This is a genomic window from Duganella alba, from assembly GCF_009674495.1.
Taxonomy (GTDB): Bacteria; Pseudomonadota; Gammaproteobacteria; order Burkholderiales; family Burkholderiaceae_D; genus Rugamonas; species Rugamonas alba.
This window is the reverse complement of the sequence record NZ_WKJN01000020.1, coordinates 1-56,981: the sequence shown is the minus strand read 5'-3', so window position 1 is coordinate 56,981 and position 56,981 is coordinate 1. Positions and strand designations below refer to the sequence as shown.

51 protein-coding genes and 1 pseudogene (1 of these 52 running past the window's edge) are annotated in these 56,981 nt (G+C 64.3%); 32 read left to right on the top strand and 20 right to left on the bottom strand.

What is annotated here, in order from left to right:
• On the bottom strand, positions 1 to 619 hold the 5' portion of the coding sequence (locus tag GJ695_RS19095) for an MHFG family PEP-CTERM protein (RefSeq protein WP_154367481.1). It extends 191 nt beyond the left edge of the window; 619 of the gene's 810 nt are visible here — the first part of the coding sequence; it begins with the start codon at positions 617 to 619; its stop codon lies beyond the left edge, outside the window.
• Positions 620 to 988: 369 nt separating this feature from the next.
• Between GJ695_RS19095 and rpsB the strand changes: the two genes are divergently transcribed.
• The 18 genes from rpsB (at position 989) to GJ695_RS19005 (ending at position 20,097) form a co-directional block, all read left to right on the top strand.
• A complete protein-coding gene (gene rpsB / locus GJ695_RS19090) occupies positions 989 to 1,741 on the top strand; it encodes a 30S ribosomal protein S2 (RefSeq protein ID WP_154355642.1) in 753 nt (250 codons plus the stop codon).
• Positions 1,742 to 1,870: 129 nt separating this feature from the next.
• Entirely contained in the window at positions 1,871 to 2,788 is a 918-nt protein-coding gene (gene tsf, locus GJ695_RS19085; protein WP_154367479.1) for a translation elongation factor Ts, read from the top strand.
• A 121-nt stretch (positions 2,789 to 2,909) separates the two neighbouring features.
• Positions 2,910 to 3,626: a UMP kinase gene (gene pyrH, locus GJ695_RS19080; protein ID WP_154367477.1), complete on the top strand. Its 717-nt coding sequence runs from the start codon at positions 2,910 to 2,912 to the stop codon at positions 3,624 to 3,626.
• A 24-nt stretch (positions 3,627 to 3,650) separates the two neighbouring features.
• Positions 3,651 to 4,211, top strand: coding sequence for a ribosome recycling factor (gene frr / locus GJ695_RS19075; RefSeq protein WP_154367475.1), 561 nt, complete (start codon positions 3,651 to 3,653; stop codon positions 4,209 to 4,211).
• A 159-nt stretch (positions 4,212 to 4,370) separates the two neighbouring features.
• Positions 4,371 to 5,123, top strand: coding sequence for a polyprenyl diphosphate synthase (gene uppS / locus GJ695_RS19070; RefSeq protein WP_154367473.1), 753 nt, complete (start codon positions 4,371 to 4,373; stop codon positions 5,121 to 5,123).
• Entirely contained in the window at positions 5,123 to 5,962 is an 840-nt protein-coding gene (locus GJ695_RS19065) for a phosphatidate cytidylyltransferase (RefSeq protein ID WP_154367471.1), read from the top strand. The genes uppS and GJ695_RS19065 overlap by 1 nt, the downstream gene beginning before the upstream one ends.
• Before the next feature lie 10 nt (positions 5,963 to 5,972).
• Positions 5,973 to 7,166: a 1-deoxy-D-xylulose-5-phosphate reductoisomerase gene (gene ispC / locus GJ695_RS19060; protein ID WP_154367469.1), complete on the top strand. Its 1,194-nt coding sequence runs from the start codon at positions 5,973 to 5,975 to the stop codon at positions 7,164 to 7,166.
• The gene (gene rseP, locus GJ695_RS19055; protein ID WP_154367467.1) at positions 7,163 to 8,518 is read left to right on the top strand and encodes an RIP metalloprotease RseP; all 1,356 of its coding nucleotides are present in this window, start codon (positions 7,163 to 7,165) and stop codon (positions 8,516 to 8,518) included. Before ispC ends, rseP begins: the two co-directional genes overlap by 4 nt.
• Positions 8,519 to 8,558: 40 nt before the next feature.
• The gene (gene bamA, locus GJ695_RS19050) at positions 8,559 to 10,895 is read left to right on the top strand and encodes an outer membrane protein assembly factor BamA (RefSeq protein ID WP_154367465.1); all 2,337 of its coding nucleotides are present in this window, start codon (positions 8,559 to 8,561) and stop codon (positions 10,893 to 10,895) included.
• Positions 10,896 to 10,962: 67 nt separating this feature from the next.
• Positions 10,963 to 11,466 (top strand): OmpH/Skp family outer membrane protein, encoded by a 504-nt coding sequence (locus tag GJ695_RS19045; RefSeq protein ID WP_154367462.1) that lies wholly within the window; start codon positions 10,963 to 10,965, stop codon positions 11,464 to 11,466.
• A 21-nt stretch (positions 11,467 to 11,487) separates the two neighbouring features.
• Positions 11,488 to 12,543: a UDP-3-O-(3-hydroxymyristoyl)glucosamine N-acyltransferase gene (lpxD, locus tag GJ695_RS19040; RefSeq protein ID WP_154367461.1), complete on the top strand. Its 1,056-nt coding sequence runs from the start codon at positions 11,488 to 11,490 to the stop codon at positions 12,541 to 12,543.
• A complete protein-coding gene (fabZ, locus tag GJ695_RS19035) occupies positions 12,540 to 13,028 on the top strand; it encodes a 3-hydroxyacyl-ACP dehydratase FabZ (protein WP_090179371.1) in 489 nt (162 codons plus the stop codon). The genes lpxD and fabZ overlap by 4 nt, the downstream gene beginning before the upstream one ends.
• A 2-nt stretch (positions 13,029 to 13,030) precedes the next feature.
• Positions 13,031 to 13,822, top strand: coding sequence for an acyl-ACP--UDP-N-acetylglucosamine O-acyltransferase (gene lpxA / locus GJ695_RS19030; RefSeq protein ID WP_154367459.1), 792 nt, complete (start codon positions 13,031 to 13,033; stop codon positions 13,820 to 13,822).
• Entirely contained in the window at positions 13,806 to 14,969 is a 1,164-nt protein-coding gene (lpxB, locus tag GJ695_RS19025) for a lipid-A-disaccharide synthase (protein ID WP_166455205.1), read from the top strand. Before lpxA ends, lpxB begins: the two co-directional genes overlap by 17 nt.
• Positions 14,966 to 15,586 (top strand): ribonuclease HII, encoded by a 621-nt coding sequence (gene rnhB / locus GJ695_RS19020; RefSeq protein WP_166455204.1) that lies wholly within the window; start codon positions 14,966 to 14,968, stop codon positions 15,584 to 15,586. Before lpxB ends, rnhB begins: the two co-directional genes overlap by 4 nt.
• The gene (locus GJ695_RS19015; protein ID WP_166455203.1) at positions 15,583 to 16,368 is read left to right on the top strand and encodes a TrmH family RNA methyltransferase; all 786 of its coding nucleotides are present in this window, start codon (positions 15,583 to 15,585) and stop codon (positions 16,366 to 16,368) included. Before rnhB ends, GJ695_RS19015 begins: the two co-directional genes overlap by 4 nt.
• 18 nt (positions 16,369 to 16,386) lie before the next feature.
• Positions 16,387 to 17,586: an EAL domain-containing response regulator gene (locus GJ695_RS19010; protein ID WP_154367457.1), complete on the top strand. Its 1,200-nt coding sequence runs from the start codon at positions 16,387 to 16,389 to the stop codon at positions 17,584 to 17,586.
• A gap of 96 nt (positions 17,587 to 17,682) precedes the next feature.
• The gene (locus GJ695_RS19005; protein WP_154367455.1) at positions 17,683 to 20,097 is read left to right on the top strand and encodes a catalase; all 2,415 of its coding nucleotides are present in this window, start codon (positions 17,683 to 17,685) and stop codon (positions 20,095 to 20,097) included.
• Positions 20,098 to 20,208: 111 nt separating this feature from the next.
• Here the strand turns inward: GJ695_RS19005 and ppsR are convergent, their stop codons facing one another.
• The gene (gene ppsR, locus GJ695_RS19000; RefSeq protein ID WP_154367453.1) at positions 20,209 to 21,057 is read right to left on the bottom strand and encodes a posphoenolpyruvate synthetase regulatory kinase/phosphorylase PpsR; all 849 of its coding nucleotides are present in this window, start codon (positions 21,055 to 21,057) and stop codon (positions 20,209 to 20,211) included.
• A 152-nt stretch (positions 21,058 to 21,209) separates the two neighbouring features.
• Between ppsR and ppsA the strand changes: the two genes are divergently transcribed.
• The 4 genes from ppsA (at position 21,210) to GJ695_RS18980 (ending at position 25,599) form a co-directional block, all read left to right on the top strand.
• On the top strand, positions 21,210 to 23,639 hold the full coding sequence (gene ppsA / locus GJ695_RS18995) for a phosphoenolpyruvate synthase (RefSeq protein ID WP_154367451.1): 2,430 nt from the start codon (positions 21,210 to 21,212) through the stop codon (positions 23,637 to 23,639).
• A 148-nt stretch (positions 23,640 to 23,787) separates the two neighbouring features.
• Positions 23,788 to 24,210, top strand: a complete 423-nt coding sequence (locus GJ695_RS18990) for an NfeD family protein (RefSeq protein ID WP_154367449.1) — start codon at positions 23,788 to 23,790, stop codon at positions 24,208 to 24,210.
• 21 nt (positions 24,211 to 24,231) lie between these two features.
• Positions 24,232 to 25,182 carry an SPFH domain-containing protein gene (locus GJ695_RS18985; protein ID WP_154355660.1) on the top strand — a complete coding sequence of 317 codons (951 nt, stop codon included), beginning with the start codon at positions 24,232 to 24,234 and terminating at the stop codon, positions 25,180 to 25,182.
• 9 nt (positions 25,183 to 25,191) lie between these two features.
• Entirely contained in the window at positions 25,192 to 25,599 is a 408-nt protein-coding gene (locus tag GJ695_RS18980; RefSeq protein ID WP_154367447.1) for a DUF4259 domain-containing protein, read from the top strand.
• A 5-nt stretch (positions 25,600 to 25,604) separates the two neighbouring features.
• Here the strand turns inward: GJ695_RS18980 and GJ695_RS18975 are convergent, their stop codons facing one another.
• From GJ695_RS18975 to GJ695_RS18950, 6 genes are all read right to left on the bottom strand, one after another.
• Complete coding sequence (locus tag GJ695_RS18975; protein ID WP_154367445.1) at positions 25,605 to 26,216, bottom strand: PEPxxWA-CTERM sorting domain-containing protein; 612 nt, start codon at positions 26,214 to 26,216, stop codon at positions 25,605 to 25,607.
• Positions 26,217 to 26,327: 111 nt separating this feature from the next.
• Complete coding sequence (locus GJ695_RS18970; protein ID WP_154367443.1) at positions 26,328 to 27,404, bottom strand: TIGR03118 family protein; 1,077 nt, start codon at positions 27,402 to 27,404, stop codon at positions 26,328 to 26,330.
• Positions 27,405 to 27,474: 70 nt separating this feature from the next.
• Complete coding sequence (locus tag GJ695_RS18965; protein WP_371866578.1) at positions 27,475 to 28,170, bottom strand: TorF family putative porin; 696 nt, start codon at positions 28,168 to 28,170, stop codon at positions 27,475 to 27,477.
• Positions 28,167 to 29,438, bottom strand: a complete 1,272-nt coding sequence (locus tag GJ695_RS18960) for a S8 family peptidase (protein ID WP_371866577.1) — start codon at positions 29,436 to 29,438, stop codon at positions 28,167 to 28,169. The genes GJ695_RS18965 and GJ695_RS18960 overlap by 4 nt, the downstream gene beginning before the upstream one ends.
• Positions 29,435 to 30,193 (bottom strand): zf-HC2 domain-containing protein, encoded by a 759-nt coding sequence (locus tag GJ695_RS18955; protein ID WP_371866576.1) that lies wholly within the window; start codon positions 30,191 to 30,193, stop codon positions 29,435 to 29,437. The genes GJ695_RS18960 and GJ695_RS18955 overlap by 4 nt, the downstream gene beginning before the upstream one ends.
• Before the next feature lie 8 nt (positions 30,194 to 30,201).
• Positions 30,202 to 30,756, bottom strand: a complete 555-nt coding sequence (locus GJ695_RS18950; protein WP_154367437.1) for an RNA polymerase sigma factor — start codon at positions 30,754 to 30,756, stop codon at positions 30,202 to 30,204.
• Between the two features lie 88 nt (positions 30,757 to 30,844).
• Here GJ695_RS18950 and GJ695_RS18945 point away from each other — a divergent pair, with 88 nt between their 5' ends.
• Positions 30,845 to 31,681: an NAD-dependent protein deacetylase gene (locus GJ695_RS18945; RefSeq protein WP_154367435.1), complete on the top strand. Its 837-nt coding sequence runs from the start codon at positions 30,845 to 30,847 to the stop codon at positions 31,679 to 31,681.
• Here the strand turns inward: GJ695_RS18945 and GJ695_RS18940 are convergent.
• The 3 genes from GJ695_RS18940 to smpB all read right to left on the bottom strand — a co-directional run bounded on the left by GJ695_RS18940 (position 31,678) and on the right by smpB (position 33,538).
• Entirely contained in the window at positions 31,678 to 32,232 is a 555-nt protein-coding gene (locus GJ695_RS18940; protein WP_154367433.1) for a FlgO family outer membrane protein, read from the bottom strand. The two genes, GJ695_RS18945 and GJ695_RS18940, sit on opposite strands and share 4 nt — an antisense overlap.
• A complete protein-coding gene (locus tag GJ695_RS18935) occupies positions 32,232 to 32,927 on the bottom strand; it encodes a hypothetical protein (RefSeq protein ID WP_154367431.1) in 696 nt (231 codons plus the stop codon). The genes GJ695_RS18940 and GJ695_RS18935 overlap by 1 nt, the downstream gene beginning before the upstream one ends.
• 161 nt (positions 32,928 to 33,088) lie before the next feature.
• A complete protein-coding gene (gene smpB / locus GJ695_RS18930) occupies positions 33,089 to 33,538 on the bottom strand; it encodes an SsrA-binding protein SmpB (RefSeq protein WP_154367429.1) in 450 nt (149 codons plus the stop codon).
• Positions 33,539 to 33,613: 75 nt separating this feature from the next.
• Between smpB and GJ695_RS18925 the strand changes: the two genes are divergently transcribed.
• Together GJ695_RS18925 and GJ695_RS18920 are read left to right on the top strand one after the other, a co-directional pair.
• Positions 33,614 to 34,048 (top strand): type II toxin-antitoxin system RatA family toxin, encoded by a 435-nt coding sequence (locus GJ695_RS18925; RefSeq protein WP_154367427.1) that lies wholly within the window; start codon positions 33,614 to 33,616, stop codon positions 34,046 to 34,048.
• A complete protein-coding gene (locus tag GJ695_RS18920; protein ID WP_154367425.1) occupies positions 34,038 to 34,328 on the top strand; it encodes an RnfH family protein in 291 nt (96 codons plus the stop codon). Before GJ695_RS18925 ends, GJ695_RS18920 begins: the two co-directional genes overlap by 11 nt.
• 3 nt (positions 34,329 to 34,331) lie before the next feature.
• Here the strand turns inward: GJ695_RS18920 and GJ695_RS18915 are convergent, their stop codons facing one another.
• The gene (locus tag GJ695_RS18915; RefSeq protein ID WP_154367423.1) at positions 34,332 to 35,528 is read right to left on the bottom strand and encodes an esterase/lipase family protein; all 1,197 of its coding nucleotides are present in this window, start codon (positions 35,526 to 35,528) and stop codon (positions 34,332 to 34,334) included.
• Positions 35,529 to 35,657: 129 nt separating this feature from the next.
• Between GJ695_RS18915 and GJ695_RS18910 the strand changes: the two genes are divergently transcribed.
• Positions 35,658 to 36,497 carry a substrate-binding periplasmic protein gene (locus GJ695_RS18910; protein WP_154367421.1) on the top strand — a complete coding sequence of 280 codons (840 nt, stop codon included), beginning with the start codon at positions 35,658 to 35,660 and terminating at the stop codon, positions 36,495 to 36,497.
• A 5-nt stretch (positions 36,498 to 36,502) separates the two neighbouring features.
• Here GJ695_RS18910 and GJ695_RS18905 read toward each other — a convergent pair whose 3' ends face one another.
• The 7 genes from GJ695_RS18905 to GJ695_RS18875 all read right to left on the bottom strand — a co-directional run bounded on the left by GJ695_RS18905 (position 36,503) and on the right by GJ695_RS18875 (position 46,550).
• The gene (locus tag GJ695_RS18905) at positions 36,503 to 38,749 is read right to left on the bottom strand and encodes a beta-glucosidase family protein (protein ID WP_154367419.1); all 2,247 of its coding nucleotides are present in this window, start codon (positions 38,747 to 38,749) and stop codon (positions 36,503 to 36,505) included.
• A 35-nt stretch (positions 38,750 to 38,784) separates the two neighbouring features.
• Complete coding sequence (locus GJ695_RS18900) at positions 38,785 to 41,154, bottom strand: GH36-type glycosyl hydrolase domain-containing protein (RefSeq protein ID WP_154367417.1); 2,370 nt, start codon at positions 41,152 to 41,154, stop codon at positions 38,785 to 38,787.
• 11 nt (positions 41,155 to 41,165) lie between these two features.
• Positions 41,166 to 42,503, bottom strand: a complete 1,338-nt coding sequence (locus GJ695_RS18895) for an MFS transporter (RefSeq protein ID WP_371866574.1) — start codon at positions 42,501 to 42,503, stop codon at positions 41,166 to 41,168.
• Between the two features lie 114 nt (positions 42,504 to 42,617).
• Positions 42,618 to 43,130, bottom strand: a complete 513-nt coding sequence (locus tag GJ695_RS18890) for a gluconokinase (protein WP_229260514.1) — start codon at positions 43,128 to 43,130, stop codon at positions 42,618 to 42,620.
• 99 nt (positions 43,131 to 43,229) lie between these two features.
• Positions 43,230 to 44,258, bottom strand: coding sequence for an HTH-type transcriptional regulator GntR (gntR, locus tag GJ695_RS18885; RefSeq protein ID WP_154367413.1), 1,029 nt, complete (start codon positions 44,256 to 44,258; stop codon positions 43,230 to 43,232).
• Between the two features lie 69 nt (positions 44,259 to 44,327).
• Positions 44,328 to 44,816 carry a DUF4124 domain-containing protein gene (locus tag GJ695_RS18880; RefSeq protein ID WP_154367411.1) on the bottom strand — a complete coding sequence of 163 codons (489 nt, stop codon included), beginning with the start codon at positions 44,814 to 44,816 and terminating at the stop codon, positions 44,328 to 44,330.
• Positions 44,817 to 44,867: 51 nt separating this feature from the next.
• The gene (locus GJ695_RS18875) at positions 44,868 to 46,550 is read right to left on the bottom strand and encodes a LamG domain-containing protein (RefSeq protein WP_154367410.1); all 1,683 of its coding nucleotides are present in this window, start codon (positions 46,548 to 46,550) and stop codon (positions 44,868 to 44,870) included.
• A 281-nt stretch (positions 46,551 to 46,831) separates the two neighbouring features.
• On the opposite strand from GJ695_RS18875, the gene GJ695_RS29835 reads away from it, so the two are divergent.
• From GJ695_RS29835 to guaA, 3 genes are all read left to right on the top strand, one after another.
• Positions 46,832 to 47,584 carry an NF038120 family PEP-CTERM protein gene (locus tag GJ695_RS29835; RefSeq protein WP_208023413.1) on the top strand — a complete coding sequence of 251 codons (753 nt, stop codon included), beginning with the start codon at positions 46,832 to 46,834 and terminating at the stop codon, positions 47,582 to 47,584.
• 268 nt (positions 47,585 to 47,852) lie between these two features.
• Complete coding sequence (gene guaB, locus GJ695_RS18865; RefSeq protein ID WP_154355683.1) at positions 47,853 to 49,316, top strand: IMP dehydrogenase; 1,464 nt, start codon at positions 47,853 to 47,855, stop codon at positions 49,314 to 49,316.
• 67 nt (positions 49,317 to 49,383) lie between these two features.
• On the top strand, positions 49,384 to 50,994 hold the full coding sequence (gene guaA, locus GJ695_RS18860; RefSeq protein ID WP_154367409.1) for a glutamine-hydrolyzing GMP synthase: 1,611 nt from the start codon (positions 49,384 to 49,386) through the stop codon (positions 50,992 to 50,994).
• 83 nt (positions 50,995 to 51,077) lie between these two features.
• On the opposite strand, the gene GJ695_RS18855 is transcribed toward guaA, so the two are convergent.
• Positions 51,078 to 52,055, bottom strand: coding sequence for a GlxA family transcriptional regulator (locus GJ695_RS18855; protein ID WP_154367561.1), 978 nt, complete (start codon positions 52,053 to 52,055; stop codon positions 51,078 to 51,080).
• A 204-nt stretch (positions 52,056 to 52,259) separates the two neighbouring features.
• Here GJ695_RS18855 and GJ695_RS18850 point away from each other — a divergent pair, with 204 nt between their 5' ends.
• From GJ695_RS18850 to GJ695_RS18840, 3 genes and pseudogenes are all read left to right on the top strand, one after another.
• A complete protein-coding gene (locus GJ695_RS18850; protein WP_154367408.1) occupies positions 52,260 to 53,447 on the top strand; it encodes an efflux RND transporter periplasmic adaptor subunit in 1,188 nt (395 codons plus the stop codon).
• Entirely contained in the window at positions 53,444 to 56,623 is a 3,180-nt protein-coding gene (locus GJ695_RS18845; RefSeq protein WP_154367407.1) for an efflux RND transporter permease subunit, read from the top strand. The genes GJ695_RS18850 and GJ695_RS18845 overlap by 4 nt, the downstream gene beginning before the upstream one ends.
• 95 nt (positions 56,624 to 56,718) lie before the next feature.
• Positions 56,719 to 56,981 (top strand): annotated as a pseudogene (locus GJ695_RS18840) (RND transporter); the annotation flags it as partial.

Genomic DNA, 56,981 nt, shown 5'->3' with positions numbered 1-56,981 from the left:
CCAGCTCGTCGCTGAGCACGAACTCCTCGACGCCGCCTTCGCTGGCGCCGCTGCTGGCCAGCTGCCGGCGGTTGCCGGCGTTATCGGCCGGATCGAAGTTGTCCAGCGGGCCGGTCATTTCCTTGTCCGGCAGGTCCGGGTCGATCAGGCTGATGTCGGCAAACTGCGGCACCGGCGCCTGCTCGTCGGCCGCGCTGGCCGCCGCCACGGCCGGGCTCTTCGGCGCCAGCTTGCTGATGCGGCTGACGTTGCCGCAGATCCTGGGCACCAGGATGCAGTGTTCGCCCACGCAGTACACGGCGGCCGGTTCGGCGCGCGACGCCGCCCACTTGCTGCGGGTGACGCTGGCGCACACCGAGGCGGCGCCGAAGTGCATGTCATGGATGGCGGGGTCGTAGTCGCTCTTGCCGGCGATGGCGTCGCGCGTGATGGTGACGCTGTCGTCGGCCTGACGCTCCTCGATGCGGCGCTTGAGCGTGCTGCGCACCGCCGCCGGAATGTCGGTGTAGCGGTCGATGGCGGCCGCGGGGCTGCCGGTGTACGGGTTTTGCCCCGGGCGATCCCAGGAACAGGTAGGCTGGATGGCTGCGGCGAGGGCGGCGGCTAAGAATACGGACATGATGGCGATCTTTCGAAAAGGACGCTATCGCAGGGTTTGGGCGCAACGAAATACTTAATTTACCGGAACGATATTTTCTATAATGATATTACAGTTCAGGCATCTTTTGTACTTCTTGGTGGAATAATTTGATGCACCGTACCATTTTAGTGCACGCCCGTGCGGCGCCGCACCGGCGCGGGGCGTCGCGCCAGAGTGAGAACGCTTGCCCAAGTGGTTGTTTTTAGGGTAGAATCTCGGGTTGCTTGAATTCGGTTTAGGCAATGTTGTTAATTTTATTTATTTAAACACGCGAATCCGTTCGACAAGGGTGCCTGGGCAACTGCCTGGGTCACTGACCGGATTCCAGAACTAACCCTGGAGTATATTATGTCCGTAACTATGCGCGAAATGCTGGAAGCCGGTGTCCACTTCGGTCACCAAACCCGTTTCTGGAACCCAAAGATGGCGCCGTTCATCTTCGGTCACCGCAACAAGATCCATATCATCAACTTGGAAAAGACGATGGGTATGTATCAAGAAGCGATGAAGCACGTGAAACAGGTTGCCGCTAGCCGTGGCACCATCCTGATGGTCGGCACCAAGCGTCAAGCACGCGAGATCATCGCTGCTGAAGCCCAGCGCGCAGGCGTTCCTTTTGTTGACCAGCGTTGGCTGGGCGGCATGCTGACCAACTTCAAAACCATCAAAACCTCGATCAAGCGCCTGAAAGACATGGAAGCTGCCGTGGCCGATGGTTCGGTTGAGAAACTGTCGAAAAAAGAAGCGCTGATGTTCCAACGCGAAATCGTCAAGCTGCAAAAATCGATCGGCGGCATCAAAGACATGGGCGGCGTTCCTGACGCAATCTTCGTCGTTGACGTTGGCTACCATAAAGGCGCCATCACCGAAGCCGCGAAACTGGGCATCCCAGTCATCGGCGTGGTCGATACCAACCACTCGCCAGAAGGCGTGCAGTACGTCATCCCAGGCAACGACGACTCGTCGAAAGCCATCACGCTGTACGCCCGTGGCGTGGCAGACGCGATCCTGGAAGGCCGTGCCGCTGCCGGTAACGAAGTAGTTGAGCTGGTGAAAGCCGCAGCCGGCGACGAATTCGTCGAAGTCAGCGAACAGGCTTAATCGTTCCTGATTGGCTGTAAGGAAAAAGGGGTGGCCAACAGCTCCCCCTTTTTTTTAACGTAAATGGTTGGAGCGCGCCGCAGGCGCCGCTCACCATCCCCACCGAATATCGAAATACAGGAGAAACACATGGCAGCTATTACCGCAGCAATGGTAGGCGAACTGCGCGCGAAAACCGACGCGCCTATGATGGAATGCAAAAAAGCACTGACCGAAGCCGAAGGCGACATGGGTCGTGCGGAAGAGATCCTGCGCGTCAAGCTGGGTGGCAAGGCTGGTAAAGCCGCCAGCCGCATCACCGCTGAAGGCGTGGTCGCCACCTACATCGCCAACGGCGTCGGCGCCCTGGTCGAAGTGAACTCGGAAACCGACTTCGTTGCGAAAAACGACGACTTCCTGAACCTGGCCAACACCGCCGCCCGTCTGGTGGCTGAAAAGAACCCGGCCGACGTGGCTGCCCTGCTGGCCCTGCCAGCTGGCGACGAAGGCAAGACCCTGGACGAAGTGCGCGCTGCCCTGATCGGCAAAATCGGCGAAAACATGTCGATCCGTCGCTTCCAGCGTTTCGAAACGACCAACAAGCTGGCCTCGTACCTGCACGGCACCCGCATCGGCGTGATGGTGGAATTCGACGGCGCCGACGAACAAGTCGGTAAAGACGTGGCCATGCACATCGCTGCCATGAAGCCAGTGTCGCTGTCGGCTGACCAGGTTCCTGCCGAACTGATCGAAAAAGAGCGCTCGGTTGCGCAACTGAAAGCGGACGAAGATGCAGCCGCCGCAGTGGCCGCCGGCAAACCAGTCCAGCCTGCCGACATCGTCGCCAAGCGCCTGGAAGGTTCGGTGCAGAAGTACCTGAAAGAAGTATCGCTGCTGAACCAGGCTTTCGTGAAAAACGACAAGCAATCGATCGAGCAGATGCTGAAAGAAAAAGCCACCACCGTCAAGGCGTTCGCCATGTACGTGGTGGGTGAGGGCATCGAGAAGAAGGTCGATGACTTCGCCGCCGAGGTGGCCGCTCAAGTGGCCGCTTCCAAAGGAGCGTAATACAAGAAAACGGGCCGAGAGGCCCGTTTTTTTAAGCCCGCAGCAGTGCCCGGCGCCGGGCGAGGTATCATAGGCGCCGGCAGACTTACCCCGAACAACCAATCAATAGGAGCCCCGTCTCATGTCCAAACCAGCCTACAAGCGCGTCCTCCTTAAATTGTCCGGCGAAGCCCTGATGGGAGATGATCCCTACGGCATCAACCGCGGCACGATCGAGCGGATGGTGGCTGATGTGGCCGAGGTCGCGAAACTGGGCGTGGAACTGGCGATCGTCATTGGCGGCGGCAACATCTTCCGCGGCGTCGCCCCCGGCGCCCAGGGCATGGACCGCGCCACCGCCGACTACATGGGCATGCTGGCCACCGTGATGAACGCGCTGGCCCTGGCTGACGCCATGCGCCATGTCGGCATCACCGCGCGCGTCATGTCGGCGATCGGCATCGAGCAGGTGGTCGAGCCGTATGTGCGCCCGAAAGCGCTGCAGTACCTGGAAGAAGGCAAGGTCGTGGTGTTTGCGGCCGGCACCGGCAACCCGTTCTTCACCACCGACACCGCAGCGGCGCTGCGCGGCTCGGAAGTGAGCGCGGAAATCGTGCTGAAAGCCACCAAGGTCGACGGCGTCTACACCGCCGATCCGAAAAAAGACCCGAACGCCACGCTGTACCACTCGATCAGCTTCGACGAAGCGATCGCCAAGCACCTGCAGGTCATGGACGCCACCGCCTTCGCGCTGTGCCGCGACCAGAAACTGCCGATCAAAGTGTTCTCCATCACCAAGCCGGGCGCGCTGATGCGCGTCATCATGGGCGAGGATGAGGGTACACTGGTTCACGTTTAATTTAAAGATAACAGGAGAGCAGCAATGTCCGTAGCTGACGTTAAAAAGAGCGCGCAAGAGCGCATGGTCAAATCGCTGGAAACCCTGCGTGCCGATCTGGCCAAGGTGCGTACCGGCCGTGCCCACACCGGCATCCTCGACCACGTGACGGTGGACTACTACGGTAGCCCGACCGCCATCAGCCAGGTGGCCAACCTGACCCTGGTCGACGCCCGCACCATCGGCGTGCAGCCGTTCGAGAAAAAAATGGCCGGCGCCATCGAGAAAGCCATCCGTGACGCCGACCTGGGCTTGAACCCGGCCTCGCAGGGCGACATGATCCGCGTGCCGACCCCGCCGCTGACCGAAGAACGCCGCAAGGAAATGGTCAAGCTGGTCAAGGGCGAGGGCGAGGACGCCAAGATCGCGGTGCGCAACATCCGCCGCGACGCCAACGAAGGCTTGAAAAAGCTGGTCAAGGACAAGGCGATCTCGGAAGACGACGAGCGCCGCGGCACCGACGACATCCAGAAGCTGACCGACAAGTTCATCGTCGACATCGACAAGATGCTGGCGGAGAAGGAAAAAGAAGTTCTGACGGTGTAAAACCCACAGGCGCCAGCAACTGAATTAGCACCTCGTCCGAGGGGTCGGACCCCGTACGGGGTCCGACCCCGCCGCGCGCCGGTTGCCGGGTTCGATTGCTGGCGTCTTGTCTTTTTGTCTCACACCTGCAATACTTTATACTTTGGCACCGAAGTTTTCATGAAATATACGAGTTCGACTACCGAGGTTCCAGACGCACCGGCCGTGCCGCGCCACGTGGCGATCATCATGGACGGCAACGGTCGCTGGGCAACCAAGCGTTTCCTGCCGCGCGTCGGCGGACACGTCAAGGGCGTCGATGCCGTGCGCACCGTGGTCGAGGCCAGCGCCCGCCGCGGCGTCGAATACCTGACCCTGTTTGCCTTCAGCTCGGAAAACTGGCGCCGCCCGGAAGAAGAAGTGTCGTTGCTGATGCGCCTGTTCGTCACGGCGCTGGAGCGCGAAGTCTCCAAACTGCACGCCAACAACATCCGCCTGCGCGTGGTCGGCGACCTGTCCCGCGCGGACGAGAAGCTGCAAGGCATGATCGCCGCCGCCGAACGCAAGACCGCCGCCAACACCCGCATGACGCTGACCGTCTGCTTCAACTACGGCGGCCGCTGGGACATCATGCAGGCCGTCGGCCAGATGGTCAAAGCCCATCCCGGCGCCACCGACTTCAGCGAAGAGCAGCTGGCGCCGCACCTGGCCATGGCCTACGCGCCCGAGCCGGACCTGTTCATCCGCACCGGCGGCGAACAGCGCATCTCGAATTTCCTGCTGTGGCAGCTGGCGTATACCGAGCTGTTCTTTACCGACACCTACTGGCCGGACTTCTCCGCCGCGTGTCTCGACGAGGCGATCGCCTCCTACCAGCACCGCGAGCGGCGATTCGGCCGCACGGGTGCGCAACTGGCTGAAAAGACAAACTGATGCTGAAAACGAGGATTATTACCGCTGTGGTCTTGCTGGCGGTGCTGCTGCCGGTCCTGTTCTTCAACTATTTCCCCGCGTTTGCCCTGGTGGTGACGCTGTTTGTCGGCGCCGCCGTGTGGGAAGGCGCCCGCCTGTTCGGCCTGACCGAGAGCCGCGCCCGCGTGGCCGGCTTCATCGGCGGCGCGCTGTTCGTGGCGCTGATGTACGCGGCCAAGCCGGGCGCCGTCAACGCGCTGTACGGCGTGGCCGCGCTGCTGTGGATCATCCGCTACGCGCCGACGCTGGGCCTGGGCCTGCCGCCGCTGGGCGGCGCCGCCAACTGGTCGCTGTCGATCACCTTCGGTTTCGCCGTGTTCGCCGCCTTCTTTGCGCTGGTCGGCCTGTACCTGCATTCGCCGCTGTATCTGCTGTCGGTGATGGTGCTGGTGTGGGTCGCCGACATCGGCGCCTACTTCTCCGGCAAGGCCTTCGGCAAGCGCAAGCTGGCGCCAAGCATCTCGCCGGGCAAGTCGTGGGAGGGCGCCATCGGCGGCGCCATCGCCGTGCTGGCGCTGGCCGCGCTGTCGATCGTGCTGGCCCACGGCGGCGCGCCATGGCTGCAGGATACCTTCGCCGTCAGGCTGCAGGCCCGCTTCGGCTGGGCGCTGGCGCTGCTGATGCTGCTGGTGATCGTGATCTTCTCCGTCATCGGCGACCTGTTCGAATCCCAACTCAAGCGCCGCGCCGGCATCAAGGACAGCAGCAACCTGCTGCCTGGCCACGGCGGCGTGCTTGACCGTGTGGACGCCCTGATCCCGGTGCTGCCGATGGCCGCGCTGATCACGTCCTGGCTCTGAAAGAATTCCCATGCAACGTATTACCGTTTTAGGCGCCACCGGCTCGATCGGCGTGTCGACGCTGGACGTGGTGGCGCGCCATCCTGAACGCTACAGCGTCTACGCCCTGTCCGCGCACAGCCGCGTCGATGAACTGGCGGCGCAGTGCGTGCAGTTCCGTCCCGCGCGCGCGGTGGTCGGCAGCGCCGCCGCCGCCGACCAGCTGGCGGCGCTGCTGCGCGCGGCCGGCGTCAAGACTGAAGTGGAGTGGGGCGAGCAGGCCTTGTGCAGCATCGCCAGTGCGTCCGAGGTCGACAGCGTGATGGCCGCCATCGTCGGCGCCGCCGGCCTGGCGCCGACCCTGGCCGCCGCCCGCGCCGGCAAGAAGATCCTGCTGGCGAACAAGGAAGCGCTGGTGATGTCCGGCCAGCTGTTCATGGACGCCGTGCACGAATCGGGCGCCGTGCTGCTGCCGATCGACAGCGAACACAATGCCATCTTCCAGTCGATGCCGCAGTTCGGCGGCCGCGTGCCGGCGGTGCGCGACGACGCGGCCGGCGTGGCCAAGATCCTGCTGACCGCTTCCGGCGGCCCGTTCCTGACGCGCGACGTCGCCACGCTCGACGCCGTGACGCCGGCGCAGGCCTGCAAGCATCCCAACTGGTCGATGGGCCGCAAGATCTCGGTCGACTCGGCCACCATGATGAACAAGGGCCTGGAAGTGATCGAGGCGCACTGGCTGTTCGGCGCCCCGGCCGACCGCATCGAAGTGGTGATTCACCCGCAATCGGTGATCCACTCGATGGTGTCCTACGTCGACGGCTCGGTGCTGGCGCAGCTGGGCAACCCGGACATGCGCACGCCGATCGCCCACGCGCTGGCCTACCCGGAGCGCATCGCCTCCGGCGTGGCGCAGCTTGATCTGACGCAGATCGCCACGCTGCAATTCGAAAAGCCGGACTTCGCGCGCTTCCCGTGCCTGGCGCTGGCGTTCGACGCGCTGCGCGCCGGCGGCACCGCGCCGGCCCTGCTCAACGCCGCCAACGAGGTGGCGGTGCAGGCCTTCCTCGACCTGAAGATCGGCTTCCGCCAGATCGACCGCGTGATCGCGCAGGTGGTGCAGCAGCTGCCGCACGGCGCCGCCCACAGCATCGACGCGGTGCTGGCGCAGGACGCCGCCGCGCGCGCCGCCGCCGACACCATCATCGCCGGACTGGCCCCATGAACTTCCTGCAAACCGTGCTGGCGTTTGCCTTCTGCCTCGGCTCCCTGGTGACGATCCACGAGCTGGGACATTACCTGGTGGCGCGCTGGTGCGGCGTGAAAGTGCTGCGCTTCTCGGTCGGCATGGGCAAGGTGGTGTGGTCGCGCCGTTTCGGCCCGGACCAGACCGAATGGGCGATTTCCGCGCTGCCGCTGGGCGGCTACGTCAAGATGCTGGACGCGCGCGAGGGCGAGCTGACCGGCCTGCCGGAAGCGGACCTCCAGCGCGAATTCACGCGCCAGAACGTCTGGAAGCGCATCGCCATCGTGGCCGCCGGCCCGCTGGCCAACTTCCTGATCGCCATCCTGCTGTACGCCGGCCTGTTCATGCACGGCGTCGAGGAACCCAGCAGCAAGATCAGCGTGCAGGCCGATGCCAAGGCCTGGCAGGCCGGCCTGCGCAACAACGACGTGGTGGTGGCGGTCAACGAACAGCCGGTGCGCGTGTGGTCCGAGCTGCGCTGGCAGTTCATGCAGTCGGCCATCGACCGGCACGCGGCGCGGGTGGCGGTCGAGCGTCCGGGCCAGGGCCATGTCAACCTGACGCTGCCGGCCGAACTGCTGGCCGGCCTGAATCTCGAAGGCGACGTGCCGGGCCAGCTGGGCATCGGCGTGGCGCGGCCGCCGCCGGTGGTGCTGCAGGTGATCGCCGGCGGCGCGGCCGAACGCGCCGGCCTGCTGGCGGGCGACCTGCTGATCGCGGTCGACGGCGTGGCGGTCGGCGACAGCCCGGCCTTCATCGACAGGATCCGCGCCGCGCCCGGCAAGGCGGTGCTGGTGACGCTGCAGCGCGCCGGCCAGCCGGTGACGGTGAGCGTGGTGCCGGAAGCGGCCCAGGCAAAATCCGGCAAAGGAACTGTAACAGTCGGTAAGATCAACGCGGAGATCGCAAACCGCCCGGATATGATCAAGGTGGCATCTTCCCCGGTGGCGGCGGTCGGCAAGGCGGTCGGGCGGGTGTGGGAGACCTGCACCATGACGCTGAAAATGATCGGCAAAATGGTCACCGGCGAGGTCTCGCTGAAAAACGTGACCGGACCGATCACCATCGCCGATTATGCCGGCCAGACCGCACGGATGGGGATGGAGTACTACCTGAGCTTCATCGCCTTCATCAGCATCAGTCTTGGCGTGATGAATTTGCTGCCGATTCCCGTTCTAGACGGGGGGCATTTGCTGTATTATTCGCTGGAAGTTTTAACTGGGCGTTCTGTGCCGGAGCGTGTTGGAGAAATTGCGCAGCGCCTGGGCATGGGGTTGTTACTGACTCTGATGCTGCTGGCGGTGTTTAACGACGTCGCCCGGCTGCTGTAGCTGTAACTGTGTAGTTCTCGTTGATTAGCCATTGAACCCGATGAAAAGATATTCTGACCGTATTACTTCCACTTCCTTGCGCCGCAGCCTGATCGGCGCCGCTGTCCTGGCACTGTGCAGCGGCAGCGCGCTGGCCGTCGAGCCCTTCGTCATCAAAGATATCCGCGTCGAAGGCATTCAGCGTACGGAAGCCGGTACGGTCTTCAGCTATCTGCCGGTGCGCGTCGGCGAGACCTTCAACGACGACAAGTCGATCACCGCCATCAAGGCGCTGTACGCCACCGGCTTCTTCAAGGACGTCAAGCTGGAAAAGGACGGCCAGGTGCTGGTGGTGCTGGTCGAGGAACGCCCGGCCATCGCCAAGGTGGACTTCACCGGCACCAAGGAATTTGAGAAAGACACGCTGGTCAAGGCGCTGAAGGATATCGGCGTCGGCGAGGCGAAGATCTTCGATAAGGCCTCGGTCGACCGCGCCGAGCAGGAACTGAAGCGCCAGTACCTGTCGCACGGCCTGTACGGCGTCAAGGTGGTCACCACCGTCACGCCGCTGGAACGCAACCGCGTCAACATCACCTTCACGGTGGACGAGGGCGAGATCGCCAAGATCAAAGAGATCAACATCGTCGGCAACAAGGTGTTCTCGGACAAGGAACTGAAGGAAAACCTGGCGCTCAACACCGGCGGCTGGTTCAGCTGGTACACCAAGGCCAACCAGTACTCCAAGACCAAGCTGACCGGCGACATCGAGTCGCTCAAGTCGTTCTACCTGAACCGCGGCTACATCGAGATGAACATCGACTCGACCCAGGTCTCGATCACGCCCGACAAAAAAGACATCTACATCACCATCAACATCACCGAGGGTGAGCAGTACAAGGTGTCCGGCATCAAGTTCGAGGGCGAGACCTTCGGCCGCGAGGACGAGCTGCGCCAGCTGGTGCTGCTGCGCAAGGGCGAGACCTATTCGGGCGAGCGCCTGACCGCCACCAACAAGCTGATTTCGGACCGCCTGGGCACCTTCGGCTACGCCTTTGCCAACGTCAACGCCGATCCGAACATCGACCGCGAAAAACGCGAGGTGGCGTTCACCTTCTTCATCGACCCGGGCAAGCGCGCCTACGTGCGCCACATGAACATCGCCGGCAACACCTCGACCCGCGACGAAGTGATCCGCCGCGAATTCCGCCAGTTCGAGTCGAGCTGGTACGACGCCAACAAGATCAAGCTGTCGCGCGACCGCGTCGACCGTCTGGGCTACTTCAAGGACGTCACCGTCGACACGCCGGAAGCGCAGGGCACCTCGGACCAGGTGGACGTCAACCTGACCGTGACCGAACGCCCGACCGGCAACTTCCAGATCGGCGGCGCGTTCTCGCAGTCGGAGAAGTTCTCGTTCCAGGCGGCGATCCAGCAGGCCAACTTCGCCGGTTCCGGCACCACCGTGGGCCTGGAGCTGAACACCTCGAAGTACAGCCGCACCATTTCGTTCTCGCAGACCGACCCGTACTACACCGACGACGGCGTCTCGCGCGGCTACGAGCTGTATCTGCGCACGCAACAGCCGCCGGCGCTGAACATCGGTTCGTACACGATTAAACAGCAGGGCGGCCGCATCAGCTACGGCGTGCCGTTCTCGGAAGTCGACACCGTGTTCTTCGGCATCGGCCTGGAACGCTCGAAGATCACCACCGACGCCACCTCGCCGACCCGCTTCCGCGAATACGTGACCACCATTACCGGCATCGCCAACGGTATCGGCACCGCGTCCACCAACGCCGTGCCGCTGACCATGGCCTGGGCGCGCGACAGCCGCGACTCGGCGGTGACGCCGACCATCGGCCGCTACCAGCGCGCCAACCTGGAACTGGACGTCGTCGGCCAGCAGAAATACTACCGCGCCGTGTACGAGCACCAGTGGTACAAGCCGCTGTTCTCGAAAGTCACGCTGGCCCTGAAGGGCGAGATCGACTACGGCCACGGCCTGGGCAACAGCAGCTACCCGGTGTTCAAGAACTTCTACGCCGGCGGTATCGGTTCGGTGCGCGGCTACCTGAGCTCCTCGCTGGGCGCGGTCGACTACACCTACGGCGATGCGCTGGGCGGCGCCTCGCGCCTGATCGGCAATGCCGAGCTGCAGCTGCCGTTCCCCGGCTCGGGCCAGGACCGCAGCCTGCGCTGGTTCGGCTTCCTCGACAGCGGCCAGGTGTACCAGGAAGGCCAGAAGATGCGCGCTTCCGAGCTGCGCTACTCGACCGGTCTGGGCATCAGCTGGATTTCGCCGGTGGGTCCGCTGAAACTGAGTTATGCTAAGCCGTTGAACGCCAAGACCGGCGACCGCCTGGAACGCTTCCAGTTCCAGATGGGTACAGGCTTCTGATGTTGGTAATGCCTGAAAGTATCAATTTTTATTTCGGAGAAACAAGTTGAAGACTGCATCCGCAACCATGACCAAATATCTCGCCGTGCTTGCACTGGGCTGGTGTGCATTGGCGCCGGTGCAGGCGCAGACCTCGGCGTCGCGCATCGCCTGGATCAGCCCGGAACGCATCTACAACGAATCGAAGCTGGCCAAGCTGGCCGGCGAGAAGTTGCAGGAGGAGTTCAAGAGCCGTGAAAAAGCGATGAACGAAATGGGCGCGCGCCTGAAGACCGCCTCCGAAAAGCTGGAAGCCGACGCCCCGACCCTGAGCGAGGCCGACCGCGTCAAGCGCCAGCGCGACGTGTTTGAGCTGGACAAGGAATACCAGCGCCGCCAGCGCGAATTCCGCGAAGACCTGAGCCAGCGCACCAACGAGGAGCGCCAGGCGATTTCGGAAAAGGCCACCAAGATCATCAAGCAACTAGCCAATGTCGAAGGCTTCGACATCGTGCTGCAGGATGCGGTCTGGGCCAGCCCGCGCATCGACATCACCGAGAAGGTGCTGGCGGCGCTGGACAAAGACAAGTAATAACCAAGATTGGATCTCCCGATGGGCACTCGACTAGGAGCATTGGTCGAACGCTTGGGCGGACAGCTGGTGGGCGACGCGAACCTGGAAGTGTCCGGGATCGCGCCACTGGCGGAAGCCGGCGTTTCGCACATCAGCTTTCTCAGCAATAGCAAACTGCGCGCCGAGGCGTTGCAGAGCCAGGCGGCGGCACTGATCGTATCGGCCGCCGATGACGCGTTCATCGCCGCCGGTTTTAGCGGTGCGCGCATCGTCGTCGCCAACCCGTATGTGTATTTCGCCCGCGCGGCGCAGTATTTCGAATCGCTGACGGCCGTGGTGCCGGCGCCGGGCGTGCACGCCACGGCGGTGGTGGCGGCGAGCGCCAAGGTGGCGCCGTCGGCCCACATCGGCGCGCGCGTGGTGATTGAAGAGGGCGCGGTGATCGGCGAGAACGCCGTCATCGACGCCGGCTGCTACATCGGCCGCGATGCCGTGATCGGCGCCGACACCCACTTCTTCGCCAACGTCACCTTCCACGCGCGCTGCCAGATCGGCAAGCGCGGCATCCTGCATTCGGGTGCGGTGATCGGCACCGACGGTTTCGGCTTCGCCAACGAGGGCGGCGTCTACATCAAGATTCCGCAGACCGGGCGCGTGATGATCGGCGACGACGTCGACATCGGCGCCAACACCAGCGTCGACCGCGGCGCGCTGGCCGACACCATCATCGAGGATGGCGTCAAGCTGGACAACCAGATCCAGATCGGCCACAACTGCCATATCGGCGCGCACACGGCGATGGCCGGCTGCGTCGGCGTGGCCGGCAGCGCCAGGATCGGCAAGTACTGCACCTTCGGCGGCGCGGCCATGGTGCTGGGCCACCTGACCATCGTCGACAAGGTGCACGTCGGCTCGGGCAGCATGGTGTCGCGCTCGATCCTGGAACCAGGCCAGTACACCGGCTTCTATCCGCTGGCCAAGAACGCCGAGTGGGAAAAGTCGGCGGCGATCGTCCGCAACCTGTCGACCATGCGCGAGCGTATCCGCGCGCTGGAAAAAATAATCAAGACCAAAACCGAGAATAACGAATCATGACCACTACTGAAAACAAGACGATGGACATCTGCGAGATCAAGTCCTACCTGCCGCACCGCTATCCGCTGCTGCTGGTCGACCGCGTGCTGTCGTACGAAGAAAACAAGTCCATCACCGCCATCAAGAACGTCACCGTCAACGAAGAATTCTTCAACGGCCACTTCCCGCACAAGCCGGTGATGCCTGGCGTGCTGATGATCGAAGCGATGGCGCAGACGGCGGCGCTGCTGTCGTTCAAGACCATGGGCATCAAGCCGGACGAGAACTCGGTGGTGTACTTCGTTGGTATCGACAACGCCCGCTTCAAGCGTCCGGTCGGTCCTGGCGACCAGCTGAAGATGGACATCGAGATCGTGCGCGTGTCGCGCGGCATCTGGAAATACAAGGCGGTCGGCTCGGTCGACGGCCAGACCGCGGTGGAAGCGGACCTGATGTGCACCATCCGTAACGCGGCCGACGCGTCGCAGCCCGCCGCAGGACAGTAATCATGGCCAAGATACACGCCACCGCTGTCGTCGACAGCAAGGCCGAACTGCACGACAGCGTGGAGATCGGCCCGTATTCCGTGGTCGGCCCGAACGTCGTCATCGGTTCCGGCACGGTGGTCGGCCCGCACGTGGTCATCGAAGGCCACACGACCATCGGCAGCGACAACAAGTTCTTCCAGTTCTCGTCGATCGGCGCCGCGCCGCAGGACAAGAAGTGGAACGGCGAGCCGACCCGTCTGACCATCGGCGACCGCAACACCATCCGCGAGTTCTGCACCTTCAACACCGGCACGGTGCAGGACAAGGGCGTGACCTCGCTCGGCAACGACAACTGGATCTCGGCCTACGTCCACCTGGCGCACGACTGCCAGGTCGGCAGCAACACGATCTTCTCGAACAACGCGCAGATCGCCGGCCACGTCGAAATCGGCGACTGGGTGATCATGAGCGGCTTCGCCAATGTGCACCAGTTCTGCAAGATCGGTGCGCACGCGTTTGTCGGCATGAGCACCTCGCTGACGCAGGACGTGCCGCCGTTCGTGCTGTTGAACGGTAATCCGGCGCAGGCGCACGGCGTCAACATCGAAGGCCTGAAACGCCGCGGCTTCACGCGTGAGCAAATCAACGGCATCCGCGCCGCCTACAAGATCATCTACCGCTCCGGCCACACGCTGGAAGAAGCCAAGGCGGCGCTGATCGCCGAAGAGGTGTCGGTGCCGGAAGACGTGGCGCTGCACATGCGCGCCATGCGCGAGTTCCTCGATACCGCGAGCCGTGGCATCGTCCGCTGACAAGCTGTCGTTGGCCCTGGTGGCGGGCGAGCCGTCCGGCGACATGCTGGCGGCTCGTTTGCTTTCCGGCCTGCGTCCGCACCTGCCGGAGGCGCGCTTCCACGGCATCGGCGGCCCGCAGATGATGGCGCAGGGCTTCGAATCGCACTGGCCGATGGACCAGTTGACGGTGCGCGGCCTGCTGCCGGTGCTGATGCGCTACCGCGAGCTGAAAGGCATCCAGAACACGCTGCGCGACCAGTTGCTGGCCGAACGGCCGGCGGCCTTCATCGGCGCCGACTATCCCGGTTTTAACCTCGGGCTGGAAGAGCAACTGAAGGCGGCCGGCATTCCGACCATCCACTACATCGGCCCGCAGATCTGGGCCTGGCGCGGTGGCCGCATCAAGAAAATCATCAGCGCGGTGTCGCACATGCTGGTGGTCTTCCCGTTCGAGGAAGAAATCTACAGGCAGGCCGGCGTGCCGGTCAGCTATGTCGGCCACCCGCTGGCCGAGCTGATTCCGCTGACGCCGGACGAAGGCGCCGCGCGCCGCGCGCTGGGCATGCCGGAAGACGGCAACGTGGTCACCATCATGCCGGGCAGCCGCATGTCCGAATTGAAGTACAACACCGTGGCCTTTGTGCAGGCGGCCAGGCTGCTGAAGGCGCGCGACCGCACGCTGCGCTTCGTCGCGCCGATGGCCGGCGAACGCCAGCGCGCCTACTTCCTGGAACTGGTGGCGCAGGCGGGCTTGCAGGACGTCGAGATCCAGCTGCTGGACGGCCAGTCGCACACCGCGATCGCCGCCGCCGATGCGGTGCTGGTGGCCTCCGGCACGGCGTCGCTGGAGGTGGCGCTGTTCAAGAAGCCGATGGTCATCGCCTACAAGATGATGGAACTGGAATGGCAGATCCTGCGCCACTTCGGCTACCAGCCGTGGATCGGCATGCCGAACATCCTGGCGCGCGAATTCCTGGTGCCGGAGCTGCTGCAGCACGCCGCCAATCCGGAAGCGCTGGCTGAAGCGATGTGGAAGCAGCTGAGCGATGCGCCGCACCGCCTGCGCCTGGCGCAACGGTTCACCGACATGCATCACAGCCTGCTGCGCAATAGCGCGGTGGAAAGCGCAGCCGCTGTGCTGCGCGTCATTGAAAGAGCAAAGTGAAGAATCAAACTCTGGGCCTGTTCGACGACCTGCCGGCATCGCCCGATGAAATCATCTGCGGCGTCGACGAGGCGGGACGCGGTCCGCTGGCCGGCCCGGTGTTCGCGGCCGCCGTCATCCTCGACGTCTCGCGTCCCATCGAAGGCCTGCGCGACTCGAAAAAGCTGACCGAAGCCAAGCGCGACATGCTGGCGCCGCTGATCAAGCAGCACGCGCTGGCGTGGGCGATTGCCGAGGCGTCGGAAGAAGAAATCGACAAGCTGAATATCCTGCAGGCGTCGATGCTGGCCATGCGCCGCGCGGTGGAAGCATTGAGCACCGTGCCGACGCTGGCCCTGATCGACGGCAACCGCTGCCCGGTGATGAAAATCCAGAGCATCGCCATCGTCGGCGGCGACGACAAGGTGGACGCGATTTCCGCCGCCTCGATCCTGGCCAAGACCGCGCGCGACGCCGCGCTGGTGACGCTGCACGCGCAGTATCCGCAATACTGCTTCGACCAGCACAAGGGCTACGGTACCGCGCTGCACCTGGAACGCCTGCGCGAGCACGGACCGTCGCCGGTGCACCGCCGTTCCTTCGCGCCGGTGCGCGCGCTGCTGGAGGTGAATCTGTGAAGACCATCACCTCGCGCGACAACGCCCAATACAAGGAACTGGTCAAGCTGGCCGGCAGCTCGCAGGCGCGCCGCAAGTCCGGCCGCACGCTGCTCGACGGCGTGCACCTGTGCCAGTCGTACCTGCAATTGCGCGGCCTGCCGGAGCAGTGCGTGGTCAGCGAAGGCTCGCTGCAGAATCCTGAAGTGATGGACATCATCGGCCAGCTGGAAGCCCAGCGCGCGCACGTGCTGGCGTTGCCGGATGCGCTGTACAACGCCGTCAGCCAGGTCGAACACGGCGTCGGCGTGATGTTCATGATCGGCACGCCGGAGCGCGCGGTGACGGCGCCGGTGAGCGTGTCGGCGGTGCTGCTGGATGGCGTACAGGATCCCGGCAACGTCGGCTCCATCCTGCGCAGCGCGGCGGCGGCGGGCATCACGCAAGTCTATTGCAGCGCCGGCACGGCGTTCTGCTGGTCGCCGAAAGTGCTGCGCGCGGCGATGGGCGCGCACTTCGTGCTGGATATTTTCGAAAATGTCGACCTGGCGGAACTGGTGCGCGGTGCCAGGGTGCAGACCCTGGCCACCAGCGGTTATGCGACGCAGCGCCTGTACGACGTCGACCTGCGCGCGCCGACCGCCTGGCTGTTCGGCCACGAAGGGCAGGGCGTGGCGGACGATCTGCTGTCGATGGCGACGCACCAGGTGGTGATACCGCACCTTGGTCAAGTGGAGTCGCTCAACGTCGCCGCCTGCGCAGCGGTTTGCTTTTTCGAGCAAGTAAGGCAGAATCAGGCCTAAGCACACTTGGGAGCCGTCATGGACATCGCGCAGTTGCACTTTCTGGTAGCCGAAGGAGATCAGGTTCAACGCCACGCGCTGGCGGACATCCTGGTGCATCTTGGCGTTGGCCGGATCACGCAGGCGCCGGACGGCCACACCGCGCTGCGCCACTTCAATGCCGGCATCACGCCGGCGGTGGACATCGCCATCATCGACCTGGCGCTGCCGGGCATGGACGCGCTGGAACTGATACGGCGCCTGGGCGAAGCCCATTGCCGCGCTGGCGTCATCGTGGTCGGCGCGCAGACCAACGCCGTGCTGTTCTCGGTGGAGACCATGGCTGACGCGTATGGCGTCAACGTGCTGGGTGCGATCGGCAAGCCGGTCATCGGCAGCCGCCTGGTGTCGCTGATCCAGAACTACCTGCAACCGGGCGAGTCGCAAGGCGCGCACGAACCGGCGCCGTCGCTGTCGTTTGCCGAAGTGGGGCAGGGCTTGCAGAACCGCGAATTCGATCCCTTCTTCCAGCCGAAGATCGAACTGGAAACCGGCCAGGTAAAAGGCCTGGAGATGTTCGCCCGCTGGCGCCATCCGCTGTATGGCGTGCTGGGCCCGGCCTCGTTCATGCCGGCGCTGGAAGCGGCGCGGCGCGTGGACTTCCTCGACTGGACCATGATCGAAAAATCGGTGCTGGCCTGCCGCACGCTGCATGACCGTGGGGTGCCGATCTCGGTATCGATCAACGTCGACCAGACCACGCTGGCGCATCCGCAGTTCATGGAGCAGATCACGGCCTGCCTGGAGCGGCACCAGATCATGGCCGACTACATCACCTTCGAAATGCCCGAATCGGCGGTGTTGAGCACCGATCCGCACTTCCTCGAACGGCTGCTGCGGCTGCGCATGAAAGGCTTTGGCCTGGCGATCGACGACTACGGCACCGGGCGCAGCAACCTGCAACTGCTGGCGCGCATCCCGTTCTCGGAACTGAAAATCGACCGCAGCTTCGTCGACGGCGCCTCCAAGCGGGCGGCGATCGGCACCGTGCTGCGCTCCTGCCTCGGCCTGGCGCGCAGCCTGGACCGGCGCTCGGTGGCGGTCGGCGTCGAGACCAAGCAGGACTGGGACTTCCTGCAAAGCCTCGGCTGCACCTATGCCCAGGGCTACTACATCGCCAAACCGATGCCGGTCGAAGACTTCCCGGCCTGGCTGGCCGACTGGCAGCACTTCTTCTGACCCTGGATTGAGGCTGATCAAACACACTCAGCTGTAACAGTCGCACACTCGATGCCCTGCCTCCCGCCGGGGAGGCGCCCACATTCGAGGTGCGACATGGCTAAACGTAAGAACAACGGTGGCGCGGTGGACGGCGCCGGTTCCATCCTCAGTACAGTCGCCGGGCCGGCCGCGCCGCCGCATCCGTCGCGCCTTGGCCCGCCGAATCCCATTTCAGATCAACTGCTGGAGAAAGTCACCGGCGACGAAAAGCTCGCCGCCGAGCGCCCGTTCAACGCCACCAAGGCGCTGGAATACGGCGAGGCGGCCTACACGCCGCACCCCGGCGAGACCCACGCGGCGCCAACGCCCATCGCGACCGCCAGCACCAGCACGGAAACCATCGCTTCAGAAAAAGTCGGCGACGGCCAGCCCGATATCGGCGACAACGCCATCAACCGTCCGCTGGACCGCGTGCGGGTTGACGACACGGCGCGCGAACTGACCACCGACCAGGGCGTCCCGGTGGCCGACAACCAGAACTCGCTGAAAGCCGGCTTGCGCGGCCCGACGCTGATGGAAGACTTCATCCTGCGCGAAAAAATCACGCACTTCGACCACGAGCGCATTCCTGAGCGCGTGGTGCATGCGCGCGGCTCCGCCGCTCATGGCTACTTCGAAAGTTATGAAGACCTGCGCGCCATCACCCGCGCCGCGCCGTTTGCGGCCAAGGGCAAGCGCACGCCGGTGTTCGTGCGCTTCTCCACCGTGGCAGGGGAGCGCGGCTCGGCCGACACCGTGCGCGACGTGCGCGGCTTCGCCGTCAAGTTCTATACCGATGACGGCAACTGGGATCTGGTCGGTAATAACATGCCGGTGTTCTTCATTCAGGATGTGATGAAGTTCCCGGACCTGATCCACTCGGTCAAGCCGGAGCCGCACAACGGCATGCCGCAGGCGGCCAGCGCGCACGATACGTTCTGGGACTTCGCCTCGCTCAGTCCCGAAATCGCGCACATGCTGATGTGGCATACGTCGGACCGCGCCATTCCGCGCAGCTACCGCACCATGCAGGGCTTCGGCGTGCACACCTTCCGCCTGGTGAACGCCAGTGGCGAATGGGTGTTCTGCAAATTCCACTGGACGCCGCTGGCCGGCACCTATTCGCTGGTGTGGGACGAGGCGGCGCGCCTGACCGGCGCCGATCCTGATTTCCATCGGCGCGATTTGTGGGAAGCCATCGACAGCGGCCAGTTCCCCGAGTGGGAGCTGGGCCTGCAGATCTTCACCGAGGAGCAGGCGGCGCAGTTTCCGTTCGACGTACTCGATCCGACCAAGATCGTGCCGGAGGAGATGGTGGCGCTGCGCACCGTCGGCAAGCTGGTGCTGGACCGGAATCCGGATAACTTCTTCGCCGAGACAGAACAGGTGGCGTTCTGCGCCGCGCATGTGGTGCCTGGTATCGACTTCACCAACGATCCGCTGCTGCAAGGGCGCATTCACTCGTACATCGACACGCAGATCAGCCGCCTGGGCGGCGCCAACTTCCACGAGATCCCGATCAACACGCCGGTGGCGCAGATTCATAACAACCAGCGTGATGGCATTCATCGGCAGCAGATCAACCGTGGGCGTGTGAGTTACGAACCGAATTCGCTGGCCGGCGGCTGTCCGTTCCAGGCTGGCGTGCGCGGTTTCGTCAGCGTGCCGGAGCCGTCCCAGGGCAACGAGGTGCGCGGCAAGCCGGAGCTGTTTGCCGACCACTATTCGCAGGCGCGCCTGTTCTGGATCAGCCAGAGCATGACCGAGCAGCGCCACATCATCGGCGCCTTCCGTTTCGAACTGACGCGGGTGCAGACGCCGGCGATACGCCGTCGCACGCTGGCGTTGCTGGCGAATATCGACAGCGGATTGGCTGGCGCCGTGGCGGATGGATTGGGCATGGAAGTGCCGCCGCCGCTGCCGCCCGCGACTGACCGGCCAGCGTATGATTATCCGCCGTCGCCCGCGTTGTCGCTGTTCGCGCGGCCTGGCAATGCGGGCATCCGCACCAGGCGTGTGGCGCTGCTGGTGGCGGCTGGCGTGGATGGTGTGCAGGTACGCAAGCTGTATGCGGCGTTGCTGGAGCAGGGCGCGGTGCCGCGTCTGGTGGGGCAGAAGATTGGTGCGCTGACCTCGTATACCGATGCGCCGCTGGATGTGGAGATCAGCCTGGAGACCGGGCCGTCGGTGTTGTGGGATGGCGTGATTGTTCCCGACTGCGCGGATGCGCGCGATGCGTTGAGCCGTGACGCCAGTGCGCTGGAGTTTGTGAAGCTGCAGTACCGGCACGGCAAGCCGCTGCTGGCGCTGGGCAGTGGTGGGGAGTTGCTCAAGGCCGCCAAGATTCCGCGCAAGCTGTCGCATGGGGTGCCAGACCCCGGGGTGATCGTCGCGGAACCCGGCGACGTTGCTGAAGCCCTGGAGCGGTTCAGGTCCGTACTGGGGCAGCATCGCGTGTACGCGCGCGAGACGGATCCGGCGCGCGTTTAACCCGCACGCTTTAGCTACGACGCCTGCGTTACCACTTAGGGGGCCAGTCCGCAGGACTGGCGGGCGAAGCCCTATCCTGACCCTGGGTCAGACCCCACCTGGCCGTGCGGGTTAGTACTCGCGCCGGTCCGGCTTGATTTCCTGCAGGATGGTGGTGGAAATCTCTTCAATCGACTTGGTGGTCGACGACAGCCAGCGGATGCCTTCGCGCTTCATCATCGCCTCGGCCTCGTTGACCTCGTACCGGCAGTTCTCCAGCGCCGCATACTTGCTACCCGCCCGCCGCTCATTGCGGATCTCGCTCAACCGCTCCGGCGTGATGGTCAGCCCAAAAATCTTCGCCTTGAACTCATACAACGACGACGGCAACCGGCCCCGCTCGAAATCATCCGGAATCAGCGGATAGTTCGCCGCCTTGATCCCATACTGCATCGCCAGATACAAACTGGTCGGCGTCTTGCCCGAGCGCGACACGCCCACCAGGATCACGTCCGCCTCCGACAGATTCTTGTGCGACTGCCCGTCGTCATGCGCCAGCGAGAAGTTGATCGCCTCGATGCGGTTCTTGTACTCCTCGCTATCGACGATATTGTGCGAACGGCCAATCGTGTGCGTCGATTTCACGCCCAGTTCTTGTTCCAGTGGGGCAACAAAGGTCTGGAACATGTCCATATACATGCCTTTGCATTGCCGTATGACATCGGACAACTGCGTATGGACCAGCGTCGAAAACACGATCGGCCGTTGACCATCAGTCGTAAACGCCTCGTTGATCTTGCGCACCGCGTCGTGCGCCTTGTCCAGCGTGTCGATGAACGGCAGCCGCACCTGGCGGAAGCGCAGCTCGAACTGGGTCAGTACGGAGTGACCAAAGGTTTCGGCGGTGATGCCGGTGCCGTCGGAGACGAAGAAGACGGTACGGGCGGCGGAAGGCAGGGGTTGTCGTTGTTCTTGTGTCATGTAGAGGAGGCTATCGGTATTGTGAATCGTCAATTCGCGCCACAGGCTGTAGAATAATCGCCATAGGTAAGATTGTGCTGCACGACGAACAGAATAACAAGAAACAAGTCTGCGCCTCGCTGGAAGATTTCTATCATCAAAAAGGTGTCACTATGTCCAACGCAGCATTGAAGGAGCAAAACAACGAAGCGGTCTACGTTGCCTCGTTTGAACACTTGCGCATGACGGATGTCGAATCCGTCGGCGGCAAGAACGCCTCGCTCGGCGAGATGATCAGCCAACTGGCCGGCGCCGGCGTGCGCGTGCCAGGCGGCTTTGCCACCACGGCCCAGGCTTTCCGCGACTTCCTGTCGCACAGCGTGGCCGGTGGCAAGTCGCTGGCCGACCGTATCGCTGATCGCCTGTCGGATCTGAACATCGACGACGTGCGCTCGCTGGCGCAGGCCGGCGCCGAGATCCGCCAGTGGATCATCGACACGCCGTTCCAGCCACGCCTGGAAGCCGAAATCAAGACCTACTACGAACAACTGGTGGCCGATTCGTCGACCGAAATGTCGTTCGCCGTGCGCTCCTCGGCCACCGCCGAAGACTTGCCGGACGCCTCGTTCGCCGGCCAGCAGGAGACCTTCCTCAACGTGGTCGGCATCGACAACGTGCTGGACGCGATGAAGCACGTCTTCGCCTCGCTGTACAACGACCGCGCGATCTCGTACCGCGTGCACAAGGGCTTCACCCACGCCGAGGTGGCGTTGTCGGCCGGCGTGCAGCGCATGGTGCGTTCCGACCTCGGCGCCGCCGGCGTCATGTTCACCATCGATACCGAGTCCGGCTTCAAGGATGTGGTGTTCGTCACTTCCAGCTATGGCCTGGGCGAGACGGTGGTGCAGGGCGCGGTCAATCCGGACGAGTTCTACGTCCACAAACCAATGCTGGAAAAAGGCAAATCGCCTGTCATCCGCCGCAACATCGGCTCCAAGCTGCTGAAGATGGAATTCACCAGCGAAGCCAAGGCTGGCCGTTCGGTGAAGACCGTCGACGTGCCGGTCGAGCTGCGCAACCGCTACTCGCTGAACGACGAGGAAGTGGTGGAGCTGGCCAAGTACGCCGTCATCATCGAGAACCACTACGGCCGTCCGATGGACATCGAGTGGGGCAAGGATGGCCGCGACGGCAAGCTGTACATCCTGCAGGCGCGTCCTGAAACCGTCAAGTCGCAGCAGAAGGCGACCGACGTGCAGCAGCGCTTCAAGCTCAAATCGAGCGGCACGGTGCTGGCCTCGGGCCGCGCCATCGGCCAGAAGATCGGCGCCGGCCCGGTGCGCGTGATTCACGACCCGGCCGACATGGAACGCGTGCAGCCAGGCGACGTGCTGGTGGCCGACATGACCGACCCGAACTGGGAACCGGTGATGAAGCGCGCCTCCGCCATCGTCACCAACCGTGGCGGCCGTACCTGCCACGCGGCGATCATCGCGCGTGAACTGGGCGTGCCGGCGGTGGTCGGCTGCGGCGACGCGACCGAGGTGCTGAAGGACGGCACTTTCGTCACCGTGTCCTGCGCCGAAGGCGACGAAGGCAAGATCTACGACGGCCTGCTGGAAACCGAAGTGTCCGAAGTGGCGCGCGGCGAGCTGCCTAAGCTGCCGACCAAGATCATGCTCAACGTCGGCAATCCACAGCTGGCGTTCGACTTCCAGTCGGTGCCGAATGCCGGCGTCGGCCTGGCGCGCCTGGAGTTCATCATCAATAACAATATTGGTGTGCACCCGAAAGCGATCCTGGAATATCCGAACATCGACGCCGACCTGAAGAAAGCGGTGGAGTCGGTTGCGCGCGGCCACGCTTCGCCGAAAGCCTTCTACGTCGACAAGCTGGCCGAAGGCATCGCCACCATCGCTGCGGCGTTCTGGCCGAAACCAGTCATCGTGCGCCTGTCGGACTTCAAGTCCAACGAGTACAAGAAGCTGATCGGCGGTTCGCGCTACGAGCCGGATGAAGAAAATCCGATGCTGGGCTTCCGCGGCGCGGCGCGCTACCTGGCCGCCGACTTTGCCGGCGCCTTCGAAATGGAATGCGCCGCCATGAAACGCGTGCGCAACGACATGGGCCTGACCAACGTCGAGATCATGGTGCCGTTCGTGCGTACGCTGGGCCAGGCTGAAAAAGTCGTGGACCTGCTGGGCAAAAACGGCCTGGTGCGCGGCGAGAACGGCCTGCGTCTGATCATGATGTGCGAAGTGCCATCCAACGCGATCCTGGCGGAACGCTTCCTGGAGCATTTCGACGGCTTCTCGATCGGTTCCAACGACCTGACCCAGCTGACGCTGGGCCTGGACCGCGATTCCGGCATGGCGCTGCTGGCGGCCGACTTCGACGAGCGCGACGACGCCGTCAAGGCGCTGCTGTCGCAGGCGATCCAGGCTTGCCGCAAGCAGGGCAAGTACATCGGCATCTGCGGCCAGGGTCCATCGGATCATCCGGACTTCGCCGCCTGGCTGATGGAGCAGGGCATCGAATCGATGTCGCTGAACCCGGACTCGGTGATCGACACCTGGCAGAAACTGGCCAGCCTGCAAAAGTAATAAAGTGTTGACGCCCGCTGTAAATGGTATAGACTGGAGTTATCGAATTTAGTAGCAAAAAACTCTATCAATACCATTTGTACAGTAGCAAAAACCCTCGCAGCCCATTCCGGGAAGCGGGGGTTTTTGCATTTGAAAGGAGAGCATCATGGCTGACTGGAGCTACTGGCTGGCTGCCGCCGGCGTCACAGTGATACTGGAACTGTTCAGCGGCACTTTCTACTTGCTGATGATCGCCATCGGCCTGGCGGCGGGTGCGGTTGCCGCGCTGCTCGGCTTTGGCGAGGCGGTGGCGCTGCTGGTGGCCGCGCTGGTCGGCAGCGCCGCCACCGTGGCGCTGCGCCGCAGCCGCTATGGCCGCCAGCAGGAGCGCGTGCAGGCCGAGCGCGATCCGAACGTCAACCTCGACATCGGTCAAACCGTCCACGTGCCGGCATGGCAGGATGGCGCAGCGCGCGTGATGTATCGCGGCGCGCTGTGGGATGTGGAGTTGGCGCCGGGGGCGGCAGCCACGCCCGGCCAGTACACGATACGCGAAGTACGCGGCAGCCGCCTGATCGTGGCGGCTTAAGATTCACTCACGGAGAACCACATGGACATCAGTATTGGCAACGTCACCTTCATCCTGTTTATTCTGGCGCTGGTATTCGTCTTTAAAACCATCAACGTGGTGCCGCAGCAGCACGCGTGGGTGGTCGAACGTCTCGGCAAATACCACGCCACGCTGGGGCCGGGCCTCAATATCGTGATTCCGTTTGTCGACCGCATCGCCTACAAGCACGTGCTGAAGGAGATACCGCTCGACGTGCCGCCGCAGGTCTGCATCACGCGCGACAACACGCAGCTGCAGGTGGACGGCATCCTGTACTTCCAGATCACCGACGCCATGCGCGCCTCGTATGGTTCGTCCAATTACATCGCCGCCATCACGCAGCTGGCGCAGACCACGCTGCGTTCCGTCATCGGCCGCATGGAGCTGGACAAGACTTTCGAGGAACGCGAGCATATCAACACCGCCATCGTCAATGCGATCGACGAATCGGCCGCCAACTGGGGCGTGAAAGTGCTGCGCTATGAGATCAAGGATCTGACGCCGCCGAAAGAGATCCTGCACGCGATGCAGGCGCAGATCACCGCCGAGCGTGAAAAGCGCGCGCTGATCGCGGCGTCGGAAGGCCGCAAGCAGGAACAGATCAATATCGCCAGCGGCGAACGCGAGGCGCAGATCGCCCGTTCCGAAGGCGACAAGCAGGCCGCCATCAACCGCGCGCAGGGCCAGGCGGCGGCGATTGTCGCGCTGGCGGAAGCGAATGCCTCGGCGCTGCGCCAGGTCGGCGCCGCCATCCGCGAGCCGGGCGGCGAGGATGCGGTCAACCTCAAGGTGGCGGAACAATACGTTGGCGCCTTCGGCCAGCTTGCCAAGACCAATAATTCGATTATCATACCGGCCAATCTGGGCGATATGAGCGGCCTGATCGCCACCGCGATGCAGGTGGTGAAGACGCAAAAAGACGCGCCGCTCGTCAAGCCCGCCAAAGCATAAGGAGCAGGCATGGGTACATGGTCGGTAGACGCATTTGGCAATGACTACGCGCAGGACTGGGCGGAAGACTTGCACGAAACGGGCAATCTGGACGCGGTGGAAGACACCCTCAACACCGCGCTGGACACGCCGGGCGAACTCGATGCGCCGTTCGGCGCCGAAGCGCTGGTGGCGATCGAAGTGCTGGCGCGCCTGCAAGGCAAGGGCGGTCCGCGCAGCGAGGACAGCGCATCGGTGGATGAATGGGTGGAGGCGCGCAAGCCGAAAGCCAAACCGCGCGCCGACCTGGCCGACAAGGCAGCGCGCGCGCTGGAGCGCATCCTGTCGGAGGAATCCGAGCTGCGCGCTTTATGGGAAGAGAGTGAACACTACGAGGCGTGGCGCGCTTCGGTCGAAGACCTGCGCGCCCGCCTGTAGCCGATTTACTGCTTGCGGCGGCGGGCAATGGCGCCAACCAGGCCCAGGCCCAGCAACATCATCGCGTAGGTTTCAGGCTCCGGCACGGCGGCCGTCAGCGACACGTGGTCCAGCGAGGTGCCCAGGCCGTCGCTGGTGCCCACGGCCTGGAAGCTCAGCGTTTCCGCATGGCCGGTGCCGATCAGCGTGTAGGTGGCCAGCTGCCAGCCGCCGCCCAGCGAATTGTTCACCGTCGCCACCGTGTTGCCGCCCCAGCTTACTTCCAGACCTTGCGACGAGGTTGGCACGCGGACGCGGTCCTGGAACTCGAACGTCAGCGTGTAGCGCTGGTTCAACACCGTGTTGATCGATTGGCTCATCGAGCTGTTGGCCGAGGTGTCCAGCTCAACGAAGTTCACGCCGTTCGACGCCACGCCTTCGACGTTGTTGCGCAGTTCAATGCCATAGGCACCACCGGTCCAGCCCGTCAGGTTGCTGTAGATGTTCCAGCTGTTGTTTGGCTGCGTGTTCAGTTCGAAGCTGCCGTTGGTCAGCAGTTCGGTAGCGGCGTGGGCAGCGGAGCCGCCAGCCAGCAGGGCGGCGACGGCGACGGCTTGGAACAGTTTGGTGGTTTTCATGGCGTATCCCGGGTTGTTGTTATGTGGTAAATTAAATTTCTCAAAAGACATGAGAATAATAATCTGCTATCGCTCGGCAACCTAGAGACATTTGTCACTTTTATAGCCGTTTCACATCATGTCGATCCGGCCGTACAGACCGTGCGCTTCGTCGCCCGGCCCGGCGGTGAAGAACAGGGTGTTGGTGGGCTGGCTGTTTACGCCGGGACCGAAGGCGATGCCCCACAAGCCATCGATCGCCACCGCGCTGCCGTCGGTCTTGCTGACGGTGCCGCTGATGGCGCCGGTGGCCGTGTCATAGGCGTTGATCTTGCCGTCACCGAAGTTCGCCACCAGCAGCTTGCCGCTGTAGGTGCCGAAGTTGGCCGGCGCTACCGCCATACCCCAGGGCGCATTCAGCGCGCCGCCTTTCACCAGTTGCTTGACCAGATTGCCGGCCGTGTCGAAGACATCGATCGCGCCCAGGCCTGCGCCCTTGACATCATCGTCGCCGGTGGTGGCGCGCTGCGCGTAGCTGACGTAGATGCGGTCGCCGACCGCCTGGATGCCGAACGGCGCGTAACCGGCAGGCAGCGCCGCGTCCTGGAAGGCGCCCGGCAGCGTGGCCTTGTTGAACGCGGCGTCATAGACGTCGATGCGGCCATGATGGAAGTCGGTCGCGTACAGGTAGTTGGCGCCGTTATAGGCGGCGATCGCCAGGCCCTTGTACACGACCTGCGTGCCGGCGCCATCGACCGCCGTCACCGTATTGTTGCGGTTGACCGTCGGCGACCAGGCCGAGATGCTGCCGTTCTCGCCGGCGAAGATGAACGGGCTGGCGGCCGTCACGCCGTTCTGCGTGATCTTGAAGTCGCTGCTGCCGTTGTAGGCGATGCCGGTTGGCGCGTCCGGCGTGGCCACCACCAGCGACTGCGGCACGCCGTTGCCGTCATACAGGGTCGAGCTGTTGCTGCCGTTGTTGGCCACCCAGACGAAGCCGGTGGGATTGAAGGCGATGCCCCAGGGGTTGATCAGTTTGGCGTCGCTGTGGGCGGCGGCGGTGCCGCTGTCGGCCACCAGGCTGGTGACGGTGAACAGGGTGTTGCTGACCACCGGCGGCGGTGCGACCGGCATGTCGCCGCCGCCGTAGCCGCTGCCGCCACAAGCGGCCAGGGTGGCTGCCATGGATAAGGAGAGAGCTGTGCGCATGGCGTTTCCTTTCGTTTGGACTGGTTGATGCGCTGTTAATGCCAGTCCGCGCCCGCAAGGTTCTTCTTTGTCAGAACGCGTAGGTCGCGCTCATGCTCCAGCTTTTGGATGGGTGGATCGGGTAGCTGTTGTAGCGGACGCCGTCATCCTGGCCTTGTTCGCGCGCCAGTTGCAGCGTCCAGTCGCCGAGCGGCACGCTGACGCCGAGCCGCGCGTCGTAGCGGGAGGTGGCGGGAATGCCGGGCCAGATGCCCTTGCTCAGGTTGCGCAGCAGGCCGGCGTGCGCGATCAGGTTGACGCTCGGGTGCAGCGGATAGAACAGATTCACTTCCCCATACAGCGTATGCGCATCGTAGCCGAGATAGCGCGGCGCATAGTACAGCCGTCCGCTGACGCGTTCGCCGGACAGGCCGCCGTAGCATTCCTGGAAATCGTTCATGTGCAACTGCGTGTAGCCGGTGTGGCTGCAACCGAGTTCCCAGCTCCAGCCGGAAGGCAGACGCTGCGCGAAGCCGGCGTAGCTTTGCAGCTTGTAGCCTTTGCGATCGCCGATGGTCAGGGCGCTGGCGAAGCCGCCCAGATACCAGCCGCCCACGGTATCGAGATTGAGCGTCAGCTGCGGCACCGGGCCGCTGTCGCCCGGCGACTGGCCGCGATAGCGGTACTCCGATTGCAGCGCCACGCTGCCGCTGACATCGACCTGCGCCATGACGCTATGCAGCGGCAGCAGCGCCAGCAGGGCGAATGCGCGCAACGACGGCGTCACGGCGCGGCGCCGCTTTGCGACAGCGCGCGGGCGCAGTTGGATTGGCGGACAAGGCGGGCGATAGTGGCGCATGCGTCGATGTTACCAGCGTTGAGCGCCGCCGCCGGTTGCAGCAGGGTGCGCAATTGTGCGGGGGAGGCATCCGGCTGCAATTCGTCGAGCAGCGCCAGCATGCCGGAGACGTGCGCCGCCGCATACGAGCTGCCGTTGACGAAGGCCCAGCGCCCGCCCGGCGCGGTGGTGGGGATGTCGTTGCCCGGCGCCAGCAGCAGCGGATCGCCCGGCCCCGTTTTGACGCCGCGCCCCTGCGACGCCACCGCCAGCACGCCGTGATGACTGGCGGGGAAGGCCGGCCCGCTGTTCTGCGCATCGACCGCGCCGACCACGCCGATGCCGCGCTCCAGCGCCACGTCCAGCAGACGGTCCAGCAGCCTGTCGGGCGGACCGGACAGGCTGAGGTTGATGACCCTGGCGCCGTTCAGGATGGCGTAGTTGATGGCCTTGGCGAGCGTGAAGCTGTTACATCGGGTGGCCTGGTCGGGCAGTTGCCAGCAGGCCCGCAAGCCCATCAGCCGCGCTTGCGGCGCCACGCCGATGATGCCGCCGTTGCCGGCGCGGGCGGCGATGATGCCGGCCACCGCCGTGCCGTGGTTCTCCGGCGGCGTGGGACCGGCATCGACGAAGTTGCTGTTGACGGTCAACTGGCCTTGCAGGTCGGGATGGCCGGCGTCGATGCCGCTGTCGACCACGGCGACCTTGACGTTGCGGCCGGTGGTGTAGCGGTGCAGTTCGGCCACGTGCCAGTAGCGCGCGGCCGGCTGTACCGGATAGAGCGGATCGGCGCTGGCCGCCTCCTGTCCCATGCCGCTGAAGCGCGCCACCGGCTGCGCCCATTCCACCTGCGGATCGTGCGTCAGCAGGGCGATCACGTGGTCGGCGGTTTCGTCGTCCGGATAGCGCATCACGTAGCAGTCGATGCCCAGCACCGGCATCGGCCAGTCGTCCAGCAGCGCCAGGCCGTGCTGCTGCGCCAGTTCCTCGGCGCGGCGACGGCGCGCGCTGCGGCCGCTGTCGTCGAGGTAGCGGCCGCCGTAGCTGGCGTCCGGCCGATAGTGGGCGGCGGGCAGGCGCAGCATCACCAGCACCTGATGCTCGCCGGATTCGTAGGCGGTGCTGACGATGGGCGCATCCTGCGCGTGTGCCGGCTGGCCAGCCAGCGCGGTCAGGCAGGCCAGCAGCAGCGCCACGCGCTTGCAGAAGGCGTTCACGGTGCGCTGCCGCCGTCCAGCGGCTCCACCAGTTTGACGGCGGACTCGGCGCGCAATGCCTGCAAGGCCTGGGCACGGCTGGCGGCGGGAACGTTGAGCAGGTAAGCGTCGGTCACGGTCGGGCCGTCGACCACGCGGGCGTTTTGCGCTTGCAGGATGCGGCGCAGTTCGCGCTCGCTGGTGCTGGGCTGGAACACCACCACCAGGTTGCCCATGGCCGCCGCGCCGGCGCCCAGCGTGCGGTAGGTGGCCGGATCGGCGTCGGGACGCAGCAGCAGCGTGCCCAGGCCGATGATCGCCATCCATTGCGCCGCAACCGCCCAGCGCAGCCAGGATGGCTGATTGGCGGCGGCCGCGCGCCACCACGATACGCGGTGTGCGGACGTCGCGCCAGTGTCCGGCCCGTGGGCCGCGATGGATGCGGCCGATGCGGCATCGGCCGCCGCCGCGCTCGTCGCCACAGCAGGCGCGACGCCGTCGCCGGCCATCGTTGCGGCGGTGCGCTCCTGCGGCCCCAGCGCCGGCAGCAGCCGCGCCAATGCGCCTTCCATGTCGACGCCGTCCGGCAGGCTGTCCGCGGACGCCGCCGCCTCGGCACGCATGCCGTGCTCCCATTCCAGCGCATGACGGCACTGGGCGCAGCCTTGCAGGTGCTCGTGCACACGCCGCGTCTCGTCGGCCGACAGCTGCGCCGACGCATACCACGGCAGCAATTCCTGCACCGCCTGGTGCACCGGGATATCCAGTCTGAACACGCGCCCGTTCATTGGCTGCTCTCTCTTTCGTTCCACAACAAATCCTTCAATCTGTGCCGCGCATGAAACATGCGGGTCTTGACCGTGTTGAGCGGGCACTCGACAATCTCGGCGATATCGGCATACGCCATCTCGTGATAATAAGTCAGCACCATCACCGCCCGCTGCGCCGCCGGCAGCGCATCGAGCGCGTCGGCCACGGTCTGCTGCAATTGCTGGCGGCCGAGCACTTGTTCCGGCCGGCTGTCGCCCTCATCTTCGTACAGCGACGCATCCGATTCGACCGGCTCGTCGGTCAGTTTCAAGCCTTTCAGGGTCTTGCGGTAGGCGATCGCGAAAATCCAGGTGGAAGGCTTGCAGCTGCCGTCATAGCTGGCCGCCTTTTGCCAGACGACCAACATGGTGTCATTGACCACTTCTTCGATCAGCGCCGGATTGCGCGCCATGCGCCCGGCAAAACGCGACAGACGTGGAAAATACGACCGGTAAAGTTTCTCGAAGGCGTGCCTGTCCCCGGCAGCGATCCTGCCCAGCAGCTGTGCGTCATCTGAATCCGGGGTCATGCAACTTCCTCCATTTTTCCCGTTAATGCCTTGCCGAACGCAAACGGTTCTACAAATCGGGAAATAATTTTTAGGCTACCATGCGCATATGAACCTGAACCAGCAAATTGACCAATTGAGCAGCTTCCTGCAGCGCCACGAGCGCGTGCTGGTGCTGACCGGCGCCGGCCTGAGCACGGCGTCCGGCATTCCCGACTACCGCGACAAGGACGGCGTGCGGCGCGGCCGCAATCCGATCCAGGGACCGGATTTCCGCAAATCCGAGGCCGTTCGGCGCCGTTACTGGGCGCGCAGCATGGCCGGCTATCCGACCCTGGCCGGCGCCGCGCCAAACGCCGGCCACCGCGCGCTGGCCGAGCTGGAAGCGGCCGGCCGCATCCACGCCATCATCACGCAAAACGTCGACGGCCTGCACACGGCTGCCGGCAGCCGCAGGCTGATCGAGCTGCATGGCAATATCCACGGCGTGCTGTGCCTGGAATGCCGCGCCGTCCATCCGCGCAGCGAGATCCAGGACTGGCTGGCGCAGGCCAATCCGTCGCTGGTGCCGACCGGGCCGGCGGGCGAGGTGGTGCCGGAGGCGCGGCCGGACGGTGACGCCGAGGTCGAGCTGGATGAATTCCAGGACTTCCAGCTGCCGGTGTGCGCGGCCTGCGGCGGCGTGTTGCAGCCCGACGTGATCTTCTTTGGCGATAATATCCCGCCGCAGCGCACCGCCGACGCCCTGCAATGGGCCGACGAGGCGGATGCGGTGCTGGTGGTCGGCTCGTCGCTGATGGTGTTTTCGGGCTTCCGCTTCGCCAAGCTGGCGGCGCAAGCAAACAAGCCGATCGCGGCCATCAACCTGGGCAAAACCCGGGCGGACGACCTGATCGGCCTGAAAGTGGAGGCGTCGGCGGTGGAGGTGCTGCCGCTGCTGCTTTAACGCTGGAGCATCGAGCGGACGATGGCTTCCTTGGCCAGCACGTAGTCATGACCGGCCAGCACGAAGTTGGTGTTCGGCTGGATCACCTTGATGTTGATGAACACCATGTCGCTGGTCTCCGCATAGGACCCGACCACGATCGCCTGCGCATTGTGGCTGGTGGCGACTTCACCGATTTCGCGGGTCAGCATCAGCTCGCCCTGGTTGCGCTTCAGGTAGACGCTGTTGCGCAGCTTCATTTCCAGCATGCTCAGGCCGCCTTGCGCCATGCGCGTCGACACCTGTTCCGACACCAGGCGGCCCAGGGTAGTCGTTTGATCCAGCGCGTCGATATTGACCACGGTGGCGACGATCAGCGGCTTGTCTGCCACCAGCTTGCCGCTCAGTTGCTGCAGCAGCGCGTCGGCGGCCTTGTAGTTGGCGTTGATGAACTGGTTGGGCGAAATGGTGGCGTAGTTGCCTTCTTCGTTCTTCGGCGACGAGGAGCAGGCCGCCAGCATCAGCAGTGGCGCGGCCAGCACGGCGGCGCGCGTCAGGGATTTCATCAGCATTACATGTCTCCGCGTACCTGGAAGGTACGGGTCAGTTTAGGTTCTTCGGGCTTGGGATCGACGATGCCGTACAGGATACGGTCGCTGTCGGCCACGTAATAGGCGGAGGTGCTGCGCGCCACATAGCGGTACTGGTCGGACACCGAAACGGTGACGATGATTTCGGTCTTCGGCGTGTCGCCCGGGGCGAACTGGGCGTTGAACCAGTCGTAGGCGTCCCAGGCGCCGGCGCCGACCGCCACGTTGAGCAGGGCCGGGGCTTCGATTTCGCTCAGCAGCCAGACGCCGCTGCCGAGGATGGCGCGTTCGCCGTGGTAGCGGTATTGCGGACGGTTGGCGCTGAAGGTCACGGCCTGCACGTCCATCTCGACCTTCAGCGAGCCGGCCGGGGTGCGCGAGACCACGTGACCGTCGTTCACCAGCGAGGTGGTCAGCTGGGTCGCCAGCGCGTGCTGGAACGGCGTCGCGTCCTTCGGTTCATTGATGTACACCGGGCGCGGCGGGCTTTTCTTCAGCTCGGCCACGACGCGTTTCTCGATATTGTCGGAAATAACGCCCCAGTGATAGGCCGCTTGCAGCTTGGCCTGCTTGGTGGTGGGGAAGTTGGCTGCCAGCGGCGTCGGCGTATAGCGCGATGCGCATCCTGCCAGCAGCGTCAGCCCGGCCGCCAGAGCCATTGCAGTTTTCAGCGCCATGATAGCCTCGTCGTCAAGTTTCTGTCCGGTCGCGGCCAAGCGCTGGCCGCGAATGTAAAATCATCTTCGTCCAGTTTAGCATGGATGTTTCTAATTAGAAATTCTCCCGGCGATAAAAAACCCGGTACGGGACCGGGTTGTGTACGGGGCGCGCAACAGTTTTAGCGCGCGTGGGTCTTCATCGCGGCCGCCACTTCGCGCTTGCCGTCGCGATCTTTCTCCGTGGCACGTTTGTCGTGCATTTTCTTGCCCTTGGCCAGGCCGATTTCACATTTCACGCGGCCGCCCTTGTAGTGCAGGTTGAGCGGCACCAGCGTGTAGCCGGCGCGCACCACCTTGCCGATCAGTTTGTCGATCTCCTGGCGGTGCAGCAGCAGCTTGCGGGTGCGCACGGCTTCCGGGCTGATGTGGGTGGAGGCGGTCGGCAGGGCGCTGATGTGGGCGCCGAACAGGTACAGCTCGTCGCCCTTGATGGTGACGTAGGCTTCCTTGATCTGCACGCGGGCGTCGCGGATGGCCTTGACTTCCCAGCCTTCGAGCACGATGCCGGCTTCGAAGCGGTCTTCGATGAAGTAGTCAAAAAAGGCTTTTTTGTTATCAGCTATGGTCATGTGTGGGTATCGGTTAAACTACTGCTGCGCGCCGTCGGACGCGAATAATTCAACATCATAGCAAATGGTTAGACAATGGCAGTAGTACACAAATCAGTTTTCCTGGGTTACAGCGCGCAGCAAATGTTTGATCTGGTGGCTGGCATCGAGGACTATCCCAAATTCTTGCCGTGGTGCGGTGGGGTCGAGATCCGTGAGCGGAATGGCAATGTCGTGGTGGCCAGTGTCGGCATCAACTACCACGGCGTCAAGCAGAGTTTTACCACGTCCAATGAAAACACGGCGCCGACCACCATCAAGATGAAGCTGGTGGACGGTCCTTTCAAGTGCCTGGACGGCGTCTGGTCGTTCAAGCCGCTGCGCGACGACGCCTGCAAGATCGAGCTGGACCTGCATTACGAGTTTTCCAGCGGCCTGCTCGACAAGCTGGTGGGGCCGGTGTTCGGCATGATCGCCAACAGCATGGTCGATTCCTTCTGCAAGCGGGCGGAAACGGTGTATGGCGGCTGAGACCTTCTCGATCCAGGTGTGCTATGCCAGCGACGCGGTGCAGTTCCTGCGCGAGCTGCAAGTACCGGTCGGCACCACGCTGGAGCAGGCGATCGCCCTGAGCGGCGTGCTGCAGGAGGTGCCGGGGCTGGACCTGAGCCAGCTGCAAACCGGCATCTACGCCAAGAAAAAGCCGCTGGACACCGTCCTGCGCGCCCACGACCGCATCGAACTCTACCGCCCCCTGATCGCCGACCCCAAGAACGCCCGCCGCCGCCGCAAAAACCCCGCGCCTGTTTGAATGCTATGGCAGATGCTGAAGCACGAAATCCCGCGTTGCTTGCTGGCGGAAGAATTCGGTGTGCCAGACCTGGTTTTGTTTCTGCTCGGCGCTGCCGAAGCTGAGGATCTGGCCCGCGTCCGGCGTGGCGTGGGGGAGGAGGACGCCGGCGTAGGGGACCACCATGTCGTTGGCATCCGTCATCAGCGCGCGGCTGAGTAGGGAGCCGGTCTGCTCCAGCACCGAGTCGCCGAAGTCGAAGTTGGCGCGCGCAAAGTAGCTGTTGGCGCTGGTCAGCAGCGAGCCGCTGTCGTCCAGCAGCTTGATCAGCGTGGAGCCGCTCGCCAGCGCCTGCACGCTCGGCCGGCCAAAGCCCAGCGACACCACCATCCGCGCCAGCCCGATCACCAGATCCAGCGCCATGCCGCCGCTGAGCGACGCCAGCAGCGCCGCCGCGTTCAGCAATTGCTGGATCTGCTCCGGCTCCGCCAGCGGCGATCCCTGGTTGGCCGCCGCCACGAAGATCACCTTGCCCAGCTTGCCGATGCGCCCAGCCCGCGCCCGCACGATATCGACCATCCCCTCGCTCAACATCGAGCGCACCACCAGCCCGCCACGGCTGTGACACAGGATGTCCACCTCCCAGTTGCCATTGAACGGCAGCCGCTGCAACAGGTTCAGCGCGTTTTGCTGCGGCGTCCTGGCGATGGTCCAGTGGTCGTAGCCGAACACCCGGCCCTCATAGCGTTCCAGCAGCGGCGCCAGATCCAGCTCGCCAAACGCGCCGGCCGTCGAACTGAACACGCCGTGCACCAGCAACAGCACCTTGCGCCCGCGCGCCGCCGCCAGTTCCTGCGGCGTGGCGGTCTGCCCATAGCCATGCCGCAGGGCCAGCAGGCGCTCCGGCTTGTTATGCGCTTCGATCTTGTCGATCATCGCCTGCGTCATGCGCTCCCTGGCGTTCAGCGTCGCCTGCACGATCCAGTCCCAGCCGGCCTGCGGCGCCAGCGACGGGCCGGCCGACGGAAATACAAACTGCACGCAGCCGCTGTCCTTGTGGCGCACGATGTGGAACCCGGCGTCGGCGATGAGCGCGGCCGGCAGCGGCGGCGTGCCGGCCATCGGCTGCAGGTCCGGCATCGCCGCCAGCATGGCGTGATCGTCCACCGCGTCCTGCAGGGCGCGCTGCAATTCGGCTTGCTTGTTGGGAGTGAGCGGCATAGCGCCAAGTGTACCGCCGTCGATGGCACGCGCTTTGCACTGTTGCAAACAGGCTTTGCGGAGATGGGCCTTCCTCGCCGCCCTGGGCCAACCTAAGATACACTCATCGTTACTAGCGGAAAAGAGTCCATGATGAGACGCAACCGGATGTTCCTGATCGCCACGTTTTGGTGGAGCCTGCCCGCCGCGCATGCGGAAGCGCTCTGTCCGCCCGTGACGCGCGTCGGCCTCAGCGACCTGGGCTACACCTCCTATCGCGACCAGGGGCGGATCGCCGGCATCGCGGTCGATGTCGCCAACGAGATGGGACGCCGCACCGGCTGCAAGTTCGAATTCCACTGGTATCCGCGCCAGCGCCTGTTCGTCGAACTGGCGGCGGGGCGCATCGACATGACCATGGGATCGCTGCGCACGCCCGAGCGCGACGCCTACGCGCATTATCTGCCTTACGCCTGGCTGCAATATGACCTGGTGCTGGCGCAGTCAGGCGGCCAGCAATACGCCAGCCTGAGCGACTTTGTCGCGCGCGGCAGCGGACGCCTTAACGTCACGCGCGGCCTGGCTTACGACACCGCCATCGAGACCCAGCTGGCGCTGCTGGCCGCTGCCGGCCGTCTTGAGCTGGTGAATGATTTCGAAACTGTTTTCAGCAAGCTGGAAATGGGCCGTGCCGACGGCACGCTGGCAACGCCGCCCATCTACGGCAAATACCTGAAGCACAGCCGATTGAAAGCGCACACGGTGATCGTGCCGCTGCCCGAGGCGACGCCCCGGTTCACCGGCATCTACCTGTCGAAGCAAACGATTTCGCCGGTAGTGCGCCAGCACTATGCGGCGGCATTGAAAGCCATGACGGAAGAGCAGAAGGTGCGCGCCATTTACACGCATTATTTTGACGAGGCCACCGTCAAGCGCACCTTCCGCCTTGGACCGGCGCCGCTGCTGGGCGCCTTGTCCGCCGAGGACTGACGGCCTTACCGGCCGTTGACGTCCACGCTGGTCGCGTCCAGCTTGACCTTGACGCTGGCAGCCGGCTTGGCGCCGGCCGATTCGGCCAGCGTCACCAGGTATTCGCCGGCGGCGATCTTCCAGGTCTTGCTGGCGCTGTCGTACACGCCCACCAGACGCGGATCGATCTTCACCGTGGCCTTGCCGCTGGCGCCGGCCTTCAGCGCCAGCTTGTTCCAGCCGCCCAGGCGCTTCGGCGCTTCCCAGCCGCCAGCCACCGGCGACACGTACACCTGGCCGACCGCCTTGCCGTCACGCGCGCCGGTGTTCTTGATGCTGAAGCTGACCTCGATGCCTTTGCCCGCAGGCTGGGCGCTCAGGTCGTCGTAAGCGAAGCTGGTGTACGACAGGCCGTAACCGAACGGGAACAGCGGCTTGTGGCCTTTCAGGTCGAACCACTTGTAGCCGACCGCAGCGCCTTCGATGTTGTAGTCGGTGACGAACTTCTCGATGAGGTTTTCATCCTTGGTCTTGGCGTCGCCATCGAGCTTCGGACGCGGCAGCTGGGCCAGCGAAGCAGGGAAGGTGGCCGGCAGGTGACCGGACGGATTGACTTCGCCGCTCAGCACGCGGGCAATCGCCGCGCCGCCGTTGGAACCCGCGTACCAGGCTTCCACCACCGCGCCGACGTTCTCCAGCCACGGCATGACCACAGGCCCCCCGGTCTGCAACACCACCACGGTTTTTGGATTGGCCTTGGCCACGGCGGCGATCAGCGCATTTTGCTGGCCCGGCAGATTCAGGTCGTCGGCGTCGAAGCTCTCGGCCATCCACTGGGTGCCGAAGACGATCACCACGTCGCTGCTGGCCGCCAGCTTGGCGGCGGCGGCGGCGTCCTTGCCGTCGTTGTAGGTCAGCCTGGCCTTGGTCAGCCTAGCCAGTTCGCCCATCGGCGACGAGCGGTGATAGACGATCGGGCCAGGGAAATAGCTCGGGCCTTCGTTCGGCACGGCCGAACCGCCTTTCGGGTAGACCTGCGCCGAACCGCCGCCCGACAGCACGCCGACGTCCGCGTGGCCGCCGATGATGGCGATGCTGCGCACGTTGGCCGCCAGCGGCAGCAGGTTGTGCTGGTTCTTCAGCAGCACGATGGCTTCTTCGGCGTCGGCCTGCGACACCTTGCCGTGCGCGGTGAAGTCGATGCCGGCGTCGGCCGACGTCGGCGTCGCCACCGGATGCTCCACCACGCCGTTGGCAAACATGGTGCGCGTGATGCGCTTGACCATGTCGTCCAGGCGCGCTTCCGGCACGTGGCGGTTGACCACCGCTTCCTTCAGCGCTTCGTTGAAGTAGCCGGATTTATCGAAGGGGAAGCCGGACTGCTGGTCCAGGCCGCGGTTGGCCGCCGGGATGGTCGAGTGGGTCGCGCCCCAGTCGGACATCACATAGCCCGGATACTTCCAGTCCTGCTTGAGCACCTGGTTGAGCAGGTAATCGTTCTCGCAGGCGTAGTCGCCGTTGACGCGGTTGTAGGAACACATCACCGAGCCAGGCTGGCCGGCCTCGATGGCGAATTGCAGCGCCAGCAGATCCGACATGCGGCCGGCCTGGTCGTCGATCTTGACGTTGATGTGATTGCGGTTGGTTTCCTGGTCGTTGAAGGCGTAGTGCTTGACCGTCGAAATGATGTGGTTCGACTGGATGCCCTTGATCTGCGCGCCGACCATGTGGCCGGCCAGCAGGGGATCTTCACCGCCGTATTCGAAGTTGCGGCCGTTGCGCGGTTCGCGCATCAGGTTGACGCCGCCGGCCAGCAGCACGTTGAAGCCGGTGCTGCGCGCTTCGCTGCCGATCATGGCGCCGCCGGCGAAGGCCAGCTCGGGATTCCAGGTGGCGGTGGTGGCCAGGCCGGAAGGCAGGGAGGTGCGCTCGTAAGGCTTCTTGGACACGGCCTGCGTGGCGACGCCGACGCCGGCGTCCGATTGCCACTGCGACGGCAGGCCAAGGCGGGCGATGCCCGGCACCCAGCCGGCCGAATCAGGACGGCCTTCCTTGGGCTGTTCGTATTTTTTCGGCGAGAACTCGGTCGAGAAGTAGGCGAACACGGTCTGGATTTTTTCATCCAGCGTCATCGCCTTGACCAGTTGCTCGGCGCGCGCATCCGGCGACTGCCTGGCGTCCAGCCAAGGTTGGGATGCGTCCGCGGCGTGTGCGGCGCCGGTTAACATCAGTGGATAAGCCAGTGCCAGAGACAGCCAGAGACGCTTCTTCATACGATACAGTGTCCTTATAATTTTTTAGTTAATCTTCAGCGCGGAATCAAGACCTCCAGCGCGTATGCTCCGCCTGCAACGATACCTTTGATAACGTTTTCAGTCAAACGATTACCGTCCTGCCAGACCTGAATTTCGCTGACGTCGGCGCGTTGTATAGACACGTTGAAGGTCGCATGGCGGAACTGGCGCACCACCTTGATGGCGTCCCAGTGCGAAGGCAGTTGCGGCTTGATGGTCAGGCCGTCGCTGTTGCCTTTCAGGCCGCACAGGCCTTCGACAAAGCACAGGTACACCCACGACACCGTGCCGGTGTTGAACAACTGGCTGGAGCGGCCGGCCGTGCGCGGATATTCGTGGTACGCGCCGCGATAGTAATTCGGGATGAACACCGGCAGCTGGCCGCGCTGCAGATAGTCTTCCTCGCTCGGGCCGGGCAGCATGCGGCGCAGCAGGTCGTAGGCGCGGTCGCCTTCATTGGCCGTGTACAGGCTGTAGATGTAGAAGATGGCGGCGTGGTTGTACACCGCGCCATTCTCCGCCGAGCCGGGATGCTTTTGCGTGACGCGGCCGACGTCGTCGCGCATGGCGCTGAACGGCGGCGCGAACATCTGCACGCCGTAGGGCGTCACCAGCTGCTCGTGCACCTGCGCCACCATCGAGGCGCGCTGGCCGGCGTTGGCGGCGCCGCCGAGTATCGCCCAGGCCTGCGGATTGAGCCAGATGCGGCCTTCCTGGTCCTTGCGGATGCCGAAGGTGACGTTGTCGTCGGTGATGCCGCGCGCGAACCAGTCGCCGTCCCACAGGTGTTCGTTGGCGGCGCGGTTGACGGTGCGCGCGCCGGCGCGGAAGTGCCTGGCGCTTTCCGCCAGCGAGGAACTGGCGCCGGTGGTTTCGCAAATCTCCGCCCACAGATTGAGTGCGTAGGCGGTGGCCACGGTCAGCCAGCCGGACACGCCGCGGCCCTTGTAGCCCACCATGTTCATCGGGTCGCACCAGTCGCCCTGGGCGATGTAGCTCAGGCCGCGCTTGTCGCGCGCCTGCAGCAGCCAGTCCATGGCGCTGCTCACGCGCTCGGAGACGGTGAGCGCGACGCCGCTGTCCTTGCCCACCACGTCTTCGTGGAGGATGTCGTAGTCGGCGGTTTCGTCGAGGTAGACCTTGAGCGCCACCGGCAGCCACACGCAGTGGTCGGTGTGCGGCACCTGGTTGATGTACTTGAGCTCCGCGCCCTCGGTCAGCAGAATCCCGTCCGGCATGGCGCCGCTGGCTTCCTGCTGCGACAGCGCGTGCAGGAAGGCCTTGCGCATCACGCTGGGCTTGATGAAGCTCATGCCCATATTGTCCTGCAGGTAGTTGCGGGTCTGCGGGTCGGTGCTTAAACGATTGACGTCGCCATGGTAGAACACCTGGCGCGGCAGCCAATTGTTGACGAAGTTATCGAGGTCCGCATCCGGCGTTGCGATGCGCAGGCAGCCCTGGCCGCTGGCGACGTAGGCGGCGTATTCATCGCGCGTGGCCTGGAAGGCGGCGGCGCTCAGGTACTTGGCGCGCAGCGCCAGGATCTCGGCGTCATCGAAGGCGGGGCCGAACAGGAAGCGGTAGTCGCGCGTTTCGCCGTCGTTCAGCGGCAGTCGGTACTGCACGGCGGCGGTTGGCGTTTCGTAGCGGGCGTCGCTGTCGCCCAGTTGCGTGGCGGCGATGGCGGACGGATAGTGCAAGCCGCCTTCGCCCTCGAACGCCGACTGGCGCACCTCCCAGGCATCCGGCGCCTGCTCGCACAGGAAGTAGGTCTTGTCCTTGAAGTCCTTCTGCTTGAAGTAGTCCGCCACCTTCTGGTACGGCGTGACGCTGCTGGCGACCACGCCGCCCAGGTCGGAGCGATATTCGCCGGACTGGTTCATCCACGACATGTAGCCGATCGGGAAATAGGGATAGACGCTGAGCTTGCGCGCGCGGCCGGAGATATTGGTCACGCGCAGCGACCACAATTCCACCACGTCCGCCACCGGCAGACTGAGACTCAGTTCCACCCGCACGCCCAGGTGTTCGATGGTCCAGGCCAGATCGCTCTTGCCGACCGAGAAGCTGTAGCTGTCCACCGGCGCGCGCACCGGCTCGTATGGCGCGGAGAACAGCGCGCCGGTTTCCTCGTCCTTGATGTAGAAGAAGCGGCCCGGGTGGTGGGCGTAGTAGTTCTGCTCCGGCTGCATGAAGGTCTTGGCCTCCAGGTTGGGCGCGTGGGCGTATTTGGCGGGTTCCGGCTGCATGAACTGCGCGGTGGCGTAGCCGCGGCAGGTGACCTGTATCATCATCTTCTGATTCCACAGGAAGCCTGCTGCTTGCGGCATGGCCGTGGGGCTGGTCAATTCGTAGCGGTCGCCATTGTGGGTAGGGCGTAGCATATCTCTCTCCGTCAGGATTTGCGCGCTTCCAGATCCGCCTGAATCTGCAGCAGCTTGTTGTTATCAAGGTTGTAGAAGAACATCACGGCCACCGCGAACAGCGCGAAGGCGGCCGGAATAAAGGACATCAGCCAGACGATGCCGGCCTGCGAGCCTTCGCTCTGCGCGGCGTTGGCCACGTAGCCCAGCCGGGTGAACAGCGAGCCGATCACCGCCACCGCAATCGCGGTGCCGAGCTTTTGCGAGAAGGTGGCGGCGGCAAAGGTCATCGCCGTGGCGCGTCGTCCGGTGCGCCATTCGTTGTAGTCGGCGGTGTCGGCGTACATCGAGAAGGCCAGCGGCGACTTTGGTCCCAGCGCCAGGCCCATGCCGATCTGCAGCGCGAACATCAGCCACACCTGGTCCTTGGGCACGAAGAAGAAGGCGGAGGACAGCACGGCGGTGATGCTCATCAGGATCATCATCAGCTTCTTCTTGTCGACGAAGCGCGTCATCAGCGGCGTCAGCGAGGCGCCGGCGGCGGCCGCGCCCATGTAGGCCGGCACGAAGCCCGACATCAGGTCCTCGCGCTGCACCACGTACTTGAAATAGTAGGCGGCGCTGGTGGTGCGCAGCGTGATGGTGATCATGATGACCAGCGCCAGGATAAACAGCACGATCCACGGCCGGTTGTGCGCCAGGTCGCCGACGTCCTGCCAGATATTGCTCTTCTGCGCCGGGGACGGCGCGATACGCTCGCGCGTGTTCAGGAACGTCAGCACGAACAGCACGGACGCCAGCGCGCTCCACGCCAGCATGGTCAGTTGCCAGCCGAGCCGGGCGTTGCCGGCGCCCAGCGTGTGCACCAGCCATGGCGTGGCCGAGGTCACCAGCATGCCGCCGCCGAAGGCGAAGATGAAGCGCAGGCCGTTGACGGTGGAGCGCTCCTGGGCGTCGGCCGACAGCACGCCGGACAGGGCGTTGTAGGGAATGTTGATGCAGGTGTAGCACACCATCATGGCCAGATAGGTGCCGTAGGCCCAAAACACCTTGCCGCCTTGCGACAGGTCCGGCGTGGTGTAGGTCAGCACGGCGGCGCAGGCCAGCGGCAGCGGCACCCACACCAGATAAGGACGGAACTTGCCCCAGCGGGTGGCGGTGCGGTCGGCCACGGCGCCGATCATGGGATCGGTGAAGGCGTTGATGAGCTTGATTGTGAACATCATCGACGCGGCGGCGGCGGCCGAGATGCCGAACACGTCGGTGTAGAAAAACAGCAGGTAGGTGGCGATGTTGGTCCAATAGAAATTGAACCCCATGTCGGCCACGCCGTAGCTGATTTTTTCGCGCCAGGTCAGTTGTTTGTTCACGGTCGTCTTCATGCGCATGTAAAAGCAGGCAGCAAGGGTATCACTGCCTGAACGAAATGGCCGTTCCTGCCACCTCGGGGAGAAGCTGATTTGATAGCGGTAACTGCGTCGCCATCAAGTATGCAGGATCTGGCGCACCAGCGCCTCCGGCTCCTGGGCGATGTCGAGCACCATGCCGGCCTCGTCGTCCTGCAGCGGTTCCAGCGTCGCCAGCTGGCTGTCGAGCAAGGCGGTCGGCATGTAATGGTCCTTGCGCGCCTGCATGCGGGCGGCGATCAGTTCGCGCGGGCCGGCCAGGTGGGCGAAGCGCAACGCCGGATCGGCGCTGCGCAGCAGGTCGCGGTAGCTGCGCTTCAGCGACGAGCAGGACAGCACCAGGCCGCTGTGCCTGAGGCGCGCGTCGCGGATTTCCGTGTGCAGCGCCCGCAGCCAGTCGGCGCGGTCGGTGTCGGTGAGCGGCACGCCGGCCGTCATCTTGGCCACGTTGGCATAGGAGTGGTAGGCGTCGCCTTCGAGGAAGGGCACTTCCAGCGCGCTGGCCAGTTGCAGCCCGACCGAGCTCTTGCCGCAGCCGCTGACGCCCATGATGACCCAGCGTGTTTGCCTGTCGTAGGTAGTTGATTGCATATGAATGATAGCGCTAACAGTTCCAGCGAGTTTAGACGGATTGAAAAATTTGTAAAGCACTATCGATGTTGCGACGCAGCAGCGGGCGTCGCCGAGGGATCAGGCGCTTTCGCGCGCCATCAGCGTGAAGCCGAGGTCGATCTGGCGCGTGGCCGGCGCTTCGCCCTTGATGACCGCGCGCAGCAGCGTGGCCGCCTCGTAGCCGATGCGGTAGCGCGGCGTGCCGATGGTGGTCAGCGACGGATTCATCCAGGCCGAGGCGGGCAGGTCGTTGAAGCCGCAGATGGCCAGTTGCGACGGCACCGCGATGCCGCGCCGCTGGGACTGGTAGATGGCGCCGTGGGCCAGGTCGTCGTTGCAGCAGAAAATGGCGTCGCAGTCGGGCGCCTGCGCCAGCATGCGGCCCAGCAGCTCGGCGCCGAGCGCGATGGTGGACGGTTCGCCGACCATCACTTCCAGTTTCGGGTCGGCCAGGCCGGCCTCCTGCATGGCCTTGCGGTAGCCTTCGGCGCGGCGCAGCGTCCGTTCGTCGAGCTGTGCGCCGATGAAGCCGATGCGCTTGTGGCCCTTGTCCAGCAGGTAGCGCGTCATCGCGTGGCCGGCCTGGAATTGCGAGAAGCCGACGGTCATCTGGTCGGGATCGGTCGACATGTCCATCATCGACACCACCGGCACGCGCGAGGTGGTCAGGATTTGCTGCACGCGCGGGCTGTGCGTCAGGCCCGACAGCAGCATGCCGTCCGGGTTCGATTGCAGGTAGGTGCCGATCAGCTTTTCTTCCTGCTTGTCGGAATAGCGGGTGTTGCCGATCAGGATCTGGTAGTCGTCGGCGTCCAGCGCGTCCTGGATGCCGGCCAGCACCTCGGTGAACACGGCGTTCGACAGCGACGGCACCAGCACCGCGATCACCTTCGACTGCGACGAGGCCAGCGCGCGGGCGGCGCGGTTCGGCACATAGCCGAGTTCATCCACGGCTTTCTCGACGCGGTCGCGCAGGGCTTGCGACACCATGTCCGGCTGGGTGATGGCGCGCGAGGCGGTCATCGTGGCCACGCCGGCCCTGTCCGCCACCATCGCCAGGGTGATGCGGCCGCTGGCGCGGCTCTTGCCCGCTTGAGTCTTCGTCATTAGTGCTATTCGCTAAAGATTGATACTGATAGCGATATCATACGGCAGCCGGGCCGAAAGAGAGAGCATCTATTTGCAATCGGCCAACACTTTTTGCGTGTTTTTACGCAAATCCTCGCGCTGGGCATCGTCCATGTAGCCGCGTTCGCCGTTTTTGTCGAAAGTGGTGAGGCGGATGCCCTGGTCCAGCGCCTGCTGGTTCTTGCGGGCGGCGTCGCAGTTGGCGACTTGCGCCGCCTTGTTGCGGGCCTGGTCGGCGGCGCGCTGGGCCGCCTCGGCGGTTTCCAGCTTGCGCTTGGCGAAGTCGGCGTTGCGCTCGGCCAGCGTGGCGGAGGGCGGGGCGGCCTCGGCGCTGGCCGGCGCCGTGTCGGCCGGCGCATACGGATTGAACATCGGCTTGCCGGGCGCTTTCAAAATGCGTTTTTCCGGGATGTTCGGCGGCGGCGGCCGGTCCGACAGCTGCTTGACGCCCTTGTCGTCGATCCAGATGTATTGCGCCGTGGCCAGCGATGAGGCGGCCAGCAGCACGGCGGCGAGCAGTGCGTTGCGGTGATTCATAAAGCGCTCCAGTAAGGCATCCGCAGATTTCGCCATGATTCAAGGCAACTGTCAACCGAGTTCCCAGCTTTTGATCGAATGGATCTTGAGGAACTGGCTGCTGGCCTGGCTATCCTGTTGCGGGAAGAACAGGGCGCCGGCGTAGTTGCCGGCCAGCGAACCGCAGGCCAGGTTGATGCCGAGCTGGTGCGGATATTTGGCGGGCGCCACCCAGTTCGACTCCGCGACGGGCACGCCATCGACATAATGCAGCACCTTGTCGCGGGTCCAGATCACGCCCACCGTATGCCTGGTCCCGGAGGTGAGCGGCTCGGCCAGCATCAGGTTCATGGCGTCCGGCGTCAAGGTCTCGCGGTTGACGACGGTGGGCAGCCAGGTGCCGCCGTTGCGTGCGCGATTGGTGCCGGCCTGTTTCAGGGCGCGCTGGCGGGTATAGGGCTGGTTGTGCAGGGCGCCGGTCCAGACCGATTGCCCGCGCTGGAAATTCGTGAAGATTTCCAGGATGTCGAGCTCGACCCATGGCTCGCCGGGGCTGCGCGCCAGGCCGTTGGGGTTGAAGGTGTACAGCCACACCGCAGGCCAGTAGCCCCAGGCCGTGCCCGGCGCGCCGGCCATGGCGGCCTCGATCGCCTTCTTGGTGTAGGCGGCGCCGGCAAACGGCGGCATCGCCGGCATGGTGAACTCCACCTGCAGCGCCTGCACCTCCTGATTCGGCCGCTGCGGGCCGTAGGCGCGTTTGCTCCAGATCTGTCCCGACGTCAGGCCGGGGATGAACAGCACGCCGTCAGCGCTGTTGGGGCTCAGGGCGCCCAGGCCAAGCGGCCGGTCGAAGGTCACGCTCAGGCGGTCCGGCGAAACCGACACCACCCGGGCGCGGTCATTGGCCATCGGATTGTTCTGATAGCCGGGCGCGCACTTGACGCCCAGCGCGAACATGCCCGGCGCGACAGGGGAAGCCACCGGCGTCTTGAACCTGACGGCGCTGGTCATCCCATTGGCGACGTCGGCCGCCACGCGGGCGAAGGCGAAGCGGGTGAAGGTGACGTGCCAGTTGCCCTTGTAGCCTTCCTTGATGCCCGAGCTGACCGCTTCAAACGTGACGGTACCGGCAGCCGCATCCTTGGCGGCCACCACCGAGATGCCGCTGGGGCCGCCACCGACGACGCAGGTTCCCACCTCGATGCTGGCGAGATCGGCCGCGGTCAGCCCGATGTCGGCCAGCCTGGTCGGCAGCGATGCGCCTTCCGCGCCGGCGGAAAAGCCGCCGCTGGCCAGTCCCGTGGCGATGTTGCCGCGCAGGTAGGAGTCGAAATGTCCGCCGTTGAGCACGGCCTGCAAACGCAGGCCGTCCGCCTCCAGCACGTGATTCTGATCGTTGAAGGTGGTTGCGTAGCGCTGCACTTCGCTGTTGATGGTGCTGGGGCCGGCGCCGCCGACGTGCCTGCCGGACGCATTGAAGTCGCCCTCCAGCGGATTGAACAGGTTTTCAAGGTCGTCGAGGGTTTTTACCGCGACGGCGACCGGCGAACCACCGGCCTTGGCGGCGCTGCCGAAACGCAGGTCTTCGACCAGATCCAGCCCTTTGATTGCGGCGTCGAACGCCGGTTCCAGCCCGGGATAAGCAAAGGTCGCCGTTGCAGCGGAAGCGCGGTTGCCGCCGGCCAGCGGCAGCAGCAGCGTGCTGGACAGGAGTTTGACGAGATGGCGACGGTACAAATCGTGGGGTTCGGTCATGTCATTGCCTGAGTTAGGTCTGGAAGAATGACTATCATATTATGATCAGCGAGCCGTCTTGGTTCTTGCAGCCGATTTTTTTCTCCTTGAGGACAAGTAGGCTGATTGCGTTTGAGTTCCCCATGGCTCAAGGCAGGGAATGAGCCCGGTTGTCGTGTGACATGCAAGCACGAAGCTGTAGCACTTTTGTGCTACATACAACCTTCATTATTGTTATTAATATAAAATATATTGTTGTATTGATAGCGCGTTAATGCGCGAAACTTTAAGGGAGTTAGCGTATGAAATCCTGGGGTGCACAATTGTTATCGGGCCTGATTGCGGTATTTTCCAGCGCCTCGGCCTCCGCCACGGTCATCGATTTTGAGCACATCAATATGACATCAACGCCATCGGCACCGGTGTTGAGTACGGGCGACTACATTACGCAAGGCATCTACACCATCGAGATGCAAGACATCAAGAATGTGGTCCGACCCCTGGGATTACTCTCGAATGGCTCACATCCAGGCAGTTGCCTTAATGGCAGTTGCCCAGCGGGCAATAGCACGAATTTCTTGAGCACTTATAACGATGCCTTGGTGCATGTTTCGAGAACGGATGGTCAACCTCTGGTATTTGGCGGTGTCTCTGCAGCCTATATTCCTCCGGTGGATGCGGTGCCAGCTAACGGGCTTTACTTCGCGGTCGACGTAGACCGCGCCGATGGGAGTTATGCAACCTACGCCTATCGTCTTCCGAGCACCGGTGAATTCACTGATATCACAAATCTCCCGTCCCTGTTCCTCGGTGGTAGCGGAACCCTGACTACAGGCGTAGTGACGGACTTGTTTTTCTATGGGTACTATTGCAACGTCTCGGGATCGTGCAACGCCTTTAAAACAGGTAAAGGACAGTTTGGGCTGGATAAGATCGTGTTTAATGACGGATTGTCCCCGGTTTCGGAGTCAGAGACCTCCGCCATGCTGCTGGCCGGGTTGGGCCTGGTTGGCGCCGTTGCGCGCCGGCGTCAAAAGCGCGCCCGAATCACCTGACTACAAGAGACCGCCTGAGGGCGGCTTTTTTTTGTTGGCGAGGACGATTAAAAGCCCGGCTGGCGGAGCGTCGATGATTTATTTCTCTTCGTCTGGCTTGACTCGGCTCGAACGTTCGACTTTCGCGCACCTAGTGGTTGTGCTATGCGGACCGCCGCAGACCTGTCTTTTTTAGATAGAATCATGAGAATCCACCTATGGCTCGGGAAGTTGCAGACAATTAATCACGATCCCTGTATAATGCCGCTTTGCGCCTATAGGAAATGCTATGCGTCTACTTCAAAAAGCACTCACATTCGATGACGTGCTGCTCGTCCCAGCGTACTCCAACGTTCTGCCTGCGGATACGTCCCTCAAAACCCGTCTGACTCGCAATATCAGCCTGAACATCCCTCTGCTGTCGGCAGCGATGGATACGGTCACCGAGGCGCGCCTGGCGATTGCCATGGCACAAGAGGGCGGCATCGGCATCATTCACAAGAACCTGAATCCGAAAGATCAGGCCCGTGAAGTAGCGCGCGTCAAGCGTTTCGAGGCCGGCGTGCTGCGTGATCCGATCACCATCCCGCCAACCATGAAGATCCGCGACGTCATCAAACTGACCGAGCAATACGGCATTTCCGGCTTCCCTGTCGTTGAAGGCAAGGAAGTGGTCGGCATCATCACCAACCGCGACCTGCGGTTCGAACAGGAACTGGACGCCGAAGCCCGCGCCAAGATGACCCCACGCGAAAAGCTGGTGGTGGTCAAGGAAGACGCCGACCGCGACGAAGCCAAGCGCCTGATGAACAAGCACCGCCTGGAGCGCGTGCTGGTGGTCAACGACGCCTTTGAACTGCGCGGCCTGATCACCGTCAAGGACATCCAGAAATCCACCGAGCACCCGCTGGCGTCGAAAGACTCGCAGGGCAAGCTGCTGGTCGGCGCCGCGGTCGGCGTCGGCGCGAAAGACGAAGAGCGCATCGACCTGCTGGTCGCGGCCGGCGTCGACGTGCTGGTGGTCGACACCGCCCACGGCCACTCGCAAGGCATCCTCGACCGCGTGAAGTGGATCAAGACCAAGTACCCGCACGTGGACGTCATCGGCGGCAACATCGCCACCGCCGCCGCCGCCAAAGCACTGGTGGAATACGGCGCGGACGCGGTCAAGGTCGGCATCGGCCCTGGCTCGATCTGCACCACCCGTATCGTCGCCGGCGTGGGCGTGCCGCAAATCACCGCCATCTCCAACGTGGCGGAAGCGCTGGAAGGCACCGGCGTGCCATGCATCGCCGACGGCGGCATCCGCTTCTCGGGCGACATCTCGAAAGCGCTGGCAGCCGGCGCCTCGACCGTGATGATGGGCTCGATGTTTGCCGGTACTGAAGAAGCGCCAGGCGAAGTGATCCTGTATCAGGGCCGTTCGTACAAGTCGTATCGCGGCATGGGTTCGCTGGGCGCGATGTCGGACGGTTCGGCCGACCGCTACTTCCAGGACGCCACCATGAAGGCCGACAAGTTCGTGCCGGAAGGTATCGAAGGCCGCGTCGCCTACAAAGGCTCGGTGCTGGCGATCATCTTCCAGCTGGTCGGCGGCGTGCGCCAGTCGATGGGCTACTGCGGCTGCGCCACCATCGACGAACTGCGTAACAAAGCCGAGTTTGTCGAGATCACCTCGGCCGGCATGCGCGAGTCGCATGTACACGACGTGCAAATCACCAAGGAAGCGCCGAACTACCGTTCCGGCGACTAAACAAGTCCTTGCAACGCCGGCGTCCACCGCCGGCGTTTTTCTATTCTCCTCTTCATCGGTTGACTCCATGCATTCTAAAATCCTCATTCTCGATTTCGGCTCCCAAGTGACCCAGCTGATCGCCCGCCGCGTGCGCGATTCCGGCGTGTTCTCGGAAGTGTTCCCGTATGACGTCAGCGACGAGTTCGTGCGCAACTACGGCGCCGCCGGCGTGATCCTGTCGGGCAGCCACAGCTCGACGCTGGAAGGCGATGCGCCGCGCGCGCCGGACGCCGTGTTCGAACTGGGCGTGCCGGTGCTGGGCATTTGCTACGGCATGCAGACCATGGCGGCGCAGCTGGGCGGCAAGGTCGAAAACGGCAAGGTGCGTGAATTCGGTTACGCCGAAGTGCGCGCGCGCAACCACACCAAACTGCTCGACGGCATCGTCGACTTCGTCACCGACGAAGGCCACGGCATGCAGAAGGTCTGGATGAGCCACGGCGACAAGGTGCTGGACATGCCGCCAGGCTTCGTGCTGATGGGCGACACGCCATCGTGCCCGATCGCCGCGATGGCCAACGAAGAGAAAAGCTTCTACGGCGTGCAATGGCACCCGGAAGTGACGCACACGGTGCAGGGCAAGGTCATGCTGAGCCGCTTCGTGCACGAAATCTGCGGCTGCAAATCGGACTGGAACATGCCGGACTACATCTCGGAAGCGGTCGAGAAGATCCGCGCCCAGGTCGGCACCGATGAAGTGATTTTGGGCCTGTCGGGCGGCGTCGATTCGTCGGTGGCGGCCGCGCTGATCCACCGCGCCATCGGCGACCAGCTGACCTGCGTATTCGTCGACCACGGCCTGCTGCGCCTGAACGAAGGCAAGATGGTCATGGACATGTTCGCCAACAACCTGGGCGTCAAAGTCATCCGCGTCGATGCGGAAGACCAGTTCATGGGCCACCTGAAAGGTGTCAGCGATCCGGAGCAGAAGCGCAAGATCATCGGCCGCGAATTCGTCGAAGTGTTCGACAAGGAATCGGGCAAGCTGGTCAACGCCAAGTGGCTGGCGCAAGGCACCATCTACCCGGATGTGATCGAGTCGGCCGGCAAGGGCAAGAAGGGCCAGACCATCAAGTCGCACCATAACGTGGGCGGTCTGCCGGAACACATGAAACTGTCGCTGCTGGAACCGCTGCGCGAACTGTTCAAGGACGAGGTGCGCAAGCTGGGCGTGGCGCTGGGCCTGCCGCATGACATGGTCTACCGTCATCCGTTCCCAGGTCCGGGCCTGGGCGTGCGCATCCTGGGCGAAGTGAAGAAGGAATACGCCGACCTGCTGCGCCAGGCCGACGCCATCTTCATCGAAGAGCTGCGCAACACGCCATACGAAGCGACTATCGTGCCGGGCTTCGACCAGGACGCCGTGCCGCAGAACTGGTACGACGCGACCTCGCAGGCGTTTGCCGTGTTCCTGCCGGTGAAGTCGGTGGGCGTGATGGGCGACGGCCGCACCTACGAATACGTGGTGGCGCTGCGCGCGGTGCAGACGCAGGACTTCATGACGGCACACTGGGCGCACCTGCCGCACGCACTGCTGGGCAAGGTAAGCAACCGCATCATTAACGAAGTGCGCGGTATCAACCGTGTCGTTTATGACATTTCCGGTAAGCCACCTGCGACCATCGAGTGGGAATGATGCTCTAGGCCGTAGCGGCTGGCGCTGCCTGGCAAATTGATGAGAAAAAGCCCCTGATTCAGGGGCTTTTCTTTTTGCCTTGTCTACGAGGCGTGGCTGGCCATGCGCCGGATGCTTTGCGGTGGGTGGCCGGTGACACGGATGAAGGCGCGCCGCATCCGTTCGGGGTCGGCGAAGCCGGCGCTGCGGGCGATGATCTCGATCGGCTCGGCGCTGCGTTCGACCTTGAGTCGCGCCACTTCAACGCGCAACCGTTCGACCGCCTTGGCCGGCGTCTCGCCGGTCTCGGCCAGGAATGCTCGTCCGAACTGACGCGGACTGAGGCAGGCCACCGACGCCAGGTGCTCGGTCGACAGTTCCTGCGCCAGGTGGTCGCGCATATAGCTCAATACCTGGCGGATGCGGTCCGATTCCGGTTCCATCGCGGCCATGGCGGAGAACTGCGACTGGTTGCCGGGACGGCGGTGATACACCACCAGCATCTGCGCGGTGTCGCGCGCGACCTCGCTGCCCAGGTCGTCTTCGATCATGGCCAGCGCCAGGTCGATGCCCGAGGTGACGCCGGCCGAGGTCCAGATGCCCCGGTCCCTGGTGAAGATGCGGTCGCCTTCCACTCTCACCTTGGGGAACTGGCGCTGCAACCGCGCCGCGTACTTCCAATGCGTGGTGGCGCGCCGGCCGTCGAGCAGGCCGGCGGCGGCCAGCAGGAACGCACCGGTGCAGACGCTGGCAATGCGACGGCCGCCGCGCATGGCGGCGCGGTTCAACTGCTCGGAGATCCGGGGCAGCAGCAAGGGATCGGTGAGCATCGAGCCGCCCACCACCACCAGGGTGTCGTAGGGCTTGGTGCGGATCTTGCGCGTCATCACCTCCAGGCCGGATGAGCTGCAGACCGCGCCGCCCGCCAACGAGACAACCTTGCAGCGGTAGCGGCATGCGCCCTCCGTGATGCCCGCCACCTCGAACGCCGCCAACGGTCCGCTCAAGTCCTGTATCTGGAAGCCGGGGTAGACCAGAAAAGCGATGTCGCGCGCGTTTGCCGGTGGGCCGTCGTGCGGCATGCAGGCGCCGCTGGTGGTGTCGTTGCTGATGTCCATGGGGCGATTCTGCTACAGAAAGGCTTTGTCCGCAATGACATATTTCCCTCGTTTCGCGTCACTTTTTTCCTGTTTTGCGGGATGACCAGAAACGAGGGATCTGCGTCCTTTGCGCCGCCGACCACCTGGATCAGAATTTCGGCACCGAAACTATCTGGTGAAATCCTCATGTCAGTCTTTCCTCTTTCCCGTTCCAGGCGGGCGTCGGCCGCGCTGCTGCTGACCGCCGTGGCCGGACTGGGCGCCTATGGCGTCCTGCGCGCCGGCACGCCGCCGCCATCGTCGTCCGCCGATTTGCCGGAGGTCGATGTGGCCGCCGTGCTGCAACAAACCATCACCGATCTGCAATCCTATTCCGGGCGGCTGGCCGCCGTCGAGCAGGTCGATATCCGGCCGCAGGTGTCCGGCGCCATCGTCGCGGTGCACATCCGCGACGGCGCGCTGGTGCAAAAGGGCGAGCTGCTGTTCGTGATCGACCCGCGTCCTTACCAGGCCGAAGTCGACCGCGCAAGCGGGCTGCTGGCGGCGGCGCAAACGCGCGCCGACTACCTGCAGCGCGACGGCGAGCGCGCGCAGCGCCTGATCGGCGACAACGCCATCGCCCGGCGCGACTACGACGAGAAGCAGAACGCCGCGCGCGAGGCCGCCGCTAACCTGCAATCGGCGCGCGCCGCGCTGGCGCTGGCCCGGATCAATCTGGAGCATACGCGCATCGTCGCGCCCATCGCCGGCCGCATCTCGCGCGCTGAAATCACGCTGGGCAATATCGTCAGCGCCGACAACGGCGCCGCGCCGTTGACGTCGATCGTCTCGGTGTCGCCCATCTACGCCGAGTTCGACGCCGACGAACAGACCTATCTGCAATACATCGGCCATGCCCGGCAGGGCGGCAAGGTCGGCGTCGAGCTGGGCTTGGGCAACGAGAACGGCTATCCGCGTGCCGGGACGATCCAGTCGGTCGATAACCGCGTCGACCGTTCGTCGGGAACGATCCGCATGCGCGCCCGTTTCGACAACAGCGATGGGCTGCTGGTGCCGGGCTTGTATGCGCGCATCCGCATGGGCGGCGGCACGCCGCACGCCGCGCTGCTGGTCGATGACGCCGCCATCGGCACCGAGCAGACCAAGAAATTTTTATACGTGATCGATGCGCAGGGCCGCGCGGTCTACCGCGAAGTGCAGTTGGGCGCGCTGCGCGGCAACCTGCGGGTGGTCAGCAGCGGCCTGCAGGCCGGCGAGCGGGTGGTCGTCAACGGCGCGCAGCGCGTCCAGCCGGACGCCAGGGTGCGCGCGCATCTGGTGGCCATGGGCGGGACGCCAGCCGCCGCTCCGCGGGCAGAGGGCAAAGCCGAATGAATATTTCCAAGTTCTTTATCGACCGGCCGATCTTCGCCGGCGTGCTGTCGGTCATCATCCTGCTGGCCGGCCTGGTGGCGCTGTTCCAGCTGCCGATCGCCGAGTATCCGGAAGTGGTGCCGCCGTCCGTGATCGTGCATGCGCAGTATCCGGGCGCCAATCCCAAGGTGATCGCCGAGGCGGTGGCGGCGCCGCTGGAGGAAAAAATCAATGGCGTGGAAAACATGCTGTACATGCAGTCGCAATCGACCAACGACGGCAACCTGACGCTGACGGTAACCTTCCAGCTCGGCACCAATCCGGACCTGGCGGCGCAGCTGGTGCAGAACCGCGTCAACCAGGCCTTGCCGCGCCTGCCGGAGGACGTGCAGCGGCTGGGCGTGACCACCGCCAAGAGCTCGCCGACGGTGACCATGTTCCTGCACCTGCTGTCGCCCAACGGCCGCTACGACATCACCTATCTGCGCAACTATGCGCTGCTGCATGTGCGCGACCGCCTGGCGCGCATCCGCGGCGTGGGCGAGGTGCAGTTGTGGGGCGCCGGCGACTATGCGATGCGGGTGTGGCTCGACCCGGCCAGGATCGCGCAGCGCAAGCTGACGGCGATGGAGGTGGTGGCGGCGATCCGCGAGCAGAACGTGCAAGTCGCCGCCGGCGTGGTGGGCGCCGCGCCTTCGGTGCCCGGCGCGCCGCTGGAGTTGTCGGTCAATGCGCGCGGCCGCCTGTCGACGGAAGAGGACTTCGGCGCCATCGTGGTCAAGAGCGCCGACGGCGCGGTCACCTATCTGCGCGACATCGCCCGCATCGAGCTGGCCGCCGCCGAGTATGGGCGGCGCTCGATGCTGGACAACAAGCCGGCCATCGCGCTGTCGATCAACCAGACGCCGGGCGCGAACGCCTTGCAGATCGCCGACGACGTGCGCGCCGCGCTGAAGGAGCTGAGCGCCGACTTTCCGGCCGATGTGACCTATGACATCGTGTACGACCCGACCCGCTTCGTCAAATCCAGCATCGAGGCGGTGATCCACACGCTGCTGGAAGCCATCGCGCTGGTGGTGGTCGTGGTCATCGTGTTCCTGCAGACCTGGCGCACCTCGATCATTCCGCTGATCGCGGTGCCGGTGTCGATCGTCGGCACCTTCGCGCTGCTGCTGGCGTTCGGCTTTTCGATCAACGCGCTGTCGCTGTTCGGCATGGTGCTGGCGATCGGCATCGTGGTCGACGACGCCATCGTGGTGGTGGAGAACGTCGAGCGCAACATCGCCGCCGGTCTCGGCGCGCGCGACGCCACCTACAAGGCGATGCAGGAGGTGAGCGGGCCCATCATCGCGATCGCGCTGACGCTGGTGGCGGTGTTCGTGCCGCTGGCCTTCATGAGCGGCCTGACCGGGCAGTTCTACAAGCAGTTCGCGATGACGATCGCCATTTCGACGGTGATTTCGGCGTTCAATTCGCTGACCTTGTCGCCGGCGCTGTCGGCCTTGCTGCTGCGCGGCCACGACGCCGAACCGGACGCGTTGACGCGCGCCATGAACCGCGTGCTGGGGCCGTTCTTCGGCTGGTTCAACCGGGTGTTCCGGCGCGGCTCGGAACGCTACGGCCGTGGCGTCCAGGGCGCGCTGGCGCACAAGGGCGGCATGCTGTTGTTGTACGCCGCCTTGCTCGGGCTGACCGTGCTGGTGACGCGCAGCGTGCCCGGTGGCTTCGTGCCGGCGCAGGACAAGGAGTATCTGATTTCCTTTGCCCGCCTGCCCAATGGCGCGGCGCTGGACCGCAGCGAGCAGGTGGCGCGCGCGATGGGCGAGATCGTCATGAAGCAGCCCGGCGCCGCGCACGCGGTGGCGTTCCCCGGCCTGTCGGTCGACGGCTTCACCAACAGTTCCAATGCGGCGGTGGTGTTCGTGCCGCTGAAGCCCTTCCGCGAGCGGGGCAAGGACTTGTCGGCCGCCGCCATCGCGGCCGCGCTGAACAAGCAGTTCAGCAGCATCAAGGGCGCCTTCATCGCCGTGTTCCCGCCGCCGCCGGTGCTTGGCATCGGCACCCTGGGCGGCTTCAAGATGCAGCTGGAGGACCATGGCGCGGTCGGCTACGAGGCGTTGAACCGGGCCAAGGCGGCTTTTGTCCAGCGCGCCGCCAGCCGTCCCGAACTCGGTCCGATGTTCTCCAACTATGAGATCAATGTGCCGCAGCTGAACCTGGAGCTGGACCGGGTCAAGGCCAAGCAGCTGGGCGTGCCGGTCACCGACGTCTTCAGCACCATGCAGACCTACCTGGGCTCGCTGTATGTCAACGACTTCAACCGCTTTGGCCGCGTCTACCAGGTGCGGGTGCAGGCGGATGCGCCGTTCCGCCAGAACGCCGACGACATCCTGCAACTGAAAACCCGCAACGACCATGGCGACATGGTGCCGCTGGCCGCGGTGGCCACGGTGACGCCGACCTATGGCCCGGTGTCGGTGGTGCGCTACAACGGCCACACCGCCGCCGACATCAACGGCGGCCCGGCGCCCGGCTATTCGTCCGGCGAGGCGCAGGCGGCGGCCGAGCGCGTGGCCGCCGAGGTGCTGCCGAAAGGCGTCAAGTTCGAGTGGACCGACCTGACCTACCAGCAGGTGCTGGCCGGCAGCGCCGGCATGTGGGTGTTCCCGATCAGCGTGCTGCTGGTGTTCCTGGTGCTGGCGGCCTTGTACGAAAGCCTGACGCTGCCGCTGGCGGTGATCCTGATCGTGCCGATGAGCGTGCTGTCGGCGCTGGCCGGGGTGTGGCTGACCGGCGGCGACAACAATATCTTCACCCAGATCGGCATGATGGTGCTGGTGGGGCTGGCATCAAAGAACGCGATCCTGATCGTCGAGTTCGCACGCGAACTGGAACACGACGGCCTGACGCCGATGGCTGCCGCCATCGAAGCGAGCCGTCTGCGCCTGCGGCCGATCCTGATGACGTCGATCGCCTTCGTGATGGGCGTGGTGCCGCTGGTCCTGTCCACCGGGGCGGGATCGGAGATGCGCCAGGCGATGGGCGTGGCGGTGTTCTTCGGCATGCTGGGGGTGACGCTGTTCGGCCTGATGCTGACGCCGGTGTTCTACGTTGTGCTGCGCACGGTCGCGGGCGGCAAGATACATGTGGCGCAGAAGGATGCGCCGCATAGCACTGATTATCCAAAGGTAGCGTGATGAGGCAGCCAATGAATCAAGAAATGAAACAAAAAATGAAACAACAGCCAGCGACCAGGGGAGTCCGCTTGCCACGTCTGACGGCCGGCGCCGCCATGCTGGCGCTGCTGGCGGCGTGCTCGGTGGAGCAGCCGTGGCAGCGGCCCGATGCGCCGCTGCCGGCGTCGTTCAAGGAGGCCAGCGGCGAAGCCGGCAACTGGAAGCCGGCGCAGCCGGCCGATGACGCGCAGCGCGGCCAGTGGTGGCGCGTCTTCGCCGACCCGGTATTGGACGGCCTCGAACACCAGGCGCTGGGCGCCAACCAGGATCTGCAGGCGGCCGCGGCCCGCCTGCGGCAGGCGCGCGCCCTGGCGCAGGC

Coding starts and splice junctions, on each gene's coding strand:
- GJ695_RS18970 (WP_154367443.1), bottom strand. CDS start 27,404: ATGCGCACAGCTCTCTCCTTATCCATGGCAGCCACCCTGGCCGCTTGT.
- GJ695_RS18935 (WP_154367431.1), bottom strand. CDS start 32,927: ATGGCGCTGAAAACTGCAATGGCTCTGGCGGCCGGGCTGACGCTGCTG.
- guaA (WP_154367409.1), top strand. CDS start 49,384: ATGCATTCTAAAATCCTCATTCTCGATTTCGGCTCCCAAGTGACCCAG.
- GJ695_RS18975 (WP_154367445.1), bottom strand. CDS start 26,216: ATGAAAACCACCAAACTGTTCCAAGCCGTCGCCGTCGCCGCCCTGCTG.
- GJ695_RS18945 (WP_154367435.1), top strand. CDS start 30,845: ATGAACCTGAACCAGCAAATTGACCAATTGAGCAGCTTCCTGCAGCGC.
- GJ695_RS18940 (WP_154367433.1), bottom strand. CDS start 32,232: ATGCTGATGAAATCCCTGACGCGCGCCGCCGTGCTGGCCGCGCCACTG.
- GJ695_RS18855 (WP_154367561.1), bottom strand. CDS start 52,055: ATGCCGCACGACGGCCCACCGGCAAACGCGCGCGACATCGCTTTTCTG.
- GJ695_RS18845 (WP_154367407.1), top strand. CDS start 53,444: ATGAATATTTCCAAGTTCTTTATCGACCGGCCGATCTTCGCCGGCGTG.
- GJ695_RS18900 (WP_154367417.1), bottom strand. CDS start 41,154: ATGCTACGCCCTACCCACAATGGCGACCGCTACGAATTGACCAGCCCC.
- GJ695_RS18980 (WP_154367447.1), top strand. CDS start 25,192: ATGGGTACATGGTCGGTAGACGCATTTGGCAATGACTACGCGCAGGAC.
- GJ695_RS18985 (WP_154355660.1), top strand. CDS start 24,232: ATGGACATCAGTATTGGCAACGTCACCTTCATCCTGTTTATTCTGGCG.
- GJ695_RS18890 (WP_229260514.1), bottom strand. CDS start 43,130: ATGCAATCAACTACCTACGACAGGCAAACACGCTGGGTCATCATGGGC.
- rpsB (WP_154355642.1), top strand. CDS start 989: ATGTCCGTAACTATGCGCGAAATGCTGGAAGCCGGTGTCCACTTCGGT.
- GJ695_RS18850 (WP_154367408.1), top strand. CDS start 52,260: ATGTCAGTCTTTCCTCTTTCCCGTTCCAGGCGGGCGTCGGCCGCGCTG.
- GJ695_RS18875 (WP_154367410.1), bottom strand. CDS start 46,550: ATGACCGAACCCCACGATTTGTACCGTCGCCATCTCGTCAAACTCCTG.
- GJ695_RS18950 (WP_154367437.1), bottom strand. CDS start 30,756: ATGACCCCGGATTCAGATGACGCACAGCTGCTGGGCAGGATCGCTGCC.
- ppsR (WP_154367453.1), bottom strand. CDS start 21,057: ATGACACAAGAACAACGACAACCCCTGCCTTCCGCCGCCCGTACCGTC.
- GJ695_RS19010 (WP_154367457.1), top strand. CDS start 16,387: ATGGACATCGCGCAGTTGCACTTTCTGGTAGCCGAAGGAGATCAGGTT.
- lpxD (WP_154367461.1), top strand. CDS start 11,488: ATGGGCACTCGACTAGGAGCATTGGTCGAACGCTTGGGCGGACAGCTG.
- GJ695_RS18915 (WP_154367423.1), bottom strand. CDS start 35,528: ATGCCGCTCACTCCCAACAAGCAAGCCGAATTGCAGCGCGCCCTGCAG.
- GJ695_RS18925 (WP_154367427.1), top strand. CDS start 33,614: ATGGCAGTAGTACACAAATCAGTTTTCCTGGGTTACAGCGCGCAGCAA.
- tsf (WP_154367479.1), top strand. CDS start 1,871: ATGGCAGCTATTACCGCAGCAATGGTAGGCGAACTGCGCGCGAAAACC.
- GJ695_RS18880 (WP_154367411.1), bottom strand. CDS start 44,816: ATGAATCACCGCAACGCACTGCTCGCCGCCGTGCTGCTGGCCGCCTCA.
- GJ695_RS19065 (WP_154367471.1), top strand. CDS start 5,123: ATGCTGAAAACGAGGATTATTACCGCTGTGGTCTTGCTGGCGGTGCTG.
- smpB (WP_154367429.1), bottom strand. CDS start 33,538: ATGACCATAGCTGATAACAAAAAAGCCTTTTTTGACTACTTCATCGAA.
- GJ695_RS19045 (WP_154367462.1), top strand. CDS start 10,963: ATGACCAAATATCTCGCCGTGCTTGCACTGGGCTGGTGTGCATTGGCG.
- frr (WP_154367475.1), top strand. CDS start 3,651: ATGTCCGTAGCTGACGTTAAAAAGAGCGCGCAAGAGCGCATGGTCAAA.
- pyrH (WP_154367477.1), top strand. CDS start 2,910: ATGTCCAAACCAGCCTACAAGCGCGTCCTCCTTAAATTGTCCGGCGAA.
- guaB (WP_154355683.1), top strand. CDS start 47,853: ATGCGTCTACTTCAAAAAGCACTCACATTCGATGACGTGCTGCTCGTC.
- gntR (WP_154367413.1), bottom strand. CDS start 44,258: ATGACGAAGACTCAAGCGGGCAAGAGCCGCGCCAGCGGCCGCATCACC.
- GJ695_RS18920 (WP_154367425.1), top strand. CDS start 34,038: ATGGCGGCTGAGACCTTCTCGATCCAGGTGTGCTATGCCAGCGACGCG.
- GJ695_RS29835 (WP_208023413.1), top strand. CDS start 46,832: ATGAAATCCTGGGGTGCACAATTGTTATCGGGCCTGATTGCGGTATTT.
- GJ695_RS18905 (WP_154367419.1), bottom strand. CDS start 38,749: ATGAAGAAGCGTCTCTGGCTGTCTCTGGCACTGGCTTATCCACTGATG.
- fabZ (WP_090179371.1), top strand. CDS start 12,540: ATGACCACTACTGAAAACAAGACGATGGACATCTGCGAGATCAAGTCC.
- GJ695_RS18910 (WP_154367421.1), top strand. CDS start 35,658: ATGATGAGACGCAACCGGATGTTCCTGATCGCCACGTTTTGGTGGAGC.
- GJ695_RS18990 (WP_154367449.1), top strand. CDS start 23,788: ATGGCTGACTGGAGCTACTGGCTGGCTGCCGCCGGCGTCACAGTGATA.
- lpxA (WP_154367459.1), top strand. CDS start 13,031: ATGGCCAAGATACACGCCACCGCTGTCGTCGACAGCAAGGCCGAACTG.
- bamA (WP_154367465.1), top strand. CDS start 8,559: ATGAAAAGATATTCTGACCGTATTACTTCCACTTCCTTGCGCCGCAGC.
- ispC (WP_154367469.1), top strand. CDS start 5,973: ATGCAACGTATTACCGTTTTAGGCGCCACCGGCTCGATCGGCGTGTCG.
- GJ695_RS19005 (WP_154367455.1), top strand. CDS start 17,683: ATGGCTAAACGTAAGAACAACGGTGGCGCGGTGGACGGCGCCGGTTCC.
- ppsA (WP_154367451.1), top strand. CDS start 21,210: ATGTCCAACGCAGCATTGAAGGAGCAAAACAACGAAGCGGTCTACGTT.
- rseP (WP_154367467.1), top strand. CDS start 7,163: ATGAACTTCCTGCAAACCGTGCTGGCGTTTGCCTTCTGCCTCGGCTCC.
- uppS (WP_154367473.1), top strand. CDS start 4,371: ATGAAATATACGAGTTCGACTACCGAGGTTCCAGACGCACCGGCCGTG.